This window comes from Ruegeria sp. YTSA064 (assembly GCF_059610325.1).
This window is the reverse complement of record NZ_JBXWNK010000002.1, coordinates 394,288-450,616: the sequence shown is the minus strand read 5'-3', so window position 1 is coordinate 450,616 and position 56,329 is coordinate 394,288. Positions and strand designations below refer to the sequence as shown.

General features: G+C 54.9%; 53 protein-coding genes (1 of these 53 cut by a window edge). 33 read left to right on the top strand and 20 right to left on the bottom strand.

Features of this window, described 5'->3' with window-relative positions; translation table 11 throughout:
- Positions 1-19: 19 nt before the first annotated feature.
- Positions 20-871, top strand: a complete 852-nt coding sequence (locus tag AC2FI7_RS04760; RefSeq protein WP_010439831.1) for a class I SAM-dependent methyltransferase — start codon at positions 20-22, stop codon at positions 869-871.
- Between the two features lie 71 nt (positions 872-942).
- Positions 943-1,419, top strand: coding sequence for a fasciclin domain-containing protein (locus AC2FI7_RS04755; RefSeq protein ID WP_010439833.1), 477 nt, complete (start codon positions 943-945; stop codon positions 1,417-1,419).
- A gap of 77 nt (positions 1,420-1,496) precedes the next feature.
- Here the strand turns inward: AC2FI7_RS04755 and AC2FI7_RS04750 are convergent, their stop codons facing one another.
- Both AC2FI7_RS04750 and AC2FI7_RS04745 read right to left on the bottom strand, forming a co-directional pair.
- The gene (locus AC2FI7_RS04750) at positions 1,497-2,096 is read right to left on the bottom strand and encodes a L,D-transpeptidase (protein WP_029621788.1); all 600 of its coding nucleotides are present in this window, start codon (positions 2,094-2,096) and stop codon (positions 1,497-1,499) included.
- 188 nt (positions 2,097-2,284) lie between these two features.
- Positions 2,285-3,784, bottom strand: a complete 1,500-nt coding sequence (locus tag AC2FI7_RS04745; protein WP_039535334.1) for a CoA-acylating methylmalonate-semialdehyde dehydrogenase — start codon at positions 3,782-3,784, stop codon at positions 2,285-2,287.
- A 104-nt stretch (positions 3,785-3,888) separates the two neighbouring features.
- Between AC2FI7_RS04745 and AC2FI7_RS04740 the strand changes: the two genes are divergently transcribed.
- From AC2FI7_RS04740 to coaD, 3 genes are all read left to right on the top strand, one after another.
- Positions 3,889-4,791: a LysR family transcriptional regulator gene (locus tag AC2FI7_RS04740; RefSeq protein WP_010439839.1), complete on the top strand. Its 903-nt coding sequence runs from the start codon at positions 3,889-3,891 to the stop codon at positions 4,789-4,791.
- A gap of 60 nt (positions 4,792-4,851) precedes the next feature.
- On the top strand, positions 4,852-5,289 hold the full coding sequence (locus AC2FI7_RS04735; RefSeq protein ID WP_010439840.1) for a CBS domain-containing protein: 438 nt from the start codon (positions 4,852-4,854) through the stop codon (positions 5,287-5,289).
- A gap of 82 nt (positions 5,290-5,371) precedes the next feature.
- Complete coding sequence (gene coaD, locus AC2FI7_RS04730) at positions 5,372-5,863, top strand: pantetheine-phosphate adenylyltransferase (RefSeq protein WP_010439842.1); 492 nt, start codon at positions 5,372-5,374, stop codon at positions 5,861-5,863.
- Here the strand turns inward: coaD and gap (AC2FI7_RS04725) are convergent.
- From gap (AC2FI7_RS04725) to gap (AC2FI7_RS04715), 3 genes are all read right to left on the bottom strand, one after another.
- A complete protein-coding gene (gene gap, locus AC2FI7_RS04725) occupies positions 5,855-6,859 on the bottom strand; it encodes a type I glyceraldehyde-3-phosphate dehydrogenase (RefSeq protein WP_010439844.1) in 1,005 nt (334 codons plus the stop codon). The genes coaD and gap (AC2FI7_RS04725) overlap by 9 nt on opposite strands.
- Positions 6,860-6,940: 81 nt before the next feature.
- On the bottom strand, positions 6,941-7,084 hold the full coding sequence (locus AC2FI7_RS04720; protein WP_010439846.1) for a hypothetical protein: 144 nt from the start codon (positions 7,082-7,084) through the stop codon (positions 6,941-6,943).
- A gap of 73 nt (positions 7,085-7,157) precedes the next feature.
- On the bottom strand, positions 7,158-8,159 hold the full coding sequence (gene gap, locus AC2FI7_RS04715) for a type I glyceraldehyde-3-phosphate dehydrogenase (protein ID WP_010439848.1): 1,002 nt from the start codon (positions 8,157-8,159) through the stop codon (positions 7,158-7,160).
- 180 nt (positions 8,160-8,339) lie between these two features.
- Between gap (AC2FI7_RS04715) and AC2FI7_RS04710 the strand changes: the two genes are divergently transcribed.
- Both AC2FI7_RS04710 and AC2FI7_RS04705 read left to right on the top strand, forming a co-directional pair.
- Positions 8,340-9,311 carry a DUF808 domain-containing protein gene (locus AC2FI7_RS04710; protein ID WP_010439850.1) on the top strand — a complete coding sequence of 324 codons (972 nt, stop codon included), beginning with the start codon at positions 8,340-8,342 and terminating at the stop codon, positions 9,309-9,311.
- Positions 9,312-9,328: 17 nt separating this feature from the next.
- Positions 9,329-9,739 (top strand): hypothetical protein, encoded by a 411-nt coding sequence (locus tag AC2FI7_RS04705; RefSeq protein ID WP_010439852.1) that lies wholly within the window; start codon positions 9,329-9,331, stop codon positions 9,737-9,739.
- A 54-nt stretch (positions 9,740-9,793) separates the two neighbouring features.
- Here AC2FI7_RS04705 and tkt read toward each other — a convergent pair whose 3' ends face one another.
- A complete protein-coding gene (gene tkt, locus AC2FI7_RS04700; RefSeq protein WP_010439855.1) occupies positions 9,794-11,818 on the bottom strand; it encodes a transketolase in 2,025 nt (674 codons plus the stop codon).
- 235 nt (positions 11,819-12,053) lie between these two features.
- On the opposite strand from tkt, the gene AC2FI7_RS04695 reads away from it, so the two are divergent.
- From AC2FI7_RS04695 to AC2FI7_RS04685, 3 genes are read left to right on the top strand one after another with little or no spacing between them, the layout of a single operon-like run.
- The gene (locus AC2FI7_RS04695; RefSeq protein WP_010439857.1) at positions 12,054-12,887 is read left to right on the top strand and encodes a hypothetical protein; all 834 of its coding nucleotides are present in this window, start codon (positions 12,054-12,056) and stop codon (positions 12,885-12,887) included.
- Positions 12,887-13,279 carry a cell division protein ZapA gene (locus AC2FI7_RS04690; RefSeq protein WP_010439859.1) on the top strand — a complete coding sequence of 131 codons (393 nt, stop codon included), beginning with the start codon at positions 12,887-12,889 and terminating at the stop codon, positions 13,277-13,279. The genes AC2FI7_RS04695 and AC2FI7_RS04690 overlap by 1 nt, the downstream gene beginning before the upstream one ends.
- Entirely contained in the window at positions 13,279-13,629 is a 351-nt protein-coding gene (locus AC2FI7_RS04685; protein WP_010439860.1) for an MliC family protein, read from the top strand. The genes AC2FI7_RS04690 and AC2FI7_RS04685 overlap by 1 nt, the downstream gene beginning before the upstream one ends.
- Before the next feature lies 1 nt (position 13,630).
- On the opposite strand, the gene grxD is transcribed toward AC2FI7_RS04685, so the two are convergent.
- The 5 genes from grxD to AC2FI7_RS04660 form a co-directional block, all read right to left on the bottom strand.
- Positions 13,631-13,993: a Grx4 family monothiol glutaredoxin gene (gene grxD, locus AC2FI7_RS04680; RefSeq protein ID WP_010439861.1), complete on the bottom strand. Its 363-nt coding sequence runs from the start codon at positions 13,991-13,993 to the stop codon at positions 13,631-13,633.
- 249 nt (positions 13,994-14,242) lie between these two features.
- Positions 14,243-14,479, bottom strand: coding sequence for a BolA family protein (locus tag AC2FI7_RS04675; RefSeq protein WP_010439863.1), 237 nt, complete (start codon positions 14,477-14,479; stop codon positions 14,243-14,245).
- A gap of 142 nt (positions 14,480-14,621) precedes the next feature.
- A complete protein-coding gene (purL, locus tag AC2FI7_RS04670; protein WP_496815390.1) occupies positions 14,622-16,781 on the bottom strand; it encodes a phosphoribosylformylglycinamidine synthase subunit PurL in 2,160 nt (719 codons plus the stop codon).
- Between the two features lie 190 nt (positions 16,782-16,971).
- Positions 16,972-19,209 (bottom strand): mechanosensitive ion channel family protein, encoded by a 2,238-nt coding sequence (locus tag AC2FI7_RS04665; RefSeq protein WP_496815389.1) that lies wholly within the window; start codon positions 19,207-19,209, stop codon positions 16,972-16,974.
- Positions 19,210-19,477: 268 nt separating this feature from the next.
- Positions 19,478-20,386 (bottom strand): LysR family transcriptional regulator, encoded by a 909-nt coding sequence (locus AC2FI7_RS04660; RefSeq protein WP_010439870.1) that lies wholly within the window; start codon positions 20,384-20,386, stop codon positions 19,478-19,480.
- A 169-nt stretch (positions 20,387-20,555) separates the two neighbouring features.
- On the opposite strand from AC2FI7_RS04660, the gene AC2FI7_RS04655 reads away from it, so the two are divergent.
- From AC2FI7_RS04655 to AC2FI7_RS04610, 10 genes are all read left to right on the top strand, one after another.
- The gene (locus tag AC2FI7_RS04655; protein WP_496815387.1) at positions 20,556-23,975 is read left to right on the top strand and encodes an indolepyruvate ferredoxin oxidoreductase family protein; all 3,420 of its coding nucleotides are present in this window, start codon (positions 20,556-20,558) and stop codon (positions 23,973-23,975) included.
- Positions 23,976-24,053: 78 nt separating this feature from the next.
- The gene (locus tag AC2FI7_RS04650; RefSeq protein ID WP_010439875.1) at positions 24,054-24,932 is read left to right on the top strand and encodes a lysophospholipid acyltransferase family protein; all 879 of its coding nucleotides are present in this window, start codon (positions 24,054-24,056) and stop codon (positions 24,930-24,932) included.
- A gap of 8 nt (positions 24,933-24,940) precedes the next feature.
- Entirely contained in the window at positions 24,941-25,750 is an 810-nt protein-coding gene (locus AC2FI7_RS04645) for a glutamate racemase (RefSeq protein ID WP_010439877.1), read from the top strand.
- A 94-nt stretch (positions 25,751-25,844) separates the two neighbouring features.
- A complete protein-coding gene (argC, locus tag AC2FI7_RS04640; protein ID WP_010439881.1) occupies positions 25,845-26,873 on the top strand; it encodes an N-acetyl-gamma-glutamyl-phosphate reductase in 1,029 nt (342 codons plus the stop codon).
- A 7-nt stretch (positions 26,874-26,880) separates the two neighbouring features.
- Positions 26,881-27,327: a cytochrome c maturation protein CcmE gene (ccmE, locus tag AC2FI7_RS04635; protein WP_010439882.1), complete on the top strand. Its 447-nt coding sequence runs from the start codon at positions 26,881-26,883 to the stop codon at positions 27,325-27,327.
- Positions 27,328-27,450: 123 nt separating this feature from the next.
- The gene (locus AC2FI7_RS04630; RefSeq protein ID WP_010439885.1) at positions 27,451-28,062 is read left to right on the top strand and encodes a holin-associated N-acetylmuramidase; all 612 of its coding nucleotides are present in this window, start codon (positions 27,451-27,453) and stop codon (positions 28,060-28,062) included.
- Positions 28,053-28,631: a holin family protein gene (locus AC2FI7_RS04625; protein ID WP_496815383.1), complete on the top strand. Its 579-nt coding sequence runs from the start codon at positions 28,053-28,055 to the stop codon at positions 28,629-28,631. The genes AC2FI7_RS04630 and AC2FI7_RS04625 overlap by 10 nt, the downstream gene beginning before the upstream one ends.
- A gap of 74 nt (positions 28,632-28,705) precedes the next feature.
- Positions 28,706-30,670, top strand: coding sequence for a heme lyase CcmF/NrfE family subunit (locus AC2FI7_RS04620; RefSeq protein WP_029621790.1), 1,965 nt, complete (start codon positions 28,706-28,708; stop codon positions 30,668-30,670).
- Positions 30,667-31,122, top strand: a complete 456-nt coding sequence (locus AC2FI7_RS04615; protein ID WP_010439901.1) for a cytochrome c-type biogenesis protein — start codon at positions 30,667-30,669, stop codon at positions 31,120-31,122. The genes AC2FI7_RS04620 and AC2FI7_RS04615 overlap by 4 nt, the downstream gene beginning before the upstream one ends.
- Before the next feature lie 73 nt (positions 31,123-31,195).
- Entirely contained in the window at positions 31,196-31,972 is a 777-nt protein-coding gene (locus tag AC2FI7_RS04610; RefSeq protein ID WP_496815381.1) for an enoyl-CoA hydratase-related protein, read from the top strand.
- Between the two features lie 8 nt (positions 31,973-31,980).
- On the opposite strand, the gene bmt is transcribed toward AC2FI7_RS04610, so the two are convergent.
- A complete protein-coding gene (gene bmt, locus AC2FI7_RS04605) occupies positions 31,981-32,994 on the bottom strand; it encodes a betaine--homocysteine S-methyltransferase (RefSeq protein ID WP_010439907.1) in 1,014 nt (337 codons plus the stop codon).
- A gap of 122 nt (positions 32,995-33,116) precedes the next feature.
- Positions 33,117-33,437, bottom strand: a complete 321-nt coding sequence (locus AC2FI7_RS04600) for a DUF1476 domain-containing protein (protein WP_010439909.1) — start codon at positions 33,435-33,437, stop codon at positions 33,117-33,119.
- Positions 33,438-33,624: 187 nt separating this feature from the next.
- Between AC2FI7_RS04600 and purC the strand changes: the two genes are divergently transcribed.
- From purC to AC2FI7_RS04565, 7 genes are all read left to right on the top strand, one after another.
- The gene (purC, locus tag AC2FI7_RS04595) at positions 33,625-34,380 is read left to right on the top strand and encodes a phosphoribosylaminoimidazolesuccinocarboxamide synthase (RefSeq protein WP_010439911.1); all 756 of its coding nucleotides are present in this window, start codon (positions 33,625-33,627) and stop codon (positions 34,378-34,380) included.
- A gap of 100 nt (positions 34,381-34,480) precedes the next feature.
- Positions 34,481-34,711, top strand: a complete 231-nt coding sequence (purS, locus tag AC2FI7_RS04590) for a phosphoribosylformylglycinamidine synthase subunit PurS (RefSeq protein WP_010439914.1) — start codon at positions 34,481-34,483, stop codon at positions 34,709-34,711.
- A gap of 26 nt (positions 34,712-34,737) precedes the next feature.
- Positions 34,738-35,406 carry a phosphoribosylformylglycinamidine synthase subunit PurQ gene (gene purQ / locus AC2FI7_RS04585; RefSeq protein WP_010439918.1) on the top strand — a complete coding sequence of 223 codons (669 nt, stop codon included), beginning with the start codon at positions 34,738-34,740 and terminating at the stop codon, positions 35,404-35,406.
- 36 nt (positions 35,407-35,442) lie between these two features.
- Complete coding sequence (locus tag AC2FI7_RS04580) at positions 35,443-37,221, top strand: sensor histidine kinase (RefSeq protein WP_496815377.1); 1,779 nt, start codon at positions 35,443-35,445, stop codon at positions 37,219-37,221.
- 11 nt (positions 37,222-37,232) lie between these two features.
- Positions 37,233-38,567 (top strand): sigma-54-dependent transcriptional regulator, encoded by a 1,335-nt coding sequence (locus AC2FI7_RS04575; protein ID WP_010439922.1) that lies wholly within the window; start codon positions 37,233-37,235, stop codon positions 38,565-38,567.
- A gap of 510 nt (positions 38,568-39,077) precedes the next feature.
- Positions 39,078-41,870, top strand: a complete 2,793-nt coding sequence (locus tag AC2FI7_RS04570; protein WP_120981136.1) for a ribonuclease E/G — start codon at positions 39,078-39,080, stop codon at positions 41,868-41,870.
- 146 nt (positions 41,871-42,016) lie between these two features.
- Complete coding sequence (locus tag AC2FI7_RS04565) at positions 42,017-43,789, top strand: transposase (RefSeq protein ID WP_496833263.1); 1,773 nt, start codon at positions 42,017-42,019, stop codon at positions 43,787-43,789.
- A gap of 310 nt (positions 43,790-44,099) precedes the next feature.
- Here AC2FI7_RS04565 and AC2FI7_RS04560 read toward each other — a convergent pair whose 3' ends face one another.
- From AC2FI7_RS04560 to AC2FI7_RS04545, 4 genes are all read right to left on the bottom strand, one after another.
- Complete coding sequence (locus tag AC2FI7_RS04560; protein WP_010443741.1) at positions 44,100-44,861, bottom strand: hypothetical protein; 762 nt, start codon at positions 44,859-44,861, stop codon at positions 44,100-44,102.
- 81 nt (positions 44,862-44,942) lie between these two features.
- On the bottom strand, positions 44,943-45,689 hold the full coding sequence (locus AC2FI7_RS04555; protein ID WP_010443742.1) for a hypothetical protein: 747 nt from the start codon (positions 45,687-45,689) through the stop codon (positions 44,943-44,945).
- 67 nt (positions 45,690-45,756) lie between these two features.
- Positions 45,757-47,397: a sulfatase-like hydrolase/transferase gene (locus AC2FI7_RS04550; protein ID WP_496833261.1), complete on the bottom strand. Its 1,641-nt coding sequence runs from the start codon at positions 47,395-47,397 to the stop codon at positions 45,757-45,759.
- Between the two features lie 21 nt (positions 47,398-47,418).
- Complete coding sequence (locus AC2FI7_RS04545) at positions 47,419-47,724, bottom strand: hypothetical protein (RefSeq protein WP_010443744.1); 306 nt, start codon at positions 47,722-47,724, stop codon at positions 47,419-47,421.
- 55 nt (positions 47,725-47,779) lie between these two features.
- Here AC2FI7_RS04545 and AC2FI7_RS04540 point away from each other — a divergent pair, with 55 nt between their 5' ends.
- Together AC2FI7_RS04540 and AC2FI7_RS04535 are read left to right on the top strand one after the other, a co-directional pair.
- Positions 47,780-49,138, top strand: a complete 1,359-nt coding sequence (locus AC2FI7_RS04540) for a tetratricopeptide repeat protein (RefSeq protein WP_010443745.1) — start codon at positions 47,780-47,782, stop codon at positions 49,136-49,138.
- Between the two features lie 173 nt (positions 49,139-49,311).
- Complete coding sequence (locus AC2FI7_RS04535; protein WP_281973867.1) at positions 49,312-50,649, top strand: metal-dependent hydrolase family protein; 1,338 nt, start codon at positions 49,312-49,314, stop codon at positions 50,647-50,649.
- A 230-nt stretch (positions 50,650-50,879) separates the two neighbouring features.
- On the opposite strand, the gene AC2FI7_RS04530 is transcribed toward AC2FI7_RS04535, so the two are convergent.
- Positions 50,880-51,113 carry a sulfurtransferase TusA family protein gene (locus tag AC2FI7_RS04530; RefSeq protein ID WP_010439924.1) on the bottom strand — a complete coding sequence of 78 codons (234 nt, stop codon included), beginning with the start codon at positions 51,111-51,113 and terminating at the stop codon, positions 50,880-50,882.
- 105 nt (positions 51,114-51,218) lie between these two features.
- Here AC2FI7_RS04530 and AC2FI7_RS04525 point away from each other — a divergent pair, with 105 nt between their 5' ends.
- The 4 genes from AC2FI7_RS04525 to AC2FI7_RS04510 all read left to right on the top strand — a co-directional run bounded on the left by AC2FI7_RS04525 (position 51,219) and on the right by AC2FI7_RS04510 (position 55,570).
- Positions 51,219-51,971, top strand: coding sequence for a cytochrome c biogenesis CcdA family protein (locus AC2FI7_RS04525; RefSeq protein ID WP_010439928.1), 753 nt, complete (start codon positions 51,219-51,221; stop codon positions 51,969-51,971).
- 87 nt (positions 51,972-52,058) lie between these two features.
- Positions 52,059-53,270 (top strand): hypothetical protein, encoded by a 1,212-nt coding sequence (locus tag AC2FI7_RS04520; protein WP_010439930.1) that lies wholly within the window; start codon positions 52,059-52,061, stop codon positions 53,268-53,270.
- Complete coding sequence (locus AC2FI7_RS04515) at positions 53,267-54,616, top strand: cytochrome P450 (RefSeq protein ID WP_029621792.1); 1,350 nt, start codon at positions 53,267-53,269, stop codon at positions 54,614-54,616. Before AC2FI7_RS04520 ends, AC2FI7_RS04515 begins: the two co-directional genes overlap by 4 nt.
- A gap of 72 nt (positions 54,617-54,688) precedes the next feature.
- The gene (locus AC2FI7_RS04510) at positions 54,689-55,570 is read left to right on the top strand and encodes a fructose bisphosphate aldolase (RefSeq protein ID WP_010439933.1); all 882 of its coding nucleotides are present in this window, start codon (positions 54,689-54,691) and stop codon (positions 55,568-55,570) included.
- Positions 55,571-55,582: 12 nt separating this feature from the next.
- On the opposite strand, the gene AC2FI7_RS04505 is transcribed toward AC2FI7_RS04510, so the two are convergent.
- Both AC2FI7_RS04505 and AC2FI7_RS04500 read right to left on the bottom strand, forming a co-directional pair.
- Complete coding sequence (locus AC2FI7_RS04505; protein WP_010439935.1) at positions 55,583-56,185, bottom strand: DNA-3-methyladenine glycosylase I; 603 nt, start codon at positions 56,183-56,185, stop codon at positions 55,583-55,585.
- A 59-nt stretch (positions 56,186-56,244) separates the two neighbouring features.
- On the bottom strand, positions 56,245-56,329 hold the 3' end of the coding sequence (locus AC2FI7_RS04500) for a ribbon-helix-helix domain-containing protein (protein ID WP_010439936.1). The gene runs 137 nt beyond the window's last position; the window shows 85 of its 222 coding nt (coding positions 138-222); the start codon falls outside the window, past its right edge; it ends in the stop codon at positions 56,245-56,247.

Sequence of the window (56,329 nt, the reverse complement as noted above, 5' to 3'; positions counted from 1 at the left end):
GCAGATTGGAGCCATCCTTGTGAAACCCAGAAAATTTCCACAGATCAACGCTGCTCTGGACGAGTTAGGAGTGAAGCTGATCGACAAGGTCACGGAACAGGATGAACGGGCGCGGCTTGAAGCGTTTGAGCGGGCAGGGGGGCTGACCCGTCCGGCATACGCTTTGTCACCAGGGATGGAAGAGTTCGATATCACACAGTTGGTGGACGAGTACACGCGATACGCCGATGATCTTGCGGCGCTGAAAGATCCTGCGCGTAATCAGACAGGTTATGAAACCAACAACGGGTATTATGATAGCCCGGACGCGGATGCGCTTTATCTTATGATCCGCTGCTTTCAGCCAAAACGCGTGATCGAAGTCGGCTGCGGAAACTCGACCCGCGTGACACGCCAAGCGATAATCGACGGGGCCCTTGATACGACCATCACCGCAATTGATCCGTATCCGCGCGCCGATATCGCTCATGTCGTTGATCGGTTCGAGCAAAAGCGACTGGAAGAGGTCGATCCCGCAATATTCGAACAGCTTGAAGCCGGAGACGTTCTTTTCATCGATTCAAGCCACGTGGTCCGGATGAGCAATGACGTGGCTCATCTATTCTGTCGGATCATTCCGGCGCTGAAACCGGGCGTTGTCATCCACGTCCACGATGTTTTTCTGCCTTACGAATATCCTAAGCGGTTCTTCTATGATTGTCCGGGTTGGGGCGAGCAATACATGCTGCACGCCTTGCTGCAATCTGGCTTCTATTCAATGCTTTGGCCCGGATATTATTTGCAACAGGAACGCCCCGACGCGGTGGAGGCATTACCGTTTCTGAAAGACGGTCGCGCGCAGAGCATATGGGTGCAGCTCAAAGAAAAATGATCAACATGTGATCCGGTTTGCTAAAAGGCCCGTAATCCTCTGCATAACAAGCTGGAGAGGAGTTAACAGCCATGTTCCGTCGCACATTCATGGGCGCTGCCGCCGCATTTGCACTTGCACTACCCGTCAAAGCACAGGCCGCAGATATCGTCGATACGGCAGTCGCCGCCGGGTCGTTTAACACTCTGGTCGCCGCCGTTCAGGCCGCTGGTTTGGTTGATACGTTGAAAGGCGATGGGCCTTTCACTGTCTTCGCACCCACAGACGAGGCTTTTGCCGCTCTGCCTGAAGGCACCGTTGAAACTCTTCTTCTTCCAGAGAACAAGGATCAGTTGGTAGCGATCCTGACCTATCATGTTGTGCCAGCCAAAGTGATGTCTGGTGACATCGCTGGGAAACGAGCAAAGGTTCTGACCGTACAAGGTGATCGTCTGAGCGTGAATGCAAAGAATGGTGTGAAAGTTAACGGCGCCGAAGTTGTACAGGCTGATATCGAAGCCAGTAACGGCGTCATTCACGTTGTAGATGAAGTGATTATCCCTGAATAAATTTACCACTTCCAAATCTTAAAAAGCCCCGTTCCTGATGGACGGGGCTTTTTGAATTCCTGGTAGAAATTTGCCGTTTAAACCAAACGTACCTGAGTACCGACTTTCACCAGCGGATACAGCTCTTCTACATGTTGGTTATAAAGACCGATACAGCCAGACGAGCTTTGGCGTCCGATCTTGCGGGTATCGTGGGTGCCGTGAACCAAGTAGGCAGGCCAGCCAAGATACATGGCGCGGGTCCCCAACGGGTTTCCAGGTTCGCCACCCTCCATGCGAACCGGCAACGATGGATCGCGTTCGCGCATTGATGCAGTTGGTGTCCAGCTTGGGTTCTCCGCTTTGCGCGTGACTTTGGTATAGCCGCGCTTGGTCAGCTCTTCGCTCATCGGGACAGAGCTGGGATAGAGCTTATAGGTTCCATCTGGCCCCCAGTAATGCACAGCTCGGCTGGTGATATCGGCCAACAATGCACCAACACCCAACTCGTCAAAGTGATCCTGCCAATTCTGCTGCGAGAATGACGATACATTGCGACGGACGGGTAATTGTGTGCTGATCGCCTCTTCATCTTGCGGGAATGCATCGATGCTTTGGGCGCGTAGGATGGCTGGTGTCGCAATCAGAGATGCGGCGCCCAACAGGGCGTGGCGGCGGGTCAAACGATTTTGGGACAATGTTGCCTCCGGAATGATACGAACTGCTCGATTAGTTGATTTGGCGATAAAATATTGGTGATTGCCTGACTTTTCCAGAGGTAGGCCTCTGAATTTCTCGTGAGGTGTCTGAACCAGCAGGAACAGGCCCAAAACGAAAGAAACCCGGCCTGCGTTAGGCCGGGCTTCCTAATTAATGATCTATTAGATCAGTCCATGGCTTTGAAGTTGAACTCGCCGCCTTCCTTGATACCCGACGGCCAGCGCGATGTGACAGTCTTGGTGCGCGAGTAGAACTTGAAGCTGTCCGGGCCGTGCTGGTTCAGGTCACCGAACATGGACTTCTTCCAGCCACCGAAGGTGTGATAGGCCAGCGGAACCGGGATCGGCACGTTAATACCAACCATGCCGATGTTGATCCGGCTGGCGAAATCACGTGCGGTGTCGCCGTCGCGGGTGAAGATCGCGGTGCCGTTGCCGTATTCATGATCCATCGCCAGTTTCAGCGCTTCTTCATAAGAACCCGCGCGGACGGTCGACAGGACCGGGCCAAAGATCTCTTGCTTATAGATGTCCATGTCGGGCGTGACGTTGTCGAACAGGTGCGGGCCGACAAAGAAACCGTCCTCATAACCCTGCAGGCTGAAGTCACGGTTGTCGACAACCAGCTTCGCGCCTTGCTCAACGCCCGAGTTGATCAGGCCAAGGATACGTTCTTTCGCAGCGGCAGTGACCACCGGACCCATGTCAACGTCGTCACCTGCTGTGTAGGGGCCGACTTTCAGCTTTTCGACACGCGGGATCAGTTTTTCGATCAGTGCGTCTGCGGTTTCTTCGCCAACCGGTACAGCGACCGAGATTGCCATGCAGCGTTCGCCAGCTGCGCCAAAGCCAGCACCGACCAGCGCGTCAGCGGCCTGATCCAGATCGGCGTCAGGCATAACGATCATGTGGTTCTTGGCGCCACCGAAGCACTGTGCGCGTTTGCCGTTGGCGGTTGCACGAGCGTAGATGTATTGCGCGATCGGGGTTGAACCCACGAACGACACGCCCTGAATGATCTCACTGTCCAGCAAGGTATCCACGGCCTCTTTGTCGCCGTTCACAACCTGGAACACGCCTTTGGGCAGACCAGCTTCGACAAACAGTTCAGCCAGCATCAATGGAACAGAAGGGTCACGCTCGGACGGTTTCAGAACAACTGCGTTGCCGCAGGCTAGTGCCGGGCCGACATGCCACAACGGCATCATGGCCGGGAAGTTGAACGGCATGATCGAGGCGACCACACCCAGCGGCTGACGCATCGAATACATATCGATGCCCGGGCCCGCGCTGTCGGTGAATTCACCTTTCAGCATCTGGGGGGCGCCGATGCAGTATTCGATCACTTCCAGACCGCGCTGCAGGTCACCCTTGGCGTCCGGGATGGTCTTGCCATGTTCACGGCTGAGCGCCTCGGCCAGCTTGTCCATGTCGCGGTTCATCAAGCCAACCATCGCCATCATAACGCGCGCGCGCTTCTGCGGGTTGGTTGCGCCCCAAGCGACCTGAGCAGCTGCTGCGTCTTCGATCGCTGCGGTGGTCTCGGCGACACTTGCCATCGGGCATTGGTACTGCACTTCGCCCGTTGCCGGGTTGAACACATCGTCAAAGCGGCCAGATGTGCCGGCGACATGTTCGCCGTTGATGAAATGGGTCAGGTTCTGCATGGCAAGTTCCTCCGGATTAGGTTGCGCGCAGAATAGACTTGCGAAAATCACCTGAACAGAGGCAATATTTCAAATCAGTTTTGCAAAAATGCAAAGGGTAGGGCATGACGCCGAATTGGGATGATTTGCGGGTTTTCCTGGCAGTTGCTCGCGACGAAAGCCTTTCGGGGGCGGGGCGGGTTCTTAAGATAGACCCGGCGACTGTCGGTCGCAGAATCGCGCGATTGGAAGCGGCTTTGGACGCGGTGTTGTTCACGAAATCACAGCAGGGCTATGTGTTGACGACTGCGGGACAGCGTCTCATGGAGCATGGGCTACAGGCAGAAGAGGCTATGCGCGCGGCGACAGGTGTCATGTCGGGTTCCGCCAAGTCGCTGAGTGGTCAGATCAGAATTGGTGCGCCGGATGGAAGTGCCAATTACCTTTTGCCGCAGGTCTGCGCCAAGATCAGCGATGCGAATCCTGACCTCGATATTCAGATTTTGGCGTTGCCGCGCATTATCAACCTATCCCGGCGAGAGGCCGATATGGCGGTCACTGTCAGTGCGCCCACTGCCGGGCAATTGCTGGTTCAAAAGATATCCGATTATCGGCTGCACATGGTCGCCACGAAAGATTACCTGAATCGCCACGCTGAAATTAGATCCATTGAGGATCTGAAAGGGCACAGGATGATCGGCTATATCCCGGACATGATCTTCGATCGGGAACTTGACTACCTCAACGATATTGGTGTTGAGCGTGTCGCGCTTGCATCAAACTCGGTCTCAGTTCAGTTGCGGCAGGTGTCGCTGGGCACCGGGGTTTGTGTTGCGCATGATTTTACATTGCCGTTCCACCGGGGATTGCAAAAAATACTGACGGATCAGGTAAGTCTGACCCGGGGGTTCTATCTGGTCCGCCATCAGGGTGACCAGCGCAATGAGCGGTTGAATCGGTTTGCCGAAGCACTAACACGTGGCCTGCGGGACGAAGTAGCGCGGCTGGAAGCCGAAGCTTCACCTTGACACCTTCAGACATTCCGGCAACGCTTAGAAAACAGTACGTTATTCCGGAGGTTTTTGCAGATGCTCGTTCAGGCCATTCTCAAGTCCAAAGCTGGCAGCGGCGTAGTGACGGTCGAACCATCGGCGTCGGTCTCGCAGGCCGCCGCAATCCTGGCGGAGAATCGGATCGGCACTGTGATCGTTTCCGAAGATGGCGGGCAGACGGCATCGGGCATCCTGTCCGAACGTGATATCGTGCGCGAGCTGGCGGCCAGTGGTAGCGGGTGTCTGGACAAGCCGGTCAGTACCTACATGACCAAGAAACTTGTAACAGCCAGCCAGCAGGACTCGGTCGAATCCATCCTGTCACAAATGACGGAAGGTCGATTTCGCCATATGCCGGTTCTGGAAGAGGGCAAACTGGTCGGAATCGTAACGCTGGGCGATGCGGTCAAGGCGCAACTGGCTGAACTTGCTATGGAAAAAGACGCGCTTGAAGGCATGATCATGGGCCACTGAACGCGGAGGCTGTTTCAGCCTCTTGCACCTGCGGCAAAGTTATGTTTGCTTGCGCAGAAATTTTGTTGCGCTGGAGAGCCCTATGCGGGTTGGATTATATCCCGGTACCTTTGACCCAATCACATTGGGCCATATCGACATCATTCGCCGTGCCGCTGCATTGGTGGATAAGCTTGTGATTGGCGTCGCTATCAACCGCGACAAGGGCCCTCTGTTTTCTTTGGAAGAACGAGTCTCGATGATCGAAGCCGAGTGTGCGCATCTCACCGAACAGACCGGAACCGAAATCGTAGCGCACCCATTTGAAAACCTGCTGATCGATTGTGCACGAGATGTCGGGGCGCAAATCATTGTGCGCGGTCTGCGCGCGGTCGCGGATTTCGAGTACGAATTCCAGATGGTCGGCATGAACCGCGCGCTGGACGACTCGATTGAAACGGTCTTCCTAATGGCCGAGGCTCGGCATCAGGCGATTGCCTCGAAACTGGTCAAAGAAATCGCCAGGTTGAATGGGGACGTGTCGAAATTCGTCACGCCCCGCGTCAATGAAGCTCTGCGTGAGCGTTTAGGCTAGGGCACCCATCGCGGCGGCCGTGTCCAGCATTCGGTTCGAGAAGCCCCACTCATTGTCGTACCAAGCGAGGACGCGCACCAGCGTGCCGTCGGTTACTTTGGTTTCAGCCAGCGAAACGGTCGAGCTGTGCGAGTCGTGGTTAAAATCGATCGATATCAGGGGGCGATTCTCGGCTGCCAAAACGCCGGGGACCTTCGCGGCGGCTTCTACGAAGAGGGTATTGACCTCCTCTTCGGTTGTTGGGCGTGATACTTCGGCGACCAGGTCAACAACTGAGACATTGGGCGTAGGCACGCGAATGGCTTGCCCGGTCAACTTTCCGGCCAGTTGTGGCAATACCAGACCCACTGCAGACGCCGCGCCGGTTGTCGTGGGAATCATCGACAGTGCTGCTGCGCGCGACAGGTAGGGGTCTTTCCCAGCTGTGTCATGAACCGGTTGGCTCGCCGTGTAGGCATGAACGGTTGTCATATTGCCGTGCTTGATGCCAAGCCCAGCGTCCAGTGCTGCGGCCACGGGCGACAGGCAGTTGGTAGTACACGAGGCGTTCGAGACAACGATATCGTCAGCGGTAAGCTCATGATCGTTTACGCCAAAGACAACAGTCTTCACGCCACCATCGCCACGGGCAGGGGCAGAAATCAATACTTTCTTTGATCCGTTTTTCAGGTGCCGCTCGGCTGCTTCACGGGTCCTGAAAACTCCGGTGCATTCCAGAACAACATCCACATCTGACCAATCCAGTGCTTCGGGATCACGCTCGCTGGTCAAGCGGATTGATCCGGCACCGACGTCCAGGCCGGAATCGCTGAGCGTTACCGGGTTGGGATAACGGCCATGCACACTGTCGAATTCGAACAGATGAGCGTTCATTTCCGGCTTTGCCAGATCGTTAATAGCGACGATTTCAACATCGGTGCGTCCGGATTCCATGACGGCTCGCAATACGCCTCGTCCGATCCGTCCAAATCCGTTGATTGCTAGCTTGAGTGTCATAATGCGCTCCGTCAGAATTTGGTCGATTGATGGTTAGCGCTAACAAAGCTAGATTGGCGCGAAAGTCAAGCAAAACCTCTGTCATCGCCAGAAGGCAAGCCAATCCAGAAAATCGTAAAGCTTCTTACCAAGGAACAGCAGGTGTTCGGTGCCGAATAGTGCAACGTCCAGCATCAGACCGCCCAGAATTAGGATTCCAAGCCAGATAGCGATTTGATTTGTCATTTCTGCGCCCTGAACGAAAATGCCCGCTCAGATAACCTGAGCGGGCATCAAGGTACAAGCGATGTGCGAAGGGTCAGTTAAGGCGGCCCATCGCTACGGCGACATCCGCCATACGCACCGAGAAGCCCCATTCGTTGTCATACCATGCCAGTACACGCACCATACGGTTGTCAACGACGCGGGTCTGGTCTGGTGCGAAGATCGAGCTCTCTTCGGTGTGGTTGAAATCGGTCGAGACCAGCGGCGCAGGCTCATAGCCAAGGACCCGCTGCATCGGGCCCTTGGCGGCTTCTTCAACGATTGCGTTAACCTCTTCTACGGTCACGTCGCGCGATGCGCGGAACGACAGGTCAACGGCCGAGACATTTGGGGTAGGTACACGGATCGCGGAACCGTCCAAGCGGCCCTTGAGGTTAGGCAGGACTTCACCCAGCGCTGCCGCAGCACCGGTTGTGGTCGGGATCATCGACATGGCTGCGGCGCGTGCGCGATAAAGATCGCCGTGACGACGGTCCAGAGTGGGCTGGTCGCCGGTATAAGCGTGGATCGTGGTCATGATGCCATGCTCGATACCGATGCCTTCATCCAGAACTTTGGCAAGCGGGGCCAGGCAGTTGGTCGTGCAGGAGCCGTTGGACACCATATTGTCGTTTGCAGTCAGGGTGTTGTGGTTTACGCCAAACACAATTGTCTTATTGACATTCTTACCTGGCGCCGAAAGCAGCACCTTACCAGCGCCGCGATCTAGGTGCGTCTTTGCCTTTAGCCCGTCATTGAACTTGCCAGTACATTCCAGGACGACATCGCAGCCTTCCCAGTCAAGCTCGTTCATGTCATAGGTCGAGAACATTTCCATCGGGCCACGGCCCAGATCCATGGTGTTGCCTTCGACAGACACTTCGCGCGGGAAACGGCCGTGAATGCTGTCATATTTCAGCAGATGTGCCGATGTTTCCAGCGGGCCAGTGGCGTTGACCTTGATCACTTCGATGTCGTTACGCGCCGATGCGGCGATGTGCGACAGTGTACAGCGGCCGATGCGGCCAAAACCATTGATACCGACCTTGATGGTCATCCGACGTCTCCAAACTGCGCTTGTGTTGCTGGCCATATAGCCGTGAAAACCGAATCTCAAAAGGGCAAAAATGGCATATTTTTAAGGTGTTAGCGCAAACCTGTGCCGGTTGCGCTAACGCTTGCGCTAAGGGTTGGATCAGGTAGTGTCGGCAACAGCGGATAAACAAGAGGATGCGCGATGAGTGGTCTGTTGGCCCTGTTGGATGATGTGGCAGGCATTGCAAAGGTTGCAGCGTCATCAGTGGACGATGTCGTAGCAGCGGCTGGCAAGGCCGGGGCCAAGACTGCCGGTGTAATAATCGACGACGCGGCAGTAACTCCTAAATACGTGCAGGGTTTCGCGCCGGCACGAGAATTACCCATCATCTGGCGCATCGCTCGCGGATCGGTTTTCAACAAGATTGTCTTGCTGTTGCCCGTGGCACTGCTGTTGGCGAACTTTGCGCCATGGCTGATTACGCCTTTGCTGATGATAGGTGGCTCGTATCTGTGCTTTGAGGGCGCCGAGAAGATTTTTCATGTCTTGTTCCCGCATGGCAGTCACGTCATCGAAGAAGACATGAAAAACCGCGACCCAGGGCATTTGGAAGAGCAGAAGGTCAAGGGGGCAATCAAGACCGATTTCATTCTGTCCGCCGAGATCATGACCATTGCATTGGCGGCTATCGAAGCGCCCAACATCTGGATGCAGGCTGCGACGCTTGCGGTGGTTGGGTTGGGTGTGACTCTGGCGGTTTACGGCTCAGTTGCGCTGATCGTTAAGATGGATGATGTCGGGTTGTATCTGGCTAAGAACGCGCCGACGCCTGTGGGCCGAGGTCTTGGTCGGGGCTTGGTCAAAGCCATGCCCGGCGTGATGAAGACACTATCAATCGTTGGAACTGCCGCCATGCTCTGGGTCGGAGGATCGATTATCATCCACGGGATGGAGGTTCTGGGCTTTGGCTGGTTGGGCCATCATATTCATGACTGGGCTTATGCGGTAGGACATGCAGTGCCTGCCCAATGGGAAAAAGCCGCCGAATGGATCGCAAAAGCGACAATGGATGGGGTGTTTGGCTTGGCTTGGGGGTTTGTACTGATACCGTTGGCGACCAAAGTGATTGCGCCGATGATCGGGAAGTTTTCAAATAAGCCTGGAGTTCACTGAATCGAAGGCGTGAGGTGATGGATCTTAGTCATTTACCAGCCTTTCGACCGGTTCAAGTCCGCACCCGGTTTAAGTTGAGGGGGCTCGCTGCCAAACGTAAAGCAGCGGCATTGGCTGCCATGAACCTTGGTGCGGAACAAATGCCGTTTGAACCGAACGCACTGTATCGGGTTCTGCATATTCGGATCGACACGGCGGACAAAGCTGCCGAACGTGCCAAGTGGGCAGGCGGGCGAATGTTCAACCTGCTTACTGGTCAATCTGCGCAATTCATTCCGCTTTATGGAACGCATGTGCGGCAAGTTTTGTCTTGGGCAGGGCAAATCGTACCCGGAGGGATCGTGCCAGCGAAACGGTACGAACTGCGATTGGACTTTGCGAAATTGGCATATGAGGCGTTAAGGGCGAAATTGAGCCAGCCAAAATAGGAAAGGGCGGCCTAGAAAGCCGCCCTTTGTATCTACAACTGTTGAGCCGAGTGCTTACAGCCCCAGCAGTTCTTTTACCTTCGCGACGGTCGCTTCTGCGGTAATGCCAAAGTGTTTGTACAACTCACCTGCCGGGGCTGATGCACCAAAGCTCGACATGCCAATAAACCCAGCTTTGGCTTCGCGGCCACGTTCACCCAGCAACCAGCGGTCCCATCCGCCAGCGCGTACGGCGGCCTCGATGCCAACGCGGACGGCACCGGCAGGTAGGACGCGCTTACGGTAGGCTTCATTCTGTTCGGCAAACAGCTCCATGCAAGGCATTGATACGACGCGGGTGCCAATGCCCTCGGCCTCCAGCATCGCTTTGGCTTCCATGGCCAGCGAGACCTCGGATCCGGTAGCGATCAGTATGGCCTGACGCTTGGCTTCTGCGTCGGCGAGCACATATGCGCCTTGTGAGGTCAGGTTTTTACCTTTGTGCTCGGTCCGCACTGTTGGCACGCCCTGACGGGTCAGCGACAGGACCGAGGGGCTGTCTTTGAAGGTGAGTGCCAGTTCCCAAGCTTCGGCAGTCTCAACAGTGTCAGCGGGGCGGAAGACATAGGTGTTTGGCGTTGCGCGCGAAATCGCCAGATGTTCCACCGGCTGGTGGGTCGGGCCGTCTTCGCCCAGACCAATCGAGTCATGTGTCATCACAAAGACCGTAGGCACCTTCATCAAGGCAGCCAAACGCATGGAAGGGCGGGCATAGTCAGTGAAAGCCATGAAGGTGCCGCCATAGGGGCGGATGCCCCCGTGCAGAGCCATACCGTTCATCGCAGCGGCCATGCCGTGTTCACGGATACCATAGTGGATGTAGCGGCCTTTGCGGTTTTCCGGTAGGAACACGCCCATATCCGCCGATTTGGTGTTGTTTGAACCGGTCAGGTCAGCCGAACCACCAATGGTTTCTGGCATGATCGGGTTCACCACGTTCAGAACCTTTTCGGACGAGGCTCGGGTTGCCAGTTTCGGCTGATCCTCGGACATCTGCTTTTTGAACGAACGAATGGCACCAGCCAGTTTCTTCGGTGCTTCAAACGCATAGGCACGGTTGAATTCCGCCTGCTTACGGTCGGAGATTTGCGCGAAACGCTCCTCCCATGCCGTGCGCTCGGCAGCACCACGTGTACCAATAGCTTCCCATGCAGCTTTGACTTCTGTGGGGATGACAAACGCGTCATGCGGCCAGCCATAGCCGTCTTTGGCCGCCTTCAACTGATCCTGATCGGTCAGTGCGCCGTGGCCTTTCGAAGTGTCCTGAGCCGCGTGGCCAAGTGCGATGTGGCTCTCGCAGGCGATCATTGTCGGCTTGTTCGACTTTTTCGCCCGCACGATGGCATCGTCGATGGCCTTGGGGTCATGACCGTCAATCTCAAGCACATGCCAGCCCGAAGCCGCAAAACGGCGCACCTGATCGGTGCGGTCGGCGATATCAACGGTGCCGTCGATGGTGATGTTGTTGTTGTCCCAGAAGACGATCAGCTTGCTCAGTTCGTGTCGGCCAGCCAGGGTGATCGCCTCTTGGCTAACGCCTTCCATCAGGCAGCCGTCGCCCGCAATCACATAAGTGTAGTGATCAACGATCTTCTTGCCGTAATGCGCACGCTGGATTTCCTCGGCCATGGCAAAGCCCACAGCGTTCGAGATGCCCTGACCCAGAGGGCCAGTGGTGGTTTCGACACCGTCTATCAGGAAATTCTCGGGGTGGCCGGCTGTTTTGGCGCCCAACTGGCGGAAGTTTTTGATTTCTTCCAGCGTAACGTCGCCATGACCAGTCAGGTAAAGCAGCGAATAGACCAGCATCGAACCGTGACCCGCCGACAGGATGAACCGGTCACGATCCGGCCAATTCGGGGCAGAGGCGTCAAATTTCAGGTGCTTTTCGAACAATACAGTCGCAACATCGGCCATGCCCATTGGCATACCGGAATGGCCGGAATTGGCGGCGGCGACGGCGTCGAGGGTCAGGGTGCGGATGGCCGCAGCCTTGTCCCAGTGTTCGGGGTTGGCATTGCGCAGCGCAGTCAGGTCCACGGGCGTTATTCCTTTGGGTTACGGGCAGATTTAGCGCTGAATACCATCCGTCTGACAAAGTGCAAGCAGAACCGGGTTCTGCGCCGATCTGGCGCTTCAAGAGCGGTGTGCAAGTGATTGAAACCAAACAGTGGGTATTTTCTGTTACATTCCGTTAGACTAGTGCAGAGAGCCGCCGCTTTTGATTCGGACAGGCGTATAGCAGAACGAACCTTGATAAAGAGGTGACAGGGGCATGAGTCAGATCGAAGAATTACAACGCCGTATCATTACTGCGATGGAGCGGATCGGCACCGGAGTCGAGGCACTGCAGGACGCTGGGCCCGCGGTCGATAATGGTGCTGCATTACGATCAGAACTTGAAGAAGAGCGCTTGGCCAATGCGCAGTTGGAAGAGCGGCTGAAATCGCTCATAGAAAGGCACGCTCTTGAGATTGATGCCCTCCGGGAGCAGGCGGGATCAGGAGAAGAAGTTGCTGCACTGCGTGATCAATTGGCCGAGGCGACCGCAAAGCTTGCAACGGTCGAGGCCGCGCGCGCAGAGTTAGCCGAGGCCAAGGCCGCTCTGGATAACAGCGACGAAGTAAATTCACTGAAAGCCGAAATCGAAACCCTGCGATCCATGGAAAATGCCGCAGAAGAAGCCGATTCGTTGCGGGCCGAGGTCGAGCAATTGACCCCCATCGCAGATCGCGCCGAAGAGATGGAGGCAGAGCTGTCCCGTCTGCGCGCTGAATTGGTCGATAGCGAGCGGCTGACCGAATTGAACGCCGAGCTTGAAATGCTGCGTGCCGAGCGTGCCAGCCATGGCGCGGCGATGTCGCGACTGGATGACGATTTGCAACGGTTGCGCAAGGCAAACGAACAGTTGCGTGGAACAGTGGATGAGTTGCGCGCCGCTGCAGAAGATGGTGTGACCGATGCAGACATGCTGAATCGCGCAACTGCTGCAGAGTTGGAAGCAACGCGTGCCGCAAGAGCCTCGGACGCGGCCGAAGCACATGCGGTTCTGGCCCGGCTCGAACCATTGTTGACCCACGCCAATCTGGCTGAAGGAGAGGTTGAATAATGCCCGAGGTGACCATTCATATCGGCGGACGAGGATTTGATGTCTCGTGCCAGGACGGTGAAGAGCCCTTTCTGCAGGCCGCGGCCAAGCTTTTGGATGATGAAGCACAGGTATTGTCGGACCAGATCGGACGCATGCCTGAATCTCGCATGTTGTTGATGGCCGGACTAATGTTGGCCGACAAAGCGGCAGCGCACGAAGATCGCCTGAAGCTGGCCGAGGCAAAGCTTGTGGAAGCCGAAGCCGAGTTGAATCGCCTGCGTAGTCAACCTCTGCCCGAGCCCGAGCGAATTGAAGTTGCAGTGGTGCCACCTTCGGTAACAGACACATTGGCGGAGATGGCCGCGCGTGCAGAAGCGCTGGCTGCGGTGATCGAGGAAAGGAAAGCCTGATGGGCTTTGTTCGAACGGCTGCAGGGGCCGCGGTATTGTCTTTGTACGCTACGGCAGGTTTGGCCGAGATCGACATACTGTCTGTGACATTTAACTGCGAGAACAACACGCAGGTGCCAGTGTCCTATTTCAACGCCGCAGATGGATCAGGTGCTGCCGCGATGCTGATTGAGGACCAGTTAATTGCGCTGAAACAGGTTCAAAGCGGATCAGGTATTCGCTACGAATCTGTAGACGGGGCAGGGACATACACCCTTCGATCCAAAGGCTGGGAAGCTACGATCAGCCATCAGGCCCAAGGCAGCACAGCCCCCGAACGTGTCTTGTTCAAGGACTGCTCTAGCCGGTGAATTAGGCGTTTGCTTCACGGATTTTGTCGGCTGCATCTTTGTCGTAGCCGACATTGTTTTCTTCAAACAAAGTATCCAGCTCTCCCGAAAGGGTCATCTCGGTGATGATGTCGCAGCCGCCGACAAACTCGCCTTTGACAAAAAGCTGGGGCACAGTTGGCCAGTCCGAATAATCCTTGATGCCCTGACGGACAGAGTCGTCCGCCAAAACATTCACGTCGGTATATTCGACACCCATGTAGTTCAATACACCAGCGACGCGCGACGAGAACCCGCACTGCGGCATCTCTTTGGTACCTTTCATATATAGCACCACGTCATTGGCTTTGACGGTTTCGTCGATCTGGGATTTCACGTCGTTCATTTGGTGTTTCCTTTGCTCTTCGGCATTATTGCTTTGGCGTAGTCTTGAGGATTCTTCGGAATATGGGTCTGCGCCGAGCTAATTGCACCGTCATGTGAAATGTAGGAGGAATGCAGGAGGTGTTCTCCCTGTCCAGGTGGCGATCCTCGTCTTGTATTGCGTCCCGTCTTTGAATGGTTCCAAGCTATGAGCGCGATCAACACAACAAAGACGGTGACTGCAATTGAGATTACAATCGCGTGCTCCATATTACTCCGGTACTTTCGTGGTCAGCGCCAGCGCGTGCAACTCTCCATCCGGGCCATCCATCTTGCCTTTCAACGCGGCATAAACAGCACGCTGTTGCTGAACGCGGTTCTTACCGCGAAAGCTCTCATCCACGACCATGGCGGACATATGCACGCCATCGCTGCCACCAACCTGGATTTCCGCATCTGGAAAGCTCTCGCGTAGCAGAGTTTCAATTTCGTGGGCGCTCATCGGCATGTAGGTTTACTCCTGAAGGTCATTCCCAAGATGTAGAGCGATGAGACGGGGCGTGCAAGATGGGGCCGGTTCCGTTCAACAACAATTCCTGTGCGCCGACACGCGCAAGAAATCTGTTTGATCGCACCAGAACAAAGATTGATCAGGCAACGGCTTCGGCAAAGCTGCTGCGGAACGTATCCGCCAACTCGGCAAGCGAGACTTCGGAGCTGCCGATTTTAACACTATCCCCAGTGAAACGTCCAACTGACGCTAGGGGAACACCCGCCTGACCAGCTGCGATCATCAATGCTTCGGCCTGATCAAAGTTACAGGCGACCAGATAGCGCGCCTGATCTTCTCCGAACAGGAACTCGGTCGAGGCATCGTCGAGGCAAACGCCGACACCAGCAGCCTCGGCTAGTTCAAAAGCGGCTAGGGCAAGGCCACCGTCACCCAGATCGGTGCAGGCTTTGATCATTTCACGATTGGCGCGAATGAACTCTCCGTTGCGCTGTTCAGCGTCCAGATCGACATGTGGGGCGTCCCCGTCTTCTCGGTTGAAGACTTCGGCCAGAAGGGCCGACTGGCCCAGATGGCCTTGGGTTTCGCCGATAACCAGAGCGACATGGCCTTCACGAACCTCGTTGCCGATGATTTCATCGGCAGTTTGCAGCAGGCCTACGGCCCCAATCGTGGGAGTTGGCAGGATCGCTTGCCCATCAGTCTCGTTATATAGCGACACGTTGCCGGAAACGATGGGCATGTCCAAGGCTCCGACTGCGGCTCCGATACCTTGGATTGCACCTACAAACTGGCCCATGATCTCAGGCTTTTCGGGATTGCCGAAATTCAAATTGTCAGTGGTGGCCAGCGGCTTGGCGCCCACGGCAGTCAGGTTGCGGTAGGCTTCGGCTACGGCCTGTTTGCCGCCCTCAACAGGGTTTGCGCGGACATAGCGCGGGGTCACGTCGCTGGTGAACGCCAGCACCTTGTCAGTTCCGTGCACACGCACCATTCCAGCCCCCAGACCAGGCGTGCGGGAGCTGTCGGCCATGACCATGGTGTCATACTGTTCGTACACCCATTGCTTGCCTGCGTAGTTCGGCGAAGAGAGCAGGGCGCGAAGGCCATCAACTGGGTCGATCTGGGGCACATCTGTCAGCTCTTCCGCGTTGGGCGTTGGTTCCCATGGGCGGTCGTACTCGGGTGCCGTTGAAGACAGTTTGGAAAGGACGAGGTCTGCTTTGACTTCGCCGTTGTGCATGATCAGGAACCGGTCTTCGGCGATCGTTTCACCAACAATGGCGAAATCCAGATCCCATTTCTCGAAAACCGCACGGGCTTCGGCTTCAAGCTCAGGTTTGAGGACCATCAGCATTCGCTCCTGAGACTCAGACAACATCATTTCATACGCGGTCATGTTTTCTTCGCGCTGAGGGACGTTCTCCAGATCAAGGCGAACGCCGAGACCACCCTTGTCTCCCATCTCAACGGCCGAACAGGTCAGCCCCGCTGCGCCCATATCCTGAATGGAGATCACGGCACCGGTCTGCATCAGTTCCAGCGTGGCTTCCATCAAGCGTTTCTCGGTGAAGGGGTCGCCGACCTGAACAGTCGGGCGCTTTTCTTCGATGGTGTCGTCGAATTCCGCCGAAGCCATGGTCGCACCGCCCACGCCATCGCGTCCGGTTTTAGCGCCTAGATAAACAACAGGCATACCGACACCCGAGGCCGCCGAATAGAAAATCTTGTCACTGTCGGCCAGACCTGCAGCAAAGGCGTTAACGAGGCAGTTGCCGTTATAGGCTGGATGGAACCGAACTTCGCCACCAACGCAAGGCACACCGAAGCAGTTACCGTAGCCGCCGATGCCTTCAACCACGCCATTTACAAGCTGACGGGTTTTGTGGTGGCCGGGTTCACCAAAGGACAGCGCATTCATTGAGGCGATGGGGCGCGCGCCCATGGTAAAGACATCCCGCAAAATACCACCAACGCCGGTCGCGGCACCCTGATAGGGCTCAATGTAGGAGGGGTGGTTGTGGCTTTCCATTTTGAACACCACGGCCTGGCCGTCACCAATATCAACCACGCCAGCGTTCTCACCAGGGCCGCAGATAACTTGTGGGCCGGAGGTGGGCAGTGTGCGTAGCCATTTCTTCGAGGACTTATATGAACAATGCTCGTTCCACATAGCCGAGAAAATGCCAAGTTCGGTGAATGTTGGCTCGCGCCCGATGATCTCGAGGATCATGTCGTATTCCTCGGGCTTGAGCCCGTGTGCAGCAATCAGATCCGGGGTGATGGCGGGCTCTTGCATCTTCTGTCCTGTGTCCATAGTGGCCGAGATTGCGGGCCTTTTAGGGCAAGGGCGCTTCCGTGGGAAGGGTCAAGTCACCGCAGGGCCATTTAGAAAAGAAAATGCGGAACCGACAATGCCGCCGATTCCGCACATCTGGAGGTTGGCTTATAGATTGGCGCTGTAAAATCCCAGCGCCAATCCTACCGATTTAGGCCGGGTTCTGACCTTTGTTGACGGCATCAGCTGCAGCTGCACCGGCGGCTGCTTTTTGTTCTTCAGTCATATTCTCGCTGCCAGGTATCGCAACGCGCACCTCGCGGCGGGCGAAGTCGATGCCATTGGCGTTGAACTCTGCTTTCACGCGATTGAAGATTTCCTTCCGCAGCGTGAACTGCTTGCCCGGCTTGGCCATGAACTTGCCTCGGATGATCATACCGACATCATCAAAGTCGAACACACCCTGAGATTTGAACGGCTGCAGGAACCCATCTTTATGAGTCTCGTCCTGCATCATCTCGGCACCGATCTTCTTGAAGATCTTTTTGACCTTATTGGGATCGGTATCGAAAGGCACTGTGAACTTGAGCTTCATGATGACCCAGTCGCGGCTGAAATTGGTCAACTTCTGAATCTCGCCATATGGGATCGTGTGAACGGGCCCGCGATGGTGGCGCAATTGCATGGAGCGGATCGAGATCTTTTCGACCGTTCCCATCGTACCGCCGACATCGACATATTCGCCGACACGGAAGGCGTCATCGATCAAGAAGAAAATACCACCTACGATATCGGCCACCAGTTTTTGCGCGCCAAAGCCAATAGCCAGACCCAGAACACCAGCACCGGCCAGTAGCGGTGTAATGTTGATCCCAAGCGCACTCAACGCCAGCAGGCCAAAGATGACGCAGATTGTGACCTGTGCGGTGATCCGCAGCAAAGGCAGAACCGTTGCCAGGCGCGAACCACCAGCTCCGCCACCTTCGCCGCCAGCTTCTTCATCCAGCTCTTCCGCGGCAGTTTGTTCTTTCGCCAGACGACGATTGATCCAGAGTGAGACAATCTCGTTCAAGATATAGCCGACCGCGATGATCAGCAGGAACTGTATGACCGCGCCACCGACTTCTGCTCCGATGCCAGCTGATGCGACATGGCGAAGGTCAAGTTGCCAGGCACGCGAAATCATCAGGACCACGAACAGCCCCGCAATAACCCGCCCAATCCGGATATAACTGCGCTTGGCCGAGCGATAGGCGCGTTCCGCCAAAGGTCCTTCACCCGATAGCGGTGGCTGCAGATGGCGCACCAATCCACGTATCAACGTGTCTAGCGCTGGTGCGATCAACAGCCAGAACATAGTGGTGAAATGCGCCCCGGTTCCAAGCACGCGCAAGATTGCCGGATTACGCTGTGCCACGAGGAATTCAACGAGCAACCAGATCACCACCGACACGCCAATGGCGAAGTAGGGGTAATAATGCGCGACTTCCTCATCAAACTTGGTGCGATCCGGGTCTGTGCCCAGCATCATCTGCGACAGTCCTTCACGAGCAGTCCAGGCGATTACACCGATATAGATGTGGATTGCCGCATTCAGCCAAAAGCCGATGCGCGTCTCGTTTGGAGTAATTCCGTTGAGTCCATTGAAGCGGACAACAAATAGCGTGAAACCGATCAGGATCAGAAGGCCAATCAGATTTCTGTGCAGGTATTTAGCCCAGTGGTCATCAATATTCACCAAGCGGTATTGAGGTTTTTGCGGCGCGAGTACAAATCGCGACACAGCTGCCCCAAGACGCGGGACCCAAATCAAGAAGAATACGAATGGTGCGGCAAACGTGATTTGATCGGGGGTCAGTAATGCGCGACCAAGCGCCCGGATAACCACGTAGAACACGATGAGACCGGCAATTTCGCGGCAAAACCGGCGGAATAGGTACTGCACGGCTCCCCTAAGGTCAGCTTCATCTCCGACTTCGGATGCCTTTGACCAGCGACGGGTTAATATGCTGAACAGCTTTTCTGCTACATATCCGACCAGTAGGACCGATAGCACTAGCCCGATCAAGGTAAGGACCCCGGTTTCGTTGAATTTATCCGCAAAATTGCTGAACGCTTTTATTTGCGCACTGACGATATTGGGAACTGTCGTTAGTACTTGCGTCCAGGAGGTAACCATTTCCGCCCAGATCTCGTTCAGTTCAGTCAGCGGATCTTCGTGACCTTCCTTCTCTGCGGCATGTTTTTCGGCAACTGCATCAAGGCGTTCAAGCAAGATCGCCCGTACCTGGTCATCAGACATACGCGCAACCAGATCATCGACTTGCTCAGGCGTTAGATCCTGGGGGATCGTAACCGAAGAAGTTGTGCTTGTGTCTTGTGCGTGCAGCGGCACCGCCAGAAACAAGACTGAAATCATCGCCAACAATAGGCGCAATGAATGGAACATGAATTAGCCCTCGAACACGATTTTAAGTGTTTTTTCGGGATCATAGGCTCGTGTATTCAATTTTCCCAGTGCTTTCCTGAGAATTGCCGAACGTAAGGCCAAAAAAAAGGCCGAGCACTAAGCTCGGCCGTAGTCCAACAGGGAGGTATGAAGATGATGAGCGTTACAGCATCATCGCCTTCAATTGCTCATTTAGGGATCAGTTTGTTAACGATCAAGGTTTAATAGGAGATAAGATCGTCATGCCCGCTATGACCTGAGTGCATGGCTAGAGTTTCCCCATCTGCCTCAGATGTTTGCGGTGGGCGATGATTTCGTCCTGCACGAAATCACGAAAGGCCGCGATCCGCTTGGAATGGCGAAGCTCTTCGGGATAAGCGAGGTAAACTGGTACATCAGCAGTTTCGATGTCTGACAGGATCGGAACCAGATCGGGAAAGTCCTCAGTTACGTAGTCGGGTAGGACACCAATTCCAAGATCGTGGAGTACACCTTGCAGAACGCCAAAATAGTTGTTCACGGTTAATAACGATCCAGGATTATAGGTCATTAGGTGCTTTACCATCGAAGCGCCGGCCCCGACCTGAGGCGCGGATGGTGTCTGGCAGATCAATCTGTGCTTGGTGATTTCTTCGAGAGACTCAGGTTTGCCGCCGTGGCTGTCCAGATAGGTTTTGGTGGCATAGAGCATCATTTGCACTGTCATCAGGCGCTTGCGCACCAAATCCGCCTGACTGGGCTCTTTCATGCGGATGGCGACGTCGGCTTCGCGCATCGGCAGGTCAAGAACGCGTTCTTCCAACATCAGATCAATATTGAGATCGGGATATCTTTCGTAAAGCTTGGGCAGTCGAGGCGCGAGCCAGAGCGTGCCGAAACCAAACGTGGTGGTAACACGCAAAACACCGAACACCTCGTCCTCGCTGTCCCGAATTCTTGCAGCCGCAGTGTCCAGACGTTTGGACATTGCCGAAGTCGCGTCGAACAGCAATTCGCCTTGTTCAGTTAGAATCAGGCCACGCGCATGGCGGTGGAATAAGGTCGCATCCAGTGATTCTTCGAGAGCGCGAATTTGACGGCTCACAGCAGATTGAGACAAATTGAGCTTGTCCCCTGCATGTGTGAGGCTGCCTGCATCCGCAACCGCGTGAAATATTCTGAGCTTGTCCCAATCCATCGTCGCAACTTTCGTTATCTTTCGGCAGCCCTATATGAAACACGTAACAAATTCCACATTCAAACCGGGAAATCGTTACGGCAAAGGAGAAAATTACTATACAGGTCAGCAATTGTGACCTAAAATACCTAAAGATACAGCACACTAATCCGACGAGGGGAGACGTCAGATGAGTCAGCCGAAGATCACGTTAAATGATCGGTTTGATCTATCCAAAAGCCCGGTTCTTTTAAACGGAACGCAGGCGTTGGTGCGTCTGATGTTAATGCAGAAAGAACGTGACCGCGCGACGGGGTTTAATACCGCAGGTCTGGTTACGGGATATCGAGGTTCACCCCTCGGGGCTGTCGATTTGCAGATGTCGCGCGCTGAAAAGCAATTGGCCGAAAGCGATGTGACGTTTCAATACGGTCTGAATGAAGATCTTGCCGCCACCGCATTGTGGGGCAGTCAGCAAGCCGGGTTACGTGGCGACGGCAAGTTCGATGGTGTATTTGGCCTTTGGTATGGCAAAGGCCCTGGGGTCGACCGGTCCGGAGATGTGATGCGTCATGCCAACATGGCCGGTACCGCGCAACATGGCGGCGTCCTGATGGCCATGGGCGACGATCATACTGGCGAAAGCTCGACCGTTCTGCATCAGTCTGAATGGTCTTTGGTCGATATGTATATGCCAGTCGTCAGCCCGGCCGGAGTTCAGGAAATCCTGGATTACGGCGTCTTCGGATTTGCGCTAAGCCGATTTGCTGGGGTTTGGGTCGGGTTGAAAACGATGAAGGACACGATCGAGGTCACTTCGGTCGTGGATGGCAGCCCCGATCGGATGCAGATAACTATCCCTCAGTTCGATATGCCCGAAGGAGGACTGAACATTCGGCTGGGAGACACGCCGCATCTACAGGAAGCGCGGGTCATTGACTATAAACGTTTTGCGGCTGAGACGTTCTCTCATGCGAACAAACTGGACAAACGGGTCTGGGGAAAACCCGGTGCCAAGATCGGATTTGTTGCCGCGGGCAAGAACTGGCTTGATCTGATGCACTCAATGTCACTACTGAACATTGATGCAGACGAGGCTGAGCGACTTGGCATTACAACCTACAAGATCGGCCAGACCTTCCCTCTGGATATGAGGGGTTTCCACGATTGGGCGGAAGGTCTCGACCTGATTGTGATCGTCGAGGAAAAGCGCAAGCTGATTGAGGTTCAGGTCAAAGAGGCGATCTTCGACGATCGGCGTGGTCGTCGCGTTTACGGCTGGTACAAAGGTGGAGCAGGGACTCTGCACCGCGAAGAGCTGTTCCCGACCCGAGGGGCGCTTGATCCAATCATGATTGCTGAAAAACTTGGGCAGATTCTGGTTGAGGAAGGCCATGATACTGATGGCGTTCGCGCAGGTCTTGCAAAACTGGACGAGGCGCGCCGCGCTGATAATGCTCAGGAAATCGCAGCAAGATTGCCCTATTTTTGTTCAGGATGCCCGCATAATAGCTCGACCAAGTTGCCGGAAGGCAGCCGTGCCTATGCCGGGATTGGCTGTCATTACATGGTGCAATGGATGGATCGCGAAACTACCGGATTCACCCAGATGGGCGGTGAAGGGACGAACTGGATTGGCGAGGCTCCGTTCTCGACCACCAAACACGTGTTTCAGAATCTTGGCGACGGAACCTATAATCACTCGGGCGTTCAAGCGATCCGGGCCGCGTTGGCGGCTGGCACCAATATAACCTTCAAAATTCTATACAACGATGCCGTTGCCATGACTGGTGGGCAAGAGAACGAAGGTGGTCTGAGTGCTGAGCGTATCGTTGCTGAGGTCAGCGCGATGGGTGTCAGCAACGTTGCCATCGTCTATGACGAAAAAGAAGATGTGAACTTCGGGGCGCTACCCTCGGGCGTCGAGACCTTTGAGCGTGCCAAACTGATGCAGGTTCAGGAAAAGTTCCGCGAAATCGAGGGCGTATCAGTCATTGTTTATGTCCAGACCTGCGCTGCCGAAAAGCGCAGGCGGCGCAAGCGGGGCACGTTCCCGGACCCGGACAAGCGCGTGTTCATCAATACCGATATCTGTGAAGGTTGCGGGGACTGCGGCGTCCAGTCGAACTGTGTCTCAATTGTCCCGAAAGAGACCGAGCTCGGGCGCAAACGTGCAATTGATCAGTCGAGCTGCAACAAGGACTTCTCATGCTTGAATGGGTTCTGCCCTTCCTTCGTGACGGTAGAAGGCGCGAAAATCCGCAAAGAAGCCACCACTGAGCTTGATTTACCTGACCTGCCGGAACCTGAGTTGCCGCAGATCGATGGAACCCATAATGTCGTAATCACGGGTGTTGGCGGCACAGGCGTCGTCACGATAGGTGCGGTACTGGCACAGGCTGCACAGATCGACGGTAAAGGGGCAGGCATGATGGAGATGGCGGGCCTCGCACAAAAGGGCGGTGCCGTTCATATCCACTGCCGGCTTGCAAACCAGCCAGAAGACATCAGCGCGATCCGTGTCGCCACTGGTGAAGCGCACGCGCTGATCGGCGGTGATCTGGTGGTCTCGGCAGGGGCAAAAACGCTGGGTCTAACGCAGACTGGTCGTACCGGGGCAGTCGTGAACAGCCATGAGATCATTACCGGTGATTTCACTCGAGATACCGAGTTTACTATTCCAAGTGATCAGCTGCAGCTTGCCCTGCAAGCACGGCTAAAGGATAGGGTCGCACTGTTCGATGCAACCGATCTGGCCCGCGCGGTGATGGGGGATTCGATCTATTCCAACATGATGGTCTTTGGCGCCACATGGCAGCGTGGCCTGCTACCGATCAGTCATCAGGCGATCATGGAAGCGATTGAACTGAACGGTGCGGCGGTCGAACGCAACAAACGCGCGTTCGAAGTTGGCCGCTGGGCTGTGACCCATCACGAAGAGGTCAACAAAATCCTAAGGCCGAACGTGGCCGATTTACCTAAATCGTTGGATCAGATGATCGATTTCCGCGCGGCACATCTGATCGACTATCAGAGCAAGCGATTGGCCAAACGCTATCGTAATTTGGTCGAAAGCGTCGATGATCAGAAGGTCCGTGAAGCGATCGCCAAAGGCTACCATAAGCTCTTGTCCTATAAGGATGAATATGAGGTCGCACGGTTGCTGCTCGACAGTCGCCAGAAGGCAGAGGCCGAGTTTGACGGCGACTTCAAAATGACCTTCCATCTTGCACCGCCGACTTTGGGCACAAAGGGCGATAATGGACGTCCGGCCAAGAAAGCCTTTGGCGAGTGGTTTCTTGGCCCTCTGAAAGTGCTTGCAAAACTGAAAGTTCTGCGTGGCACTCCACTGGATTTGTTCGGTTACACGGCGGAGCGCAAAATGGAGCGTGCTTTGATCCGTCAGTATGAAAAGGATTTGAAAGAGGTTCTGCCCAAGCTGACACCCGAGACTAGCGATGCAATTACGGCGCTTGCCGCTCTGCCTTTGGAGATTCGTGGATTTGGTCCGGTTCTGGTCGCGAATGAGGCCAAGGCCGCGAAACGGCGCGAAGAATTGCTGGCTGTTATCCGCGATGGCGGGCCTCAAATGCAAGCTGCGGCAGAGTGAGGCTTTACAATCCTGTCATAAAATCTAGGCAAATTGGTTACCTCGTCATATTTAGTCGGTAGCAAACCGGAGTAGCCAATGCCGCCGCATCATCACGTCGCTCGTGACATATCCTACGCTCATTCCGCAGAAACGCGGGGTGGGCGTATGGTGATCAAGTTGATGGAAAACACGACGGGCCGCTTGCGTCTTATCCGTCGCGCAGATGGCTACCATCAGGAAGTCGCACAGGGACGTGATTTCTGGTCGGTGATGATGGAACGCTATGGGCTGACATTGGATGTGGTTGGTGGCGCGTTATCGAACATTCCCAAAGATGGCCCCCTGATTTTGATTGCGAACCATCCATACGGCATTCTGGACGGGCTGATGATGGGTCATATCCTGTCTCAGACGCGCGGAGATTTTCGTATTCTTGCCAACCATGTCTTCCGCAAAGCTGAAGATTTGGATCGGATCGTCCTGCCAATCTCTTTTGATGCCACCAAAGAGGCGATGCGATTGAACCTTGAGACCCGCAAGACTGCTCTAAGCTATTTAAGCGACGGCGGGGCAATCGGGATATTTCCAGGTGGCACCGTCAGCACGGCTGCGAAGCCATTTGCGCATCCGATGGACCCAGGGTGGCGCGGATTTACCGCTCGGATGGTGGCCAAATCTGATGCGACTGTTGTGCCGGTGTTTTTTGATGGACACACCTCGCGATTGTTCCAGATTGCAAGCCATCTGCACAACACGTTGCGCATGGGTCTTCTAATCAAAGAATTCAAAAAACGTGTTGATACTCCAGTGCGCGTGGTTGTTGGAGACCCCATCGGGCGCGACATTCTGGACCCATTGGGCAAGGATACGCGCAAGATGATGGATTTCCTGCGCAAAGCGACGTATGAGCTGTCTCCAGAGCCATTAAAGTCTTATGACTACGGCTATGAATTTGAGGAACGGCATCGCGCCTAAAGGGGCAAATGGCAGTAGGTATCTTTGATTCCGGGTTGGGCGGTCTAACCGTCTTGAACGCCGCGCAGAAACATCTGCCGGACGTGGATTTCCTATATTTTGCGGACAGCGCGCATGCGCCTTACGGCGTTCGCGATGCTGAAGACATCTACGACCTGACCCGCACTGCCGTTCATGATCTTTGGGATCGCGGCTGCAATCTGGTGATTCTGGCCTGCAACACAGCCAGTGCTGCCGCTCTGCGCCGGATGCAGGAGGCGGGTGTGCCAGATGGAAAGCGGGTACTGGGCGTGTTCGTTCCATTGATCGAAGCGCTGACCGAGCGGCAATGGGGTGACAATTCACCTCCGCGCGAGGTCGAAGTGCAACATGTCGCGCTGTTTGCGACGCCCGCGACTGTGTCTAGCAGGGCGTTCCAGCGGGAATTGGCATTCCGGGCGATTGGCGTTGATGTTGAGGCGCAGGCTTGTGGCGGTGTGGTCGACGCCATTGAGGATGGCGATATGATCTTGGCCGAAGCCTTGGTGCGCAGTCATGTTGACGCTCTAAAACGCAAGATGCCGGAACCGCAAGCGGCTATTCTGGGTTGCACCCATTACCCCTTGATGGCGGAAACGTTTCAGAATGCATTAGGCTCTAATGTGAAGGTTTATAGCCAAGGAGACTTGGTGGCTGAAAGCCTTGCAGACTACCTGAAACGTCACCCAAACATGCTCGGCGAAGGTGCAGGTGGGTTCTTAACCACCGGCAAGCCCAGCACAGTGTCGGATCGCGCAACGCAATTCCTCCGACGACAAATCACCTTTGAAGCCGCCTGATTTTGGTCAAGGACGGCGCTTTTCTGATTTTGTAATTCGTTGACCGTCGCATCGGCGGTCACCCCATGTGACACATGAATGAAAGAGGTCTGACATGACCCATAAAATCGCAATTCTCGGTGCTTCCGGCTATACCGGCGCGGAACTGGTACGGCTGATCGCCGGGCATCCGAATATGGAAATCAAGGCATTGGCCGCCGAGCGGAAGGCCGGGCAGACCATGGCGCAGGTCTTTCCGCATTTGCGCCATATGGATTTGCCGGTGCTTTGCAAAATTTCCGAGATCGACTTTTCCCAGATCGACCTTTGCTTTTGCGCACTGCCGCATAAGACCAGCCAGGAAGTCATCCGTGATCTACCCAACACATTGAAAATCGTTGACCTTTCGGCTGATTTCCGGCTTCGGGACGGAGACGAATATCAGAAATGGTACGGCAACCCGCACGCCGCGTTGGGACATCAGGAAGAAGCCGTTTATGGCCTAACTGAATTCTATCGTGATGATATCCGTTCTGCGCGGCTCGTCGCAGGTACTGGTTGTAACGCAGCGACCGGGCAATATGTGCTGCGGCCATTGATATCAGCGGGCGTGATTGATCTGGATGACATCATTCTAGACTTGAAATGCGCAGTTTCAGGCGCAGGTCGGGCACTGAAAGAAAACCTTCTGCACGCAGAGCTCAGCGAAGGAGCAAATGCCTATGCAGTAGGTGGGACACACCGGCATCTGGGTGAGTTCGATCAGGAGTTTTCTGAACTTGCCGGTCGGACCGTTCATATTCAATTCACGCCACATCTGATCCCGGCCAATCGGGGCATTCTGGCGACCTCTTACGTAAAGGGCGATCCACAGAGCGTCTATGAGACTTTGCAATCGGCCTATGAGGATGAGCCGTTCATCGAGATGCTGCCCTTTGGCGAAACCCCTTCGACTCACCATGTGCGGGGGTCGAACTTTTGCCATATCGGTGTCGTCGCCGATCGGATAGAACGGCGCGCGATCGTTGTGGCAGCTTTGGATAACCTGACAAAAGGTAGCAGCGGGCAAGCCTTGCAGAACGCCAACCTGATGTTAGGTGAGGATGAAACCCAAGGGCTGATGATGGCCCCTCTGTTCCCGTGAGGACGGTATGAAAACGCTCAAGAAACGTCGTCGAATACAGATCATTGTGCTAGCCGCGGTGGCCCTTGCCTTATCGACGGCGTTGATTGGGGTGGCCATGAAAGATGGCATCAACTTCTTCCGTTCACCCAGTCAAGTGATCGCCGAGCCGCCTAAGCCGTCCGAAGTGTTCCGCATCGGTGGGCTTGTCGAAGAGGGCTCGATCATACGTGGGCAGGGTGAAACTGTGTATTTCGTCGTCACCGATGGCGGTGAAAGCGTCAAAGTCGCTTTCACGGGTGTCCTGCCTGATCTGTTTTCAGAAAATCAAGGTATGGTCGGTACAGGTAGCTATGTGAACGGTGTCTTCGAAGCCACTGAAATCCTTGCGAAACACGATGAAACCTATATGCCGAAAGAGGTTGTGGACGCATTGAAAGAGCAAGGTGTTTACAAAGAAGCCGGCGACAGCTGATTAGTTCCAAAGCATTGAAATCTTGAGGGCGTTGCGTGCAAGAAACACGCAGCGCCCTTTGTTCTATCGTCGGATTAACTTATTTGCCGGACCGTTAGCCTGACCACACTAAAGGGGGCGGGCATGCGGACGGTTCGACAGATCGCAGATGAAATCGTGGCGCGGGAAGGTGGCTTTGTCGACGATCCCGACGATCCCGGTGGGGCAACAAAATTTGGTGTGACGATCCACACCATGCAGCGTTTGGGTCTTGATCTGGATCGCGACGGTGCTGTGACACATCGGGATGTGAAAGTTCTGACCAGGGCGCAGGCCATAGACATCTTTGTCGACCACTATTTTGAAAGGCCTCGCCTTGGGTTGCTGCCCCAGGCTGTACAGGCCTCGGTGTTTGATATGTACGTCAATGCGGGTTCGCAGGCAGTCAGAATATTGCAAAGCCTGCTGTGCCAAATGGGGTTTGAGGTCGCGGTTGATGGCGTGATCGGCCCCCAAACCGCACGTGCAACAGATGCTGCTGCCAAACCAAAACCTCAGGCCCTAACAGATGCCTATGGCGTCGCACGGCGTAACTATTATTTCCGGTTAGCAGATCGGAGGGTTTCACTACGTAAATATGCCCGAACTCGGGCCGGGGGCAAAGGCGGTTGGATCACGCGCGCTGAAGAGTTTTTGTCTCCTCAGTATCACCTGACGGATGCAGACTTTCAGAGGAGGATTTCAGGATGGGTTTGATTTCTGGCCTTTTAGCCCTGTTGTTCGGTGGAGGCCGCAATGTGGTTCGTGAAACTACCGAGATATTTCGAGAAAATGCTGAAAGCGCGGCGCAGCGGACCACAGCGTTACGCAGTGCGGCGATGGTGCAGTTCGGGGCCGAGTTCCAAGTTCCCAGAAAAGGGGGGTTTGATCGATTCATGGACGGGCTGAATCGTCTGCCGCGCCCGGCTTTGGCGTTGGGCACCTTGTGCCTGTTTCTTGCCGCTATGATCGACCCGCTCTGGTTTGCGGCGCGCATGCAAGGCATTGCACTGGTGCCGGAACCGCTGTGGTGGCTGTTGGGTGTGATCGTGTCATTCTACTTTGGCGCGAGGCATCAGATCAAAGCGCAGGATTTTCAGCGCGAGATCAATCAAACGGTGCTGCAAGCGCCAGAAGTATTGGCCAACCTTGCGACAATCCGTGAATTTCGCGAGGACAGCCCCAGCATCGCGGATACCCGGTCGGACGCGGCCTTGACCGAAGCAGTAATACAGGCCGATTTCAACCCTGCACTAGAAGATTGGCGACGGCTGCGCGCAGCCTGAGGCGCGACACTATGTGCGGCGATACTTGACGAATGTTAATGGCACATGCCGACCTGCCGCAGTATAAGCGCGTCATGATTACAGAGCTCGGCCATTTCGCACTGATCCTAGCCTTCCTGGTCGCCATTGTTCAGACTGTGGTGCCTCAGGTCGGGGCTGCCAAACGTTGGAACGGATGGATCGTTTTCGCTGAACCTGCGGCCATTGCGCAGTTTTTGCTGACCGCTTTTTCGTTTGGAGCATTGGTCTGGGCCTTCGTGGCGTCCGACTTTTCGTTGCGGATTGTGGTTGAAAACAGCCATTCCGCCAAGCCGATGCTGTACAAGATCAGTGGGACTTGGGGAAACCACGAGGGCTCGATGCTGCTATGGGTCCTTATCGTCACAATTTTCGGGGCGATGGCTGCGATCTTTGGCGGCGGATTGCCCCCGACGCTCAAAGCAAGAGTTCTGTCGGTGCAGTCAGCCATCGCTGTTGCGTTTTTCGCATTCATTTTGTTCACGTCTAATCCGTTCGATCGCTTGCCAATTCCACCTTTCGACGGTCGGGACCTGAACCCACTGTTGCAGGACCCGGGCCTGGCGTTTCACCCACCGTTTCTTTATCTGGGTTATGTTGGCCTGAGCATGGCCTTCAGCTTTGCTGTCGCGGCCCTGATCGAAGGCCGCGTGGACGCGGCATGGGGCCGTTGGGTGCGACCTTGGACGCTTGCAGCGTGGATTTTCCTGACCATTGGTATCGCACTGGGGTCTTGGTGGGCCTACTACGAATTGGGTTGGGGTGGTTTCTGGTTCTGGGATCCGGTCGAAAATGCCAGCTTTATGCCCTGGCTGCTGGCCGCAGCGCTGCTGCATTCGGCCATCGTTGTCGAAAAGCGCGAGGCGCTAAAAAGCTGGACTATTTTGCTGGCGATCATCGCCTTCGGGTTCTCGCTGATCGGGACTTTTATCGTGCGCTCGGGGCTTTTGACCTCGGTCCATGCCTTCGCAAATGATCCCGAACGGGGGGTATTCATCCTGTTCATTCTGGTGATTTTCATCGGCGGCGCACTGACCCTGTTTGCTGCCCGTGCGCAGGCGATGGAAGCAAAGGGAGTGTTCGGGATGGTCAGCCGGGAAAGCGCGCTGATTCTGAACAATATTCTGCTGGCAGTCAGTTGTTTCGTCGTGTTCTTTGGTACGCTGTGGCCCATGGTGGCTGAGATGGCATTTGACCGGAAACTCTCGGTCGGAGCGCCATTTTTTAATGCGGCCTTCACACCATTCATGATTGCCCTGGGGATCGTGCTGCCTGTTGGCGCTATGCTGCCCTGGAAGCGGGGCAGGTTGGGTCGCGCGGCGTGGTCTCTGCGCTATGCATTCATTCTTGCAGTAGCGTTGGCGATACTGGTCTGGGTGATACAGACAGGGCGCAGCGCTTTAGGGCCTGTTGGTCTGTTCCTAGGCGCTTGGATTACGTTCGGTGCTCTTGTCGATCTTTGGAGCCGAACAGGCCGCAAAGGCAGCCTTGCACGCCTGTTCCGCCTTCCGGGTGCTGATTGGGGTAAAGCCGTCGCCCATACTGGCTTGGGTGTCACAATGTTTGCCATCGCGGGACTGACAGCTTGGGAAGTCGAAGATATTCGAGTCGCCCAACCCGGTCAGCCATTCGAAGTTGGGCAGTTCACTTTGACATTGCAGGATGTGCGCCGGGTCCAGGGACCGAACTATTTCTCGACCATGGCGGATGTGATGGTGGAACAGGATGGGCGTTTTGTCACGACGCTTAACCCTGAAAAGCGTGACTACCCCGTGGCGCGCATGCCGACGACAGAAGCCGCGATTGACTATCGTTTCTTGCGTGATCTTTATGTTGTGATCGGTGATCAACAGGCGGATGGCGGCTGGGTGATGCGAACCTACATCAAACCTCTCGCCAACTGGATTTGGGGCGGATGTATCTTGATGGCTCTGGGAGGTGCGCTCAGCCTTTCGGACCGCCGTTTCCGGGTCGCAGCTGGTGCGCGTAAGACGCCTGCAGGTGGGGTGCCGGCCGAATGAAACGTTTACTTTTGATAGTGCTGCTGATCGCGTCACCGGTTTTGGCTGTTCAGCCGGACGAGGTTCTGGATGACCCGGCGCTTGAAGCGCGGGCGAGGGATATCAGCACGGGCTTGCGCTGTCTGGTCTGTCGGAACGAAAGCATTGATGAAAGTAATGCCGAGCTTGCGCGTGATTTGCGCATTCTTCTGCGGGAACGTCTTGTTGCGGGCGATACGGACCAAGAGGCAGTCGAATTTATCGTTGATCGCTATGGCGAATACGTTCTTCTGAAACCAACCACGACCGGAGCCAATCTGATGCTTTGGTTGGCGGGCCCGATCATGTTGCTGATCGCGGCGGGCATGGGCTGGAGCTTTTTGCGGAAGCGTTCGCGGCATCAACAAGCGGCGCATTCTGATGCGCTGACCGATGAAGAACAGGAACGCTTGCGCCAAATCTTGGAAGACTGACGCGCGGTTCTGCTTTTCCTTTTTCCACATTTGCGTCAGGGTTTTGCGAAACACTGCGCAGGTGAGGATGTACATGGAATACGAAGCGATCCTTCTGGATATTACCGATGATTTGGCGGTTTTGACATTGAACCGACCAGACAAGATGAATGCGCTGACGACGCAGATGCGGGCCGAGATCACCTATACGATGAAAGAAGCGGCTCGCCATGCCAGAGCAATTGTTTTGACAGGGGCTGGGCCTGCGTTCTGTTCTGGCCAGGATCTAGGGGACGCGTCGAGCACAGGAAAGATCGATCTCGAACGAGCATTACGGGATGAATATGAGCCTATGCTTGAGGCGGTTTACGACTGCCCGGTGCCAACGATCGCGGCCGTTAACGGGGCGGCAGCAGGGGCAGGGGCGAATCTCGCACTCTGTGCCGATGTCGTAATCGCAACCGAGAGCGCCTATTTCCTGCAGGCCTTTGCTCGGATCGGATTGCTGCCTGATGCTGGTGGAACTTGGTTCATGCCGCGTCAGATGGGATTTGCCAAAGCGATGGGCGCTGCTTTGTTTGCTGACAAGATCAGCGCGCGTCAGGCGGACGACTGGGGGTTGATCTGGGAAGCAGTCTCTGACGATCAGTTCGACGCGCATTGGCGCGAACGGGCCACCTATTTGGCTAATGGCCCAACTGCCGGGTTCCGGGCAATCAAACAAGCGATCCGGGGGACCTACGATAGAACATTGCCGAAACAGCTTGCCGCCGAGGCGCACCTGCAAGGCGAATGCGGTAGAACCCGTGACTTTGCCGAAGGTGTGGTGGCATTTCTGGAAAAACGCTCCCCGAAATTCGAGGGGCGCTGAGAGATCATTCAGGCGCGGCGGCGACGTCGTGTTCGTCGTTCAGGCGCCGCCTCGTCGCCGGTGCCATCTGAGGCTGAGGTAAACGGACCAAGCGCCGATGTAATCTGATCCAGGGTCGGTCGATCTCCGCGTTGGCTGCTATCCAGTGCTTCCCGCATCTTGCGCAGATGCGCAGGCATGGTGCCACAGCACCCGCCAATAATAGTCGCACCTGCATCTCGGGCCATGACGGCGTATTGGCCCATCAGTTCGGGCGTTCCGTCGTAGTGGATATGTCCGTCCACGTATTTCGGAATGCCCGCGTTTCCCTTGGAAATCAGCGGACGTTCGCTGCCCTGAGCAGCGAAACCAAGCACCGTACGCAAAATGTCGGACGCACCCGTACCGCAATTGGCCCCAAAGGCCACAGGGGGATTGGGTAGGGTTTCGACAATCATCGCCAGATCAGAGGATGTAACACCCATCATGGTCCGGCCCGCGGTGTCAAAGCTCATTGTGCCGCACCAGGGCATGTCGGCCAGTGCAAAGGCCTCAGCTGCGGCACGGAACTCTTCTGGGGCGCTGATGGTCTCAAGCCACAGAACGTCTGCGCCTCCGGCTTTCAACGCCTCTGCCTGCTCATGAAACATCTCGACGGCTTCAGCATGCGAAAGGCTGCCAACGGGCTCCATGATTTCACCGGTCGGGCCAACAGAACCTGCCACAACAATTGGGCGGCCTGCTTTGTCTGCAACTTCACGACCCAGCTCTGCTCCGATACGGTTCAATTCGGTCACACGGTTCTGGGCATCATGCAGTTTTAGACGTGCTGAGGTGCCGCCGAATGTGTTGGTGAGAAACAGATCGCTACCAGCATCGACCGAGCCCTGATACAGCGCGCGAATCTTGTCGGGAGCATCGACGTTCCACAACTCAGGTGCATCACCAGATTGCAGGCCCATGTTGAACAGGTTCGTGCCCGTCGCACCATCCGCAAGAATGACGTCGACGGTTTCAAGTAGAGTGCTGAGCGCGTTTGTCATTGAGGTATTCCAAGAATAAGGCCGTGGCCCGTCAAAATATGAGACGCCCCGTGTCTCATGACCGGGGCGTCAAATCAAATTCATAAAACTCATGAAGATCATGAGTTTTGCATTTTACGCAATCAATCTTCGGCTTCCGCCATAACCTGTTCCTTGGCTTCAACCAGCAGTTCGGCCATTTTCTCACGAATCTTGGCCTCGTCTGCAAGATCGCCAAGATAGCCTTTAACCGCCTCGACGACATCGTCCTCGCTGACATTCTGCAGATCGGTATGGACCAGTTCCTGGCCATATTTCCGCGCTTGCTCTACGGTTTCGCCCTTCAGTGTCGATGCCCAGACAGCCATAAACCGGTTACGGCGCATCCGTGCGATGAACTGCATCTTTTCGTCATGAGCGAATTTGCTTTCAAATGCGGCTTCGCGTTCGTCGAATGTGGTCATTGGTTGGGGACCCCTTGGCTTGAATTCTCTTTCCTGATGATATGACTATACGACGCCTCGGGCGCAAGGTATTTGCGCTGCGTCAAAGCCTCTCGGGGTCGCGAACTTGCGGGAAGGCGGGGCTTGCACTATGAGGGCGCCAACGTAAGGGGACTCATTCCCTTTCCCCAGCCTGGAAAGGTCGCTCATGGCGCGTCGCAAGAAGATTTACGAAGGTAAAGCCAAAATTCTGTATGAAGGCCCGGAACCGGGAACCATCGTGCAGTATTTTAAAGACGACGCCACTGCTTTCAACGCCGAGAAAAAAGATGTCATCGACGGCAAGGGTGTTCTGAACAATCGTTTGAGTGAATTCTTCATGACTGGTCTGGCCCAGATCGGGGTGCCAACGCACTTCATCCGCCGTCTTAACATGCGCGAACAACTGGTGCGGAATTGCGAGATCGTGCCGCTGGAAGTCATCGTGCGCAACTATGCCGCCGGAACGATGTCCAAACGTCTTGGTATCGCCGAGGGGACTCAGCTGCCGCGCCCGATTGTTGAATACTGCTACAAGGACGATGCGCTGGGTGATCCGCTGGTGACTGAAGAGCACATCGCGGCATTCGGCTGGGCTAGCCAGCAGGACATGGACGATATCCTGAGCCTTGCACTGCGTGTGAATGATTTCATGAGCGGTGTAATGCTGGCTGTCGGCATTCGACTGGTCGATTTCAAGATTGAGATCGGGCGCGTGTTCGAAGGTGATTTCCAACGCCTGATCATTGCGGACGAGATCAGCCCCGACAGTTGCCGTCTTTGGGATATCGAAACCGGTCAGAAGTTGGACAAGGATGTGTTCCGCCGCGACTTGGGCAGCCTGACGGATGCCTATTCGGAAGTCGCCCGTCGTCTTGGTGTTCTGCCCAAAAGTAATGTGACCAAGCCAACGCTGATCAACTGATCCTGCCCCGGACGGGCAGGGTTGTCCGACACGCCCAAGCGGGGTATCCCGCGCGCAACGAAACGGATCGGAGAGCGGTCCACCAGTGGAGTTTTCGAAAATGAAGGCACGTGTGCATGTGATGCTCAAGAACGGGGTTCTGGACCCGCAGGGTGAGGCTGTGCGTCACGCATTGGGTGCGATGGGTTTTGATCAGGTCGAAGGTGTCCGTCAGGGCAAAGTGATCGATTTGGAACTGGCCGACGGCGCGACCGAAGCGGACGTAACTAAAATGTGCGAAAAGCTGTTGGCCAACACGGTCATCGAACGCTTCGAGATCGAACTGCTCTGAGTTTTTCCGACCTAGGAGGGTCCGCCATGCGCGCAGCCGTCATCGTTTTCCCCGGTTCCAACTGCGATCGCGATCTCGCTGTCGCCTTCGAACAGGCCGGTTTTTCCGTCGATATGGTCTGGCACAAGGATGCCGCGCTGCCCGAGGGTATCGATATCGTTGGTGTTCCGGGTGGATTTTCCTACGGCGACTATCTGCGCTGTGGCGCGATTGCGGCACAGTCACCGATTTGCAAAGCGCTGGCTTCGCATACCGAGCGTGGTGGTTACGCCGTCGGTATCTGCAACGGGTTTCAAGTTTTGACCGAAACCGGAATTCTGCCCGGCGCACTGCTGCGAAATGCTGGTCTGAAATACATCTGCAAAACTATCGGACTAAAAGTCGAAACCAGCGACAGTGCATTTACCGAAGGGTATAATGCCGGTGATGTGATCGATATCCCGATTGCCCATCATGATGGTAACTATTTCGCCGACGACGCGACCATTTCTGAACTTAAGGATCAGGATCGCATTGCCTTCACTTACGCCGAGAATCCCAACGGTTCGCGCGACGATATTGCGGGCATTTTATCACACAACCGCCGCGTGTTAGGCATGATGCCCCACCCCGAGCGGGCGGCGGATTCAGGCCACGGTGGCACTGATGGAACGGCGCTCTTCCGCGCATTGGCCGGGGTGTTGGCGCCAGCGTGACTTGAGGTCATCAGTCGGGACGCGTAGCGTCAGAACATGACTGCCCAAGATCAATCAGACCGCAACGGGTTCCTGAACCGACTGCGTGGCTCGCCAATGGGCTGGCGGTTGCGTCTTGCTGTGTTCTTGCTGCTGCTTGTAACGGTCGCCACAGTCTGGATTACCAACAGTCTTCTGACCAGCCGTTTCACGGAATCCACCCGCAACCGGGCCGAACTGCGTCTGGCGCTGTATTCCGGTAACTTGCTCAGTGAATTGCGTCGCAATTCCATCGTTCCGCAACTTCTTTCCAGAGACCCAACGCTGATCTCGGCCTTGCAGTCCAGTGACTATACGCTGTCGACTCAGCGGCTGATCTCTTTTGTAGAAGAAATCGGAGCGGCGTCGCTGGTTCTGTTGGACGGAGATGGGCTTACGGTGGCGGCAACCGATCGCAATCGATTGGGTGAGGGGCATCGTAGCTCTCCCTACTTCATTGATGCGATGCGATCGAATGCTACGATATTCTCGGTCATCCCGCGCGAGGCTGGGGGATACAGCTTTGTCTATTCACGCAGAATTGAAGCCAATGCAGAGATACTCGGGGTGATTGTGGTCGAGGTCGATTTGCAAAAATTCGAGCGCGCCTGGGCCGGGATTTCTGATGCAGTGATGGTGACAGACAGCACCGGTGCGATCATTCTGTCGACTGAACCACAATGGCGTGGCCTGGAAGAAGGAAGCGCTATTCTGCGCCAGCCCCCTCAAAGTGCCATTCAACGTGCGATCCGCGCGACGGCCGACTGGAATGCGCTGCCGCCGGATGCTTACTTGCAAGGCGAAGCTGTGATGCGAATGGAAACTCGCATACCGTTCCGGGGCTGGCAGATGACATCGTTCACCACCTATTCGTCAATCCGGGAACGTGTGAACAGCGTCCTCGCGCTTGAAATCATGGCATTTGCGATTCTTCTGGCGCTGACCTTCTATGCGCTCAGTCGCAGGGCCACCTCGCGCATGACTTTGTTCCAGCGAGAGTCGGCGGAGCTTCGCGCATTGAACGCCAGGCTGCAGCGGGAAATCGCTGAGCGAGAAAGGGTTGAAAAGACGCTGGAAGTTGCTGAGCAAACGCTTGCTCAAAGCTCGAAACTGGCGGCTCTGGGTGAGATGTCGGCAGCGGTGAGCCACGAGTTGAACCAGCCGCTGGCCGCTATGAAAACCTATCTGGCAGGCGCGCGTTTGCTGTTGCGTCGGAACCGACCCGAAGAAGCTCTGGCAAGTTTTGGTCGCATTGATGGTTTGATTGAACGGATGGGTGCGATCACGCGCCAGCTAAAGTCGTATGCCCGCAAGGGCGCGGATGCGTTTTCGCCTGTAAATCTAGGCGAAGCACTGGCATCGAGCCTGTCGATGATGGAGCCGCAGCTCCGTCAAAGGCACGTTAAGATAACCCAGATTTTACCCGAAGTCCCTGTTATAGTGATGGGGGATCGGATGCGGATTGAACAGGTTATGGTCAATCTCTTGCGCAATGCGCTGGATGCCACCAAATCTGTAGCTGAACCTGATGTCGAGATTATCCTGGCTACAGGAGATACTGCTGTACTGACCGTACGTGATAATGGCCACGGGATCGAAGATATCGAAAATCTGTTTGAGCCGTTTTATACGACCAAACGCCCCGGAGACGGTGTTGGTCTGGGGCTTGCCATCTCGTCCGGGATCGTAAACGACCATGGCGGACGTTTGACCGCACGAAACGGCCAACAGGGCGGCGCAGTGTTTGAGATGCAATTGCCCATTCTGGGAAGCGACGGCCTTGAGGCCGCGGAATAAAGGAAGTGACTATGGCACAGGCCATGAAAATCGCCATCGTGGATGATGAACAGGACATGCGCCAGTCAATTAGCCAGTGGCTGGCTTTGTCGGGGTATGACACGGAAACCTTCGCCAGCGCCGAAGATGCGCTCAAGGTGCTTGGTCCGGAATATCCGGGGATCGTGATCTCTGACATCAAAATGCCGGGTATGGATGGCATTCAGCTTCTAAAGAAATTGATGGGCGCGGATAGCACATTACCGGTGATTATGATCACAGGGCACGGCGATGTCCCAATGGCCGTCGAAGCCATGCGGGTGGGTGCTTTTGATTTTCTTGAGAAACCGTTCAATCCTGACAAGATGTCTGAACTGGCCAAGAGGGCCAGCAACGCACGACGTTTGACACTGGACAACCGGGCGCTGCGCCGCGAATTGTCGGGTGGCACTCAGATCATGAATAAGCTGATTGGCGCCAGCCCCGTCATGGAACGCTTGCGCGAGGATATTCTTGATCTGGGGCAGGCCGATGGTCACGTTCTGATTGATGGTGAAACGGGGACCGGGAAGACTTTGGTGGCGCATGCCCTGCACGCTGTCGGGAGCCGGGCGGGCAAAAAGTTTGTTCTGGTTTCTTGTGCCGCGTTGGAAGAGGAAGCGTTGTCGAAGCGCTTGTTTGGCCCGATGCTGCCAGAGGATACTCAGTTGCCTGCCATCGAAGAAGCACGAGGCGGGACATTGGTTTTGGAAGATGTCGAAGCGCTGAGCGATACGCTGCAGGCGCGTTTGCTGAGTGTTATGAACGAACAGGGGACGCCTGCGGAAACGCGGATTGTTGCGATCTCGAATCTGCAGGAGGCCGGCAAGACATCCGAGGATGTTTTGCGGCCTGACCTGTTCTACCGGCTTGCGGCCTTGCGCATCACGATGCCGCCGCTGCGTCAGCGCGGCGAGGATATCCTGACTCTGTTTACGCGCTTGAGCGAACAGTTTGCCGAAGAATATGGTTGCGATGCACCCCAGGTCAGCGCACAAGAAGCGGCGCAGCTATTGCAAGCCCCTTGGCCGGGGAATGTTCGGCAGTTGATCAATATTGCCGAGCGCGCAGTGCTTCAATCGCGACGCGGGTCAGGGACGATTGCGTCGCTGCTGATGTCAGATCATGAAGAGATGCAGCCCGTAATGACCACCGAGGGCAAGCCGCTAAAGGAATATGTTGAAGCTTTCGAACGGATGCTGATCGACAATACGATGCGCCGTCATAAGGGATCGATCGCATCCGTGATGGAAGAGCTTTGCCTGCCGCGCCGAACTTTGAATGAAAAGATGGCAAAGTATGGATTGCAGCGCTCGGATTACCTGTAGGCCGGAGAGGGGGCCAGCCCCCTCTTGAGCCTTAGGCTCAATTCACCCACGAGATATTTTCAGCCAGATGAAGAGATCCTGTGCTGTGATCTGTGGGTGTTATTCAGTTTGCCCATTGTCTTTTCCACAGGACTGCTTTTATTGTGTTCGGACGGGCCGGGCGATTTGACGCCCAGAAGTCCCGAATCATTGAGTTTCGCTGCTGATCTGCTGCTGAGGATCATTTCCACGCAGTTCAGCAGGCCGATTGTGCCCCAGCCGGGGCAACTGAGTACCTGAACCCGTTCTGGCGGGTGAAAGGAATAATGGGCAGGCCGCGGCCCTATCCCGTGCCTGTCGGAGAAGAACCGCGATGACGCGCGCGCAACGATTGAGTATACGGGCAGGGGGCCACAGCGCCGCACCCTGCCGCGCGCCGTCTGAAATCGCCCGTACAAGACACCTCCCCAAAAGCGCCTGTCCGCCTGGACGGGTCAGGACAACGCGTTTGGCGCGGTGCACCAAGGACACATGGCTAAGAAAATGCTTATCGATGCCACCCACGCGGAGGAAACCCGCGTTGTGGTGGTCGATGGAAACAAGGTTGAGGAATTTGACTTTGAATCCGAAAACAAACGCCAGCTTGCTGGCAACATCTATCTTGCAAAAGTAACGAGGGTTGAGCCGTCGCTTCAGGCGGCTTTTGTGGATTATGGCGGTAACCGGCACGGGTTTCTGGCGTTTTCTGAGATTCATCCGGATTATTATCAAATCCCGGTCGCCGACCGCGAAGCGCTGATGGAAGAAGAGCGCGCTTATGCCGAAGCCATGAGGGCACGGGATGAGGCGGAGGAATCCAAACCCAAAAAACGTCGCTCGCGCTCACGCAGCAAGGCGGCAGATGTGAAAACGGATGACCCGGTCGAAACCCTCGAAGTTTCGTCCGAACCCACCGGTATGGAAACCATCGATCTGGGAGATGAAACTGAGGAGACCGATCTATCGGTTCCCGAGGGGACTTCGCCCATGGAAACGGTTGCTGAGACCCCTGTAGAGGAACCGGCCGACGAAGCAGTTGACCAGTCGGAAGAGACCGCGATTGAGCAGGTTGCCGAGCAAGAGGCACCCAGCGCGGAAGATTCCTCTGAGGAGCAATCCGAAGCTGTTGCAGGGGATGTCACAGAAGGAGCATCCGAAGAGACTGCCGAGGATGCGGCTCAAGAAGAAGCCGTTGAGGGCTCTGTTGACACGGAGACCTCGGAGGAGGCTGATCAAGACGTGGACGAGAGCGAGGAGGCCAAGGCGCCGGACGCTGCCTCGAAAGACGACTCGATCGAATCCGTAGCGGATGAAGATGATAGCGAGGACATCCGTCCTCCGCGTAAACCGCGCCCACGCCGGTACAAGATTCAAGAAGTCATCAAGGTGCGCCAGGTTTTGCTGGTGCAGGTGGTCAAGGAAGAACGTGGCAACAAGGGTGCGGCGCTGACCACATATCTTTCGTTGGCCGGTCGTTATTGCGTGCTGATGCCAAACACGGCGCGCGGTGGAGGGATCAGCCGCAAGATCACCAACGCGGCCGACCGGAAAAAATTGAAGGACATCGCCTCGGAGATCGACGTACCAACAGGTGCGGGTCTGATCGTGCGCACGGCAGGGGCCAAGCGCACCAAGTCAGAGATCAAGCGCGACTATGAATACCTGCAACGTATGTGGGAACAGATTCGAGAACTGACGCTGCAATCCATCGCGCCGGCAAAGATTTACGAAGAAGGCGACCTGATCAAAAGGTCGATCCGCGATCTCTATAATCGTGATATCGATGAAGTTCTGGTTGAAGGTGAGGGCGGGTATCGCATCGCCAAAGACTTCATGAAGATGATCATGCCGTCCCATGCCAAGAACGTGAAACGGTATGAGGATGCGCTGCCACTTTTCGCGCGTTATCAAGTGGAGAGCTATCTGGCAGGGATGTTCAACCCGACGGTTCAGTTGAAATCGGGTGGCTACATCGTTATCGGCGTGACCGAAGCCCTGGTGGCAATCGACGTGAACTCGGGTCGGGCGACCAAAGAAGGCTCGATCGAGGAAACTGCGCTTAAAACGAACCTAGAGGCCGCAGAAGAGGTGGCACGCCAATTGCGTCTGCGCGATCTTGCGGGCCTGATCGTCATCGACTTCATTGATATGGACGAGCGTAAGAACAACTCGGCTGTTGAAAAACGCTTGAAGGACAAGCTGAAAACAGATCGCGCCCGTATTCAGGTGGGCCGGATTTCGGGCTTTGGTCTGCTTGAGATGAGCCGCCAACGTCTGCGGCCTGGTATGCTTGAAGCGACGACACAGCCGTGCCCGTCTTGCCATGGCACTGGTCTGATCCGATCGGATGACAATATGGCGCTGTCGATATTGCGCCAGATCGAAGAAGAAGGCACCCGCCGCCGTTCGCGTGAGGTTCTGGTGAGGTGTCCGGTCAGCATCGCCAATTTCCTGATGAACCAGAAACGTGAACATATCGCTCAGATCGAGGCGCGGTATGGTTTGTCGGTGCGCATCGAAGGGGATGTGCATCTGGTTAGCCCTGATTTCTCGATGGAGAAGTTCAAAACCGCCAGCCGCGTTGTTCCCGAGGCTACTGCCCCGGTGGTATCGGTGGATGCGTCCCTGATGGATTTGGTCGACGCCACCGAAGAGGAAGAAAGCGAAGAAGAAGTCACAGTACAGACCGAGGAAGAGACCAAGCCCAAGCGCAAGCGTCGTCGGCGTCGGCGCAAGAAGAACGCGGGCGGTTCGGAGGCGTCTGATAGTGATACTGACGAAACTGAGGCCGAGAATAACGCTGAGGCGGCTGAGCGGGCTGAAACTGTTGAGACCGAGCAGGCCGAGGCCGAACCGGTTAATGAGGAAGCGGCTGAGAAACCAGCCAAGCCCAAGAAGCGTCGGGCGCCGCGTCGCCGTAAAAAGGATGCAGATACTGACGCCGATGCCAACGAAACTCAGTCTGCCACAGATGACACGGCGGCTGAACAGGCGAACGAACTAGTTGCTTCCACAGTTGAGGTTTCCGACGCTGAACCAGAGCAAACCCCAGAAGCCCAGAACCCCGGGGAAGCACCCGAACCTGAGGTTGCCGAGGCTCAGCCAGTAGAAGCTTCTGAACAGGCTGAACCGGTGGCCATAGAGGCCGAGGAACAGCCTATAGAGATTGAACCTGAAGTTGTAGAGACTGAGACCCCGGAGCCTGTCCTGGAGGTTGTGACGGAAGAACCTGAACCTGCGCCAGCCAAGCCAAAGCGGCGCGGGTGGTGGTCACTCGGGCAATAAAGAAAAGGCGGGCTGATTGCAAGCCACTATAGATAAATGTTGACGAGCTATCGACCAGCAGTTAGGCTGCTGGTCGTTTTCGTTTAGAAATAAGAACTTGTGACGTGCCGGAACCCAAGAAAGCTTCGCAAAAATCTGCGAACAAAATGAGAACTCGGCTTCCTCGCCTGCCGGGTGGCTTCTCCGTCAATTTTTGCCGCAATCCAATTTGTGACCTTTACGGCGTTTTACCTGACCCAAGAGATGGGCGCGGCCGACCAGCTACTCCTGGTTCGAACATGGCGCGGGGCAAGGTCTCCGGTTCTGGAGATGAGCGCACCTATGTTTGCCCAAGTTGCGGACGGTCTAGCATCCTCAAATCCAACAGGGCATTGGCGGAAGAATACGCAAGGCTCTCCCGCCTGAACAGAAGAACAAAACGTGAAAGTTGTCCGAGTGTTGCATGTATCAATCATGGAGCGACCGTTAGGCTCATGCCGAGCCGGTATCGAAAGTTTGGTAAGACGGCCAAAGGAGATCCAAGATATCAGTGCAAAGCGTGTAAGAAGACCTTCTCGATTGGTCGCTCGACGAGGCGACATAAGCGTAGCGACCTAAATGGTAAAGTCTTTAGATCGTTGGTTAATGGCGTGACACTTTCAGCTATCTCACGATTACTCGATACATCACTTCCGGAAGTCTATTCGAAGATCGACTTCATCCACGAGCAATGCCAAGCCTTTGCGGCAGATCGGGAGAAGCGACTGCCCGAAGTATTTGAAGGAGATAGTCCTCACTTCGCCACGGACACACAAATCCTTCAGGTGAACTGGCCCGACAGAGGTATTCGTAAACTTGTAGAAGTGCGCCACATGTGCACCGTGCACAGCGACAGCAAGTATGTCATTGCGTCTACAACAGATGTTGATCCTGACGTTCACCCGCTTGCCGTCGAAAAGGTGATGGATATTATCGGAGACAAAGAAAAACCTCGTTCTATGCGGGAGAACGCTCGGATTTGGTTTGCCAGTGAATACATCGAGTACATTTGCAAACGACACGAGGCGACAAACCCAAAATCAAGTAGGTGGCACCGTAACAAAAAGCCAAGAGAACTTGATGACGATATCAGGCTCCTTGAAATGGCCGCCAGGGTTCGACAAGACGCGGCCGAGTTTGCGCATATCATGCTGCTCAAGAAGAAGATCGGTCGAAAGTACCGACTGCTGAACTTTTCAGTTGACCGCGATACGGGTGTCTCTTCAGCCTTTTTGGCTGTGTTCAAAAATGAAGTGCAGAAGAGAGTGGTGCGGATTGCAGACGTCACCATGGCAAAGAATGAAAGCCATCCGCGACGCCTGGGGTTTGTGGCTGATGGTAACAAGGAATTAGAGCGCGTGGAGTATTTGATGCGTCAGGCAGGGTACTTGCCTGGAGACGGTGATCAGGCTGTCTCCAGACCACAGGACGGCGCCATGGAGTACCTTTTGGAAGCTTCATTTGGCAATATAGCACTCTCCGATATCAGGGCGGTCCTAATGGATCATACCGGTCAGTCTGAATCGGCCGGCATTCACTATCCGTTCCACTTCATCAACGAGCCGCATAAGCGGGTGATTTTCCGCACTGACCCAACACGATTAGATTTTGCCCAGATGGCCCAGTTCGCAGTTAGGGCGGGAACACATCCGGTGGATATGTATCACGCTCGGGCACGGACCAAGGTCATGGGATTTGAGCGTGGCTTGTCAACCTCGGGGCGCAAAAGCCTTTGGTACTACAAGCAGTACTACAATCCTGTCATGGTCATGAAGCTGGTGGATATCCTGAGGTTTGCCCATAACTACACCGACCTCATGGTAAAAGAACACAAGAGCCCAGCTATGAAGCTCGGTATTGCGAAGGGCTTTGTGTATGATCGGGATCTCTTCAGTTTTTGAATTCGGTAAGCAAAAAAACCGCCGTTCGTTTTTGCATCGCCCGAAGGCCGCTTTGCGGACAAAGTCGCCATCGAAGGCTGAACAATCAAGGACTATTTGCAGCCCAGAGGAGACAATCAAAACCGAGTTTTTTCGCTAACCAAATGCTGGAGGTAACCGCGCTTTGCAGTTGCACTTGATGCCGGCGTAGATCGACCTTAGTGCGATCAAGCACATGTCCCCGAGCCGTGGTCAGACTAGCGACAGAGTTGACGCAGCGCGAGTTTCCGGCCCTGTTCGTTTCTTATGGAACTTGTTTCACGCCCATTCGTTAGAAAAAGTACTTGATTCCAATGTATGGACCATGCTGGTCGACATCATAGGCGAATTCACCGGAACTCAAAGTGTCACTATAGTCTACGCTAAAGTAACGATATCCGAATGTGAGCGCAGCTTTCTCCCACGGCTGATAGTCGAAACCAACGTTTGCGCCAACCTGGAGATCATTTCCACCGGCACCGAACCCGCCAAGTTCCAAAGACGCAATCCCAGTCCATTTCTGGTTTACCCGCCACATTCCGCGTATTCCGACTACTGGTTCGATCCAGCCCTGATCTCCGCCCAATGTAGGTGGATTTCTCGGTCCCGGGGTAGTTAGGTCAATTTCCTGACGAATGGAGTTGTACCTCAGACCGCCTTGGAGATCGATTGCATATCGCTGGCTCCTGCTACCGTACACGCCATTTGCAACACGGTAAGCCCCCAGCACACCAAACCATTTTTGACGAACGTCGACGTTAATCCCGGCACCGAGAGGGCCAGGCAATGTGGTATCCTGTTCGATCCCCACATAATTCGCATCAACGATGATCCCAAAATCCCCGTTCCAAGCCTCGTACCGGCCGGCTGCCGCGAAATCGAGCACATCCAGGACGTCACCAAGGTCCAGATCCAATTCCGCGGATTGTCCAGCCACGGTTGACGTACCTGTGGTTCTTAGGGGTGTGAACAGATAGAATGAGGCTTCATGCCGCCAGCCTGTTTCGTTTTGACCTGGCGCAGGTAGAGACTGAGCGCGGGAATGCCCGGGCATAGATAATACGCCGGACAGAAATACGAGTGCGCTAATTAATCTGAGATGGAGCATCGGAGTTTCCTTGCATATTGGCGGCGGTTAGTAGTTGAATCTGAGACCTATCCCGGCACCTTGGTCGTAGGGTCTGTCAGCACCAATACCGACCAACACATCTGCGTAGAGGGCAATTCCAGGGCTGAGGTTCTTACCGATCTGGAATTCTGCGGTCGCGGGCCACGCATCATTTTCCCAATCGTATGGAGCTTTGATATCTGCTTTGACCCAATACCCGTCACCAAATGGCTGAAGCGCAATAAGGCGCATCGCAGTCTGGCTGACATCGGTCGAACCGTTATATGAAGCAAAGTGCTGGACCAGAGGGATCAGAGTCAGCCCAGTATTAGTGTTTGCAAATGCGAACCCACCAAATGGGGCTATCTGATCCGACCCGGTGCCGATGCCTTCGTCAGGGTCACCAAAATCGAGGATCCACTCCAAACCAAGTGCGGACTTCACGCTCCAGGTGTCATTCAAGGGTTTCTGTGAGGGAAAGTAGATCAGCTTGAAGCTTGTCTTTTCGAACCCGTTGAACCTTTCGCCAGTAGCATTCGTTGAATTGTAGTGGAGCTCGTATTTTAGTTTTAGATCGGGGCGTAACATGTATGCACCATCGACAAAGGCATCCTGACGGTCTGCACCCCGTGCCAAATCGAAGTACTGATATCGAATGTCGGTGTTGTTAATCGCAGCCAATGGATTTGACGCGTTTTCCTCAGCTTCGGAAGCAGAGCCTACCACGACCAGTGCATAGATCAGAGGAACAAGACAATGGAAGTTGCGTAACATCATACACCTGGGAGAAGTTGGATGGTCAGGTTAGACGGCGACAGGTTCTCGCCGCCGTCTACCTTCATCATTGCCAGCTGGAGAAGACTTCTCGGGTCAACTCGCTTTCGGGACGAAGGTTCTCAATACCTTCATACGGCACACCCTTGCCCAGCGGCAGATGCGGGTGTTTTGCAATGGTTTTCTCATGCCGCTTCACCATGTCTTGGAATGATGCACCGGACCATAATGAATACCCGACAAGCGGATGTTCTTCACGTGGGTCGCGATAGACATTGAACACGGGGGCTGCAGCTCCGGGCTGACCGGGGGCCGGCAAATGCATTTTGAACTCTTGCTTCACGACTGAACGCAACACGGGCCCTTCGTACACATAGACGTAGTCGCGACGCGAGTTGCCTTCACCTTCAAGTAGCAGCGCAGTCTGGTCAATGCCGTCGATCACGCGGTCGCGCGGGATGCGGTCAGTTGCGCCTGCGATCCGCGCGAAGGTGGTGAACAGGTCAGATACATGCACGATGTCACCTGCTGCACTACCTGGCTCAATAGCGCCGGGCCAGCGGATGAACGCGTCAGTTCGCACACCGCCTTCAAGGTGCTGCGTCTTGCCGCCGCGATAAATCAACTGGTTCAGACCGGACGTTCCTTCGTAGTGATACATCAAGCCATTGTCAGCCATGATCATGACGACGGTGTTGTTCGCCTTGCCAGTTTCATCCAGCTTAGTCAGAACCTCACCGATCCAGCCGTCCAGAACCTGCAACTTGTCGGCATGAACGCCACCATTGCGGGAAACGGCTTGATCCGGATAAGCAAAATTCAGCGGATAGAGTGGCCAGTATTGCATAAAGAATGGGTCGTCCTGCGAGGCGAGGCGGTCTAGCTGTTCCAGTGCCTGTCGCTGATAGCGCAGGTTCATTTCTTCGTATTTGGCCTGTGTCCATTCTTCGCCCGGCGCCATGTCGACTTCGCGAGCCAAGCCGCCTACTTCCCCTTCAACGCCGGTTACCAGACCGTAGGGCTTGAATCGCTCATCCAGCTGGAATTGGTTGGACTGACCGGATGGATGGAAGCCAAGCATGTTGTTGGCAACCATAGCATCCCGGGTCATCAGGCTGAGTTGAACCTGCTGATGCAAGGGGAATGCGGCCCAATCAAACCCTTGGTTGTGCGGATAGGCCTGCTCAATATCGCCCTGGTGCCATTTCCCAACATGCGCAGTGTTGTATCCTTCTTCCTTCAGGATCTCGGCAATCGTGACTTCTTCAGCTGCAAGACCTTCGCCAACCAGCGCAACTTTGACCTCTTCAACGCCGGCGCGCACCGGATGACGACCGGTCAACATGGCCGTTCGTGTCGGTGTGCAGGATGGCTCAGTATACATCCTCATCAAGGACATACCTTCGGTGGCAAAGTCGTTGATGTTGGGCGTATCGAAACCGGTGACGTAGTTCATCGTCCGGTTACCCATTTGACCGAAGCTGACATCGTCGATCAGGATATACAGGATATTGGGCGGCTGGCCGCCATTGGCGTCGCGGATCTCGGCAAGTTTCGCCTCAATCTCGGTGTCCTGCGCATCCCATTGCTCTCCAAACTGTGCGCGCAAGAACTCAAACTCTCCATCATGGATGATGGGCGCATCCTGGGCAAAACCCGCGCCAGCCATCAGCACCATGGCTGAGGCATGTTTCAATAATGATCTCATCGGTATCCCTTCCCCTATGGATTACATCTTTCCTGCGCGCCGCAGCGATTGGAGGATTTCATCCCGAAGACCATCCAGGGTATCGCGGATATCGCAGGCGAATTGGTACGAGTGGCTTCCCGGCTCCGAGTTCATTGACAGAAACTCGTCACATAGAAGCTGATAGTCGCGGCAGATCTCATCGAATTCCGTATCCGCGCGCCGTAAATCCGCAATTGCGGTTTGGTGATCGGGAAACAGGGTATCAAAGGCGTAACGTTCCAATTGCGATGACTCATTCGATGGATCAGCAGACTGCCCTGAGTTTTCGCCGAATTCACTTCTCACAAAAGGTTTATCGGGGCATAATACGGTGTAATCTAATGCGTAACTTACTGAAAATATGGATTTAACCAAAGACACATCTACTGCACTGAATGAGGGCGGGTCACCTGTGCCCAAAGATGTTCGGGCGGCACTTCAGCGGCTTGTCAAATCTTCGACCTTCGCGGGTTCGCAGCGATTGCAGGACTTTTTGGTGTATGTGGTCGAAGAATCGCTCAACGGTCGGGCCGATGATATTCGTGCCAAGACCATCGCCATGGATGTTTATGGTGGGACCCCGTCAGAGATGTCGCGCCGTGAAAACGTGGTTCGGGTCGATGCTGGTCGACTGCGTCGCAAGCTTGCCGAATACTATGCCAAAGACGGTCTCGAAGAAGGCACGATATTCGACCTGCCAAAGGGCGGCTATGCACCTGAGATTCTGGTCAGGTCGCCCGAGACGTTTCAGCCTCCTCCGGCTGGGTCGGAAATCAGAGCAAACACTTGGCGTCGCCCGTTCGTTGGAGTTGCCGGCCTCTTCGTTCTAGCCTGTTTTGTCGTTGCTGTTGTGGTGCTATCGAAAAAACTGGCGGATCCAGTCGGTTCGCCAGCCGACGGACTGAGTCGTGACGAGCGCAGCGCCATATTTGATGCATCCCCTATGCGCCTTCAGGCTGTAAATCTGGCCAATACTGGTCGTGATCTAATCTTTCCGGCCTTGGAACCTGCGCGTCTTGACGCGGCCTTAACCATATTCAAGGGGGCAATTGAAAACGACGAAAGCTACTTCGGCGGTCATGCAGGCGCTGCGCAGGTCGCTGCGACAATTGCTGTGCTTACATCAGATGCCGACCTAGCTAAGGAAATGTTGAACTACGCCGACGCTCAGGCAAACAGGGCCATCGAGTTGGCCCCGGAAACGGGGTGGAGTCAGTCCGCAATGGCCTGGGTCAAGTTTGCCAAGGGAAACTGGCCTGAGGCCATAGAATTTGCGCAAAGAGCACGGCGTTTGGCACCGCACGACGTACATGTTTTGGAGTTCGTCTCGCTGGTTCTTCTCTATTCCGGTTCATTTGAACAAGTCGTAGAAATTAGCGAGGACGCACTTTCAAAAATCAAACTAGAGCGGGGTTATGTGTTTCAGAACGCGATGGGGTCAGCAAAGTTCCATATGAAGGACTATGAAGGCGCTGTGTCAGCCTTTGAACGAGTAACGGAAAAAGGCGGCCCTGTCGGACCTGTAACCGTTGCTTACCTAATGGCGTCACATCAGATGTTGGGGAATAAGGCTGAAGCTCAGACTCTATCTGAACAACTGTCACGCGAGTGGCCTGACAGTCGCGTGGGTGCGCTGTTTGAGAAGCTTTTTGCAAATCCGCAATACGGGGAAGACCTTGGTAACGCAATGAGACAGGCCAATTGGAAGCCACCAAGTTAGGAGTTTGAATTCGAATTGCGGCCGCTATTTCTCGCAATGCGGTCGTTCGCTACAACTTGCTTGAACGTCTAATTTGCGGACAAAGCCGACCTTGGAGAAAAGCGAGGTAATGCTTGAAAAATCTTGCTTCCGCTGGGATGGTTTATCCGACAGAATTTTCTGAGGAATTTCGAATGCATTTTCCCAAACTTGCCGCAGTTTCGTCGATTGCTCTTGCAATAACCAGTTCGCAAGCGCTCTCCCAGGATGGGGGACCGATACTGTTCACAAACGTCAACGTGTTTGATGGTGTGAATGAGGAAATGATTGCAAATGCCAATGTCGTTGTAACCGACAATCTGATCACAGATGTGTCCTCAGAACCCCTCGCCGTCGCCAATGGTATCGTCATCGACGGTGGCGGGCGCACGTTGATGCCGGGCCTGATCGACGTGCACTGGCACACGCTTTACTGTTGCAATCCGCAGAGTGTGGTTGTGACCGGCGATATTCTTGAGGTCGCGGTGCGGGGTGCCATCGGGTCCGAAGGCACGTTAATGCGCGGCTTTACAACGGTGCGCGACGTTGGCGGCAATTCATTTGCCATAAAACGGATGATTGACGCAGGCGAGATCGAAGGCCCCCGTATTCTGCCGTCCGGCCCACCCGTGACACAAACCGGCGGCCACTTTGACTATCGCCCCTACCAAGCGGTTCCGACGAACGGCGCGGATTCGCAATGGTACTGGTACAGCGTTGGTTTGATGGCGCAGGCTGATGGTGTTCCGGAAGTGGTCAAACGCGCGCGTGAAATCATGCGCATGGGCGCAAGCCAGCTTAAGATTTCCACCGGTGGCGGGGTGTCATCTACCTATGACCCTCTGGATGTACGCCAATACACCAAGGCCGAAATCGAGGCATTCGTAGAGGTGGCTGACACCTACAACACCTATGTTGCATCTCATGTCTTCACGGACGAGGCAGTGGAGATAGCCGTTGCCGCTGGCGTTAAGTCCATCGAGCATGGCTTCTTGATGAGCCGCGAAACGATGGAACTGATGCGCGACAACGACGTGTGGTTGTCAGTGCAGCCTCTTCTGGATGACGAGGATGGCTTTTCTTTCGACGACCCTGTTAGCCAGCAGAAATGGATCGACGTCACCAACGGTACAGATTTCACCTACAAAACGGCGAAAGAAGTTGGCGTGAAAGTCGCTTTCGGCACCGACATCCTGTTCGATCCCAAACTGGCCGAACGTCAAGGCGCGTTCCTTGCCAAGTTGCAGCGCTGGTACACGCCATACGAGGTGCTGAAAATGGCGACTTCAACCAATGCTGAACTGCTCAAACTCTCAGGCCCGCGCCACCCCTATCAACAAGGCGATTTGGGTGTAATCGCAAAGGGCGCTTATGCCGACTTAATCCTTGTGGACGGCAATCCGCTGCAAGATATCGACCTGATCGCAGACCCGCATGAGAATTTCGATCTGATCATGAAAGACGGCAAAGTCTACAAGAACACGCTGGACTGAGTTCCAGATGAAGTCCTTTGCTCAAAGCCAGCTTTGTAACGACTGCTCGGGGCTCGAAGCGGTACTTCGCTGCACCAAAATCGAACGTCTGATAATTGGCGCCAGTTTTGGAACTTCCCAATCTGAGCACAAAAGGAAAGAGGCTAAACTCTCAGCCTCTTTCAACATTTACCTATAGGGCCTTGGGCTGATTGGCCCGCCTTTTTCTTTAATACTATCGTGACGAGTCGCTAGACGGATTTTCGGATCAAATAGATCTGATGACCATCTACACTGTCTTGTGAAATGAGCGTGTGACCCGCCTCAGTACAGAAATGCGGCACGTCGATTATCGCCGCCGGATCATCAGCAAGCAGGCGCAGGACACCACCTGCAGGTAAGGATTTAAGCCTTTTTCGGGCCTTGAGGACGGGTAGAGGGCATAACAATCCCAGCGCATCCAATGTATCTGTCTCATCTGTCATTCGGTTGAGATATTTCCAACAAGGGGCACTGTCCAGCGTGCAACCACGAGGATGTGACCGAATGGCCCCGTGACGAAACCCACTTGATACCATATGTGCTGATCCATGTTCGGAATTGAGATCATCGATGCAGGACTTTTACCTGCCATGTTTGTCGCCTTGCTCGGCGGGCTGATCAGCTTTTTGTCGCCCTGCGTGTTGCCGATTGTGCCCCCCTATCTTGCGTATATGAGCGGCGTGACCATTCACGAAATGCAGGACGAGGCGCGCGCGCGGCGCAAGGCGACCCTGTCGGCGCTTTTCTTTGTTCTGGGTCTGTCGACGGTATTTCTTCTGCTGGGCTTCACAGCATCGGCCTTTGGAGCCTTCGTACTCCAGAATCAGGTGCTTTTTGCTAAATTGTCAGGCGCGGTGGTGATTGTTTTTGGCCTGCACTTTCTGAATGTGTTCCGTATCCCTCTGTTAGATCGCGAAGCGCGCGTTGATGCTGGAGAATCCGGTGGTTCCGTATTCGGGGCCTATATTCTGGGCCTGGCGTTTGCTTTTGGCTGGACGCCCTGCATCGGTCCCCAACTGGGGGCAATCTTGTCGTTGGCCGCGTCAGAGGCGTCTGTCGCACGCGGCACGTTGTTACTAGGTGTTTATGCTGCAGGGCTGGGTATTCCGTTTCTTTTGGCCGCAATGTTCCTTAACCGCTCCATGGCCGTTATGAACCGTATCAAACCTCACATGGGTACGATCGAAAAGGTGATGGGTGGGTTGCTATTGTTCGTCGGTATCATGCTGATCACTGGGCTGTTCACGGAATTCAGCTGGTGGCTGCTTGAAACATTTCCAGCTTTGGCGAATTTTGGTTAACCCTCTGGCACTAAACGTGGATGGTTAAACGGCGGGTCTTACCTTGACCTTGCCGCTGCGCTAATCTGCGGATCAGAGGGCCGGGTCATGAGCAGTCAACAAACCCAACCACAGGTGCGCAAGCGCCGGGTGTTTTATATACCCGGCTATGATCCGATTCCCCCACGCCGCTATCGCGAACTCTATCGAAGAGAGAGCCGTTCCCAGGCCGCGATATCTGGTTACGAGATCGAAGTGATCGGCAAAACCGATGGTGGAGCCTATGGTTGGCGCGTTCTTTCACATCAAGACGGTGTATCTGTTGAGACCGAGATCGAGGTTTTGGTTTGGGCTGATATCGTTAAGGACAGCATGGTGCGCTCGATACTGGTGACGTATTTTCAAATGGTACAGACCGCCTGCATCTACATATCAACGGGAACGCTTTGGCGCCTTATGCAATTGCGCAAGGGTCCGGTTATCGCCGCACTATATCCGGTAGGAATGTTATTGGCTCAACTTGCGCTGGCTCTGCTGGTTGGGTGGGGTGTTGCTGTTGGGTTAAGCACGTTCATGTGGTGGTGGTCTGTGCTGCCTGCTGCTGTGGCCGTTTACGCTCTGATGCGCTGGTTTCGAGCGATCGACAACCGATTGTTCGCCTATTACCTGATGCATGACTATGCGCATTCCGCACGTTTAAAAGGTGCATATTCACCTGAGCTGACAACGCGGCTTGACCAGTTTTCAGATCAGATTTCGCAGGCCCTCAGATCTGACGTTGATGAGGTTTTGGTCGTTGGCCATAGCTCTGGGGCTCATCTTGGCGTGACAGCCCTGGCTGAGGTTCTAAGGAGGCAGGGCAAGATCGGCGGGCCGGCCTTGTCATTCCTGTCATTGGGGCAGGTTGTGCCGATGGTTTCCTTTTTGCCAAAGGCCTGCGTCTTGCGGACCGATCTGCAATATCTCTCGGGTAGCGAGGGACTGACCTGGGTCGATGTTTCAGCACCCGGAGACGGCTGCGCCTTCGCTTTGTGTGATCCGGTGGCGGTTAGCGGAGTATCGCCACCCAACAAATGCTGGCCGCTGGTACTGTCCGCAGCGTTCACTCAAACCCTTTCACCTGAGCGCTGGAAAAAGCTCAGGTGGCGGTTCTTTCGGCTGCATTTCCAGTATCTGTGCGCGTTCGATAGGCCCAATGATTACGACTACTTCAAAATAACCGCGGGCCCGCAAACGCTGGGAGAAAGGTTTGCTAACCGAACACCTTCGCGTTCACGCATTGAAAGCACCATTTCGAAACACACTACGGTGGCGGCATGAGGCCACCTAAACCTGCTTCACGGCCCGATAAGGTTTCACTCTGGCGGTATATGCGTTTGTTTCGACAAGACCTTCTGTCGGCGCAACCTCAACGTTTGTATCGGGCCTGGATGGCTGAGTTTCGGACGCCTTTCTTTCGGTCGTTCCTGATCAACCAACCGGAACTGATCCGCACCGTGTTGAAAGATCGACCCGATGCGTTTCCCAAATCAAGCCGCATCAGCGAAGGTTTGCGCCCGCTGCTGGGGCGGTCGGTGTTTCTGACCAATGGGGCGGTCTGGAAACAGCAGCGCAGGATCATCGACCCTGCGTTTGAAGGTGGCCGATTGAAAGACACATTTCCCGCGATGGTAGATGCGGCGCAAGCTTGCGTCGACAGGCTTGAGGTGCGCGTTGGGCAGGACGTGGAATGTGAAGAGATCACCAGCCACGTGGCCGCAGATGTCATTTTTAGAACCTTGTTCTCGGTTCCGATTGAGCATGAGGTAGCTGCGCAGGTTTTTGAAAAGTTCAGGATCTATCAGCGCGAACAACCTTTGTTGAACCTAGCAGCCTTTGTACCGCTTCCCAAATGGGGCCCCCGGTTACATTCGCGCAAGACGCGTCAGACCGCCCGACAAATACGCGCTCTGATCAGCCAACTAACACTTGACCGGGCAGCAGCAATCAAGAACGGAACGGCACCTGATGATCTCGCCACAAAGATCATGACGACTAACGATCCAGAGACAGGCAAATGCTTTGACGCGCAAGACATGGTCGATCAGGTCGCCATTTTCTTTCTCGCGGGGCATGAAACCAGTGCATCAGCGTTGGCATGGGCCCTGTATCTACTGGCCTTGTATCCCGATTGGCAGGATAAACTGTCAGAAGAGGCGCAAGCGCTGGATACACCCGAGTTCTCGGCGATGTCCCAACTACGACTTAGCCGCGATGTATTTCGTGAGGCGCTGCGCCTGTACCCACCTGTTCCAATGATGGTGCGTGAAGCCTCTTGTCCGGAAAAATTCCGTGACAGAGATATTCCACAAAAATCTCAGATTGTAGTCAGCCCCTGGCATTTACATCGCCACGAACGCTTATGGGACAGACCAGACGAATTTGACCCCGGGCGATGGGCTACAGAGAACGGAAAGGCATTTCAACGCGACGCCTACATCCCATTTTCTGCCGGCCCTCGGGTTTGCACAGGCGCGGGGTTCGCCATGGTTGAGGGTCCACTCATACTGTCGATGCTGCTGCGTCGATATCGCTTTGAAACAATCGAAGGCAAAACGCCCGTACCGGTCGCACATCTGACCGTCAGATCAAAGGATGGGATTTGGTTGCGTCTAGTTGAGCGCTAACAAACTACCATCGTTCGTCGGCTTGCTGTATGCGGTTGGAAAATGCGGAATCATATTGAACGGGAATGAGTTATGTCGAAAGCAGAACAGCGCGCGCAGATGTCCGAAGGCGCAGGATTTATTGCAGCCCTGGATCAAAGCGGCGGTTCAACCCCAAAAGCACTGGCTTTGTATGGCGTTGATGCCTCTGGGTATAACTCAGACGAAGAGATGTTCGGAGAGATCCAGAAGATGCGCGCCCGGATCATTCTGGCAGAAGATTTCACCAAGGAGAAAGTGATTGGGGCGATCCTGTTCGAACGTACGCTAGGTGAAGAAATCGATGGCAAGAAGGTCGCAGATTACCTGTGGTCGGTCAAAAACATCGTGCCATTTCTGAAGATTGATAAAGGGCTTGAGGAACAAGCCAATGGCGTTCAAATGATGAAGCCTATCCCGGGGCTGGCAGAAACCCTGTCCAACGCGGATGGCGTTTTCGGAACCAAGGAACGCTCGGTCATCCACGAAGCCAATGCGCAGGGCATCGCGGATGTTGTTGCACAGCAATTTGAAGTGGCCCGGGTCGTTACAGACGCAGGCATGGTGCCGATTGTCGAGCCCGAAGTGAACATCCATTCGGAAACCAAAGCCGAGGCCGAAGACATCTTGAAATCAGAAATCCTGAAGAACCTCGATCAATTGGCCGAGGGGCAGGAGGTGATGCTGAAGCTGACCATTCCAAGTCAGGCCAACTTGTATGACGAGGTGGCCGACCACCCACGTGTTCTGCGCGTGGTTGCGCTGTCGGGTGGATATTCGACCGAGCAGGCTTGTGACCTGCTCGGCAAGAACGGCAAGATGATCGCGTCTTTCTCTCGCGCGCTGACTGAAGGCTTGTCCAAGCAACAATCCGATGCGGAATTCAATGCAGCGCTCGGAAGCAACATTGACAATATCTACCGCGCCTCGATCTGATCGCAGGAGATTTTATACTGGCTTGATGAAATCGCGGCGCATTTGCGTCGCTTTTTCGCGCATGGCACATCCAATTGCGTGATCATTAATCAACCCCATAGCCTGCATGAAGGCAAACACGGTCGTAGGACCGACGAATTTCCAGCCGCGTTTTTTCAGATCTTTCGACATCGCAATGGATTCTGCCGAAGTGGATGCGCTTTGCGGGGCTGGTGGTGTCTCAGGCTCGTACCTCCAGACATACGCTGCCAATGATCCTTCAGCTGCGATTAGGTCCTGCACGCGACCGGCGTTATTGATCACGGCTTCGATCTTGCCGCGGTGACGTACGATTCCTTTGTCGTCCAGAAGACGATTGACATCTGCATCAGAAAACACTGCTATCTTGTTGAAATCAAAGTTTCTAAACGCTGCTCTGAAATTCTCGCGTTTTGACAGAATGGTGCGCCAGCTCAGGCCCGACTGAAAGCTTTCAAGGCATAGTTTTTCAAACAACCGTCTGTCGTCGGAAACGGGATATCCCCATTCGTTGTCATGATAGTCGAAGAATTCAGGGGCGGCGTTGCACCACGCGCACCGAGATCTCCCATCTGGACCCGTTGCCAAATCGCTCATGAATGTACCTCTTTTGTTCCCCGCGAGGATAAGCGACGCGATTGGCTGAAATCAAGCAATCATTCAGTTTGACGATACCAATTCAGAATGAAAACGCGAATGGCCGAAGCTAACCCGGTTTCAGGATCACGTTCTGCATCAATA

Excerpts from the sequence above, each read along its gene's own strand:
- AC2FI7_RS04645 (WP_010439877.1), top strand. The coding sequence starts at position 24,941 with ATGGCAGTAGGTATCTTTGATTCCGGGTTGGGCGGTCTAACCGTCTTG.
- AC2FI7_RS04745 (WP_039535334.1), bottom strand. The coding sequence starts at position 3,784 with ATGCAGAACCTGACCCATTTCATCAACGGCGAACATGTCGCCGGCACA.
- AC2FI7_RS04580 (WP_496815377.1), top strand. The coding sequence starts at position 35,443 with ATGACTGCCCAAGATCAATCAGACCGCAACGGGTTCCTGAACCGACTG.
- AC2FI7_RS04550 (WP_496833261.1), bottom strand. The coding sequence starts at position 47,397 with ATGAGATCATTATTGAAACATGCCTCAGCCATGGTGCTGATGGCTGGC.
- AC2FI7_RS04720 (WP_010439846.1), bottom strand. The coding sequence starts at position 7,084 with ATGACAAATCAAATCGCTATCTGGCTTGGAATCCTAATTCTGGGCGGT.
- grxD (WP_010439861.1), bottom strand. The coding sequence starts at position 13,993 with ATGAACGACGTGAAATCCCAGATCGACGAAACCGTCAAAGCCAATGAC.
- AC2FI7_RS04665 (WP_496815389.1), bottom strand. The coding sequence starts at position 19,209 with ATGTTCCATTCATTGCGCCTATTGTTGGCGATGATTTCAGTCTTGTTT.
- AC2FI7_RS04535 (WP_281973867.1), top strand. The coding sequence starts at position 49,312 with ATGCATTTTCCCAAACTTGCCGCAGTTTCGTCGATTGCTCTTGCAATA.
- AC2FI7_RS04625 (WP_496815383.1), top strand. The coding sequence starts at position 28,053 with ATGGGTTTGATTTCTGGCCTTTTAGCCCTGTTGTTCGGTGGAGGCCGC.
- coaD (WP_010439842.1), top strand. The coding sequence starts at position 5,372 with ATGCGGGTTGGATTATATCCCGGTACCTTTGACCCAATCACATTGGGC.
- purQ (WP_010439918.1), top strand. The coding sequence starts at position 34,738 with ATGCGCGCAGCCGTCATCGTTTTCCCCGGTTCCAACTGCGATCGCGAT.
- AC2FI7_RS04540 (WP_010443745.1), top strand. The coding sequence starts at position 47,780 with ATGGATTTAACCAAAGACACATCTACTGCACTGAATGAGGGCGGGTCA.
- AC2FI7_RS04560 (WP_010443741.1), bottom strand. The coding sequence starts at position 44,861 with ATGCCCGGGCATTCCCGCGCTCAGTCTCTACCTGCGCCAGGTCAAAAC.
- ccmE (WP_010439882.1), top strand. The coding sequence starts at position 26,881 with ATGAAAACGCTCAAGAAACGTCGTCGAATACAGATCATTGTGCTAGCC.
- purS (WP_010439914.1), top strand. The coding sequence starts at position 34,481 with ATGAAGGCACGTGTGCATGTGATGCTCAAGAACGGGGTTCTGGACCCG.
- AC2FI7_RS04575 (WP_010439922.1), top strand. The coding sequence starts at position 37,233 with ATGGCACAGGCCATGAAAATCGCCATCGTGGATGATGAACAGGACATG.
- gap (WP_010439848.1), bottom strand. The coding sequence starts at position 8,159 with ATGACCATCAAGGTCGGTATCAATGGTTTTGGCCGCATCGGCCGCTGT.
- bmt (WP_010439907.1), bottom strand. The coding sequence starts at position 32,994 with ATGACAAACGCGCTCAGCACTCTACTTGAAACCGTCGACGTCATTCTT.
- AC2FI7_RS04565 (WP_496833263.1), top strand. The coding sequence starts at position 42,017 with ATGAGAACTCGGCTTCCTCGCCTGCCGGGTGGCTTCTCCGTCAATTTT.
- purC (WP_010439911.1), top strand. The coding sequence starts at position 33,625 with ATGGCGCGTCGCAAGAAGATTTACGAAGGTAAAGCCAAAATTCTGTAT.
- AC2FI7_RS04515 (WP_029621792.1), top strand. The coding sequence starts at position 53,267 with ATGAGGCCACCTAAACCTGCTTCACGGCCCGATAAGGTTTCACTCTGG.
- AC2FI7_RS04555 (WP_010443742.1), bottom strand. The coding sequence starts at position 45,689 with ATGTTACGCAACTTCCATTGTCTTGTTCCTCTGATCTATGCACTGGTC.
- AC2FI7_RS04520 (WP_010439930.1), top strand. The coding sequence starts at position 52,059 with ATGAGCAGTCAACAAACCCAACCACAGGTGCGCAAGCGCCGGGTGTTT.
- AC2FI7_RS04610 (WP_496815381.1), top strand. The coding sequence starts at position 31,196 with ATGGAATACGAAGCGATCCTTCTGGATATTACCGATGATTTGGCGGTT.
- AC2FI7_RS04510 (WP_010439933.1), top strand. The coding sequence starts at position 54,689 with ATGTCGAAAGCAGAACAGCGCGCGCAGATGTCCGAAGGCGCAGGATTT.
- AC2FI7_RS04705 (WP_010439852.1), top strand. The coding sequence starts at position 9,329 with ATGGATCTTAGTCATTTACCAGCCTTTCGACCGGTTCAAGTCCGCACC.
- AC2FI7_RS04525 (WP_010439928.1), top strand. The coding sequence starts at position 51,219 with ATGTTCGGAATTGAGATCATCGATGCAGGACTTTTACCTGCCATGTTT.
- AC2FI7_RS04620 (WP_029621790.1), top strand. The coding sequence starts at position 28,706 with ATGATTACAGAGCTCGGCCATTTCGCACTGATCCTAGCCTTCCTGGTC.
- AC2FI7_RS04570 (WP_120981136.1), top strand. The coding sequence starts at position 39,078 with ATGGCTAAGAAAATGCTTATCGATGCCACCCACGCGGAGGAAACCCGC.
- gap (WP_010439844.1), bottom strand. The coding sequence starts at position 6,859 with ATGACACTCAAGCTAGCAATCAACGGATTTGGACGGATCGGACGAGGC.
- AC2FI7_RS04710 (WP_010439850.1), top strand. The coding sequence starts at position 8,340 with ATGAGTGGTCTGTTGGCCCTGTTGGATGATGTGGCAGGCATTGCAAAG.
- AC2FI7_RS04740 (WP_010439839.1), top strand. The coding sequence starts at position 3,889 with ATGACGCCGAATTGGGATGATTTGCGGGTTTTCCTGGCAGTTGCTCGC.
- AC2FI7_RS04690 (WP_010439859.1), top strand. The coding sequence starts at position 12,887 with ATGCCCGAGGTGACCATTCATATCGGCGGACGAGGATTTGATGTCTCG.
- AC2FI7_RS04685 (WP_010439860.1), top strand. The coding sequence starts at position 13,279 with ATGGGCTTTGTTCGAACGGCTGCAGGGGCCGCGGTATTGTCTTTGTAC.
- purL (WP_496815390.1), bottom strand. The coding sequence starts at position 16,781 with ATGCAAGAGCCCGCCATCACCCCGGATCTGATTGCTGCACACGGGCTC.
- AC2FI7_RS04675 (WP_010439863.1), bottom strand. The coding sequence starts at position 14,479 with ATGCCGATGAGCGCCCACGAAATTGAAACTCTGCTACGCGAGAGCTTT.
- AC2FI7_RS04755 (WP_010439833.1), top strand. The coding sequence starts at position 943 with ATGTTCCGTCGCACATTCATGGGCGCTGCCGCCGCATTTGCACTTGCA.
- AC2FI7_RS04600 (WP_010439909.1), bottom strand. The coding sequence starts at position 33,437 with ATGACCACATTCGACGAACGCGAAGCCGCATTTGAAAGCAAATTCGCT.
- AC2FI7_RS04695 (WP_010439857.1), top strand. The coding sequence starts at position 12,054 with ATGAGTCAGATCGAAGAATTACAACGCCGTATCATTACTGCGATGGAG.
- argC (WP_010439881.1), top strand. The coding sequence starts at position 25,845 with ATGACCCATAAAATCGCAATTCTCGGTGCTTCCGGCTATACCGGCGCG.
- AC2FI7_RS04615 (WP_010439901.1), top strand. The coding sequence starts at position 30,667 with ATGAAACGTTTACTTTTGATAGTGCTGCTGATCGCGTCACCGGTTTTG.
- AC2FI7_RS04530 (WP_010439924.1), bottom strand. The coding sequence starts at position 51,113 with ATGACAGATGAGACAGATACATTGGATGCGCTGGGATTGTTATGCCCT.
- AC2FI7_RS04630 (WP_010439885.1), top strand. The coding sequence starts at position 27,451 with ATGCGGACGGTTCGACAGATCGCAGATGAAATCGTGGCGCGGGAAGGT.
- AC2FI7_RS04650 (WP_010439875.1), top strand. The coding sequence starts at position 24,054 with ATGCCGCCGCATCATCACGTCGCTCGTGACATATCCTACGCTCATTCC.
- AC2FI7_RS04505 (WP_010439935.1), bottom strand. The coding sequence starts at position 56,185 with ATGAGCGATTTGGCAACGGGTCCAGATGGGAGATCTCGGTGCGCGTGG.
- AC2FI7_RS04660 (WP_010439870.1), bottom strand. The coding sequence starts at position 20,386 with ATGGATTGGGACAAGCTCAGAATATTTCACGCGGTTGCGGATGCAGGC.
- AC2FI7_RS04735 (WP_010439840.1), top strand. The coding sequence starts at position 4,852 with ATGCTCGTTCAGGCCATTCTCAAGTCCAAAGCTGGCAGCGGCGTAGTG.
- AC2FI7_RS04655 (WP_496815387.1), top strand. The coding sequence starts at position 20,556 with ATGAGTCAGCCGAAGATCACGTTAAATGATCGGTTTGATCTATCCAAA.